The 57,671-nt window shown below is 53.0% G+C and carries 54 protein-coding genes and 1 pseudogene (2 of these 55 cut by a window edge); 31 read left to right on the top strand and 24 right to left on the bottom strand.

Annotated elements, in window-relative coordinates; translation table 11 throughout:
- From AACU55_RS15985 to AACU55_RS15975, 3 genes are all read right to left on the bottom strand, one after another.
- Positions 1 to 72, bottom strand: partial view of an HlyD family secretion protein gene (locus AACU55_RS15985; RefSeq protein WP_134705737.1) — the 5' portion only. 987 nt of this gene lie to the left of the window's left edge; only the first 72 of its 1,059 coding nucleotides appear in the window; it begins with the start codon at positions 70 to 72; its stop codon lies beyond the left edge, outside the window.
- Positions 73 to 120: 48 nt separating this feature from the next.
- Positions 121 to 1,851 carry an MFS transporter gene (locus tag AACU55_RS15980; protein ID WP_134705736.1) on the bottom strand — a complete coding sequence of 577 codons (1,731 nt, stop codon included), beginning with the start codon at positions 1,849 to 1,851 and terminating at the stop codon, positions 121 to 123.
- A 187-nt stretch (positions 1,852 to 2,038) separates the two neighbouring features.
- Entirely contained in the window at positions 2,039 to 2,497 is a 459-nt protein-coding gene (locus tag AACU55_RS15975) for a MarR family winged helix-turn-helix transcriptional regulator (protein WP_112152251.1), read from the bottom strand.
- A 201-nt stretch (positions 2,498 to 2,698) separates the two neighbouring features.
- On the opposite strand from AACU55_RS15975, the gene AACU55_RS15970 reads away from it, so the two are divergent.
- Positions 2,699 to 3,112 carry a VOC family protein gene (locus tag AACU55_RS15970; protein ID WP_112152252.1) on the top strand — a complete coding sequence of 138 codons (414 nt, stop codon included), beginning with the start codon at positions 2,699 to 2,701 and terminating at the stop codon, positions 3,110 to 3,112.
- A 138-nt stretch (positions 3,113 to 3,250) separates the two neighbouring features.
- Here the strand turns inward: AACU55_RS15970 and gap are convergent, their stop codons facing one another.
- Together gap and AACU55_RS15960 are read right to left on the bottom strand one after the other, a co-directional pair.
- Positions 3,251 to 4,261 carry a type I glyceraldehyde-3-phosphate dehydrogenase gene (gene gap, locus AACU55_RS15965; RefSeq protein ID WP_013575505.1) on the bottom strand — a complete coding sequence of 337 codons (1,011 nt, stop codon included), beginning with the start codon at positions 4,259 to 4,261 and terminating at the stop codon, positions 3,251 to 3,253.
- Positions 4,262 to 4,339: 78 nt separating this feature from the next.
- A complete protein-coding gene (locus AACU55_RS15960; RefSeq protein WP_134705735.1) occupies positions 4,340 to 5,329 on the bottom strand; it encodes a GlxA family transcriptional regulator in 990 nt (329 codons plus the stop codon).
- 218 nt (positions 5,330 to 5,547) lie between these two features.
- Between AACU55_RS15960 and AACU55_RS15955 the strand changes: the two genes are divergently transcribed.
- From AACU55_RS15955 to yqfB, 5 genes and pseudogenes are all read left to right on the top strand, one after another.
- Entirely contained in the window at positions 5,548 to 6,153 is a 606-nt protein-coding gene (locus AACU55_RS15955) for a transglycosylase SLT domain-containing protein (protein WP_013575507.1), read from the top strand.
- A 123-nt stretch (positions 6,154 to 6,276) separates the two neighbouring features.
- A complete protein-coding gene (locus tag AACU55_RS15950; RefSeq protein ID WP_037034012.1) occupies positions 6,277 to 6,639 on the top strand; it encodes a cupin domain-containing protein in 363 nt (120 codons plus the stop codon).
- A gap of 135 nt (positions 6,640 to 6,774) precedes the next feature.
- A complete protein-coding gene (locus AACU55_RS15945; protein ID WP_134705734.1) occupies positions 6,775 to 7,512 on the top strand; it encodes a metallophosphoesterase in 738 nt (245 codons plus the stop codon).
- A 91-nt stretch (positions 7,513 to 7,603) separates the two neighbouring features.
- Positions 7,604 to 8,707, top strand: a pseudogene (locus AACU55_RS15940) (Fic family protein); the annotation flags it as partial.
- A gap of 42 nt (positions 8,708 to 8,749) precedes the next feature.
- On the top strand, positions 8,750 to 9,055 hold the full coding sequence (gene yqfB, locus AACU55_RS15935; RefSeq protein WP_167686144.1) for a N(4)-acetylcytidine aminohydrolase: 306 nt from the start codon (positions 8,750 to 8,752) through the stop codon (positions 9,053 to 9,055).
- Positions 9,056 to 9,104: 49 nt separating this feature from the next.
- Here yqfB and AACU55_RS15930 read toward each other — a convergent pair whose 3' ends face one another.
- Positions 9,105 to 9,746: an HD domain-containing protein gene (locus tag AACU55_RS15930; protein WP_013575511.1), complete on the bottom strand. Its 642-nt coding sequence runs from the start codon at positions 9,744 to 9,746 to the stop codon at positions 9,105 to 9,107.
- 116 nt (positions 9,747 to 9,862) lie between these two features.
- Between AACU55_RS15930 and AACU55_RS15925 the strand changes: the two genes are divergently transcribed.
- Entirely contained in the window at positions 9,863 to 10,825 is a 963-nt protein-coding gene (locus AACU55_RS15925) for a GlxA family transcriptional regulator (RefSeq protein ID WP_134705732.1), read from the top strand.
- Between the two features lie 16 nt (positions 10,826 to 10,841).
- Here AACU55_RS15925 and AACU55_RS15920 read toward each other — a convergent pair whose 3' ends face one another.
- On the bottom strand, positions 10,842 to 11,408 hold the full coding sequence (locus tag AACU55_RS15920; protein ID WP_134705731.1) for a DNA-3-methyladenine glycosylase I: 567 nt from the start codon (positions 11,406 to 11,408) through the stop codon (positions 10,842 to 10,844).
- A gap of 180 nt (positions 11,409 to 11,588) precedes the next feature.
- On the opposite strand from AACU55_RS15920, the gene tus reads away from it, so the two are divergent.
- Positions 11,589 to 12,524, top strand: coding sequence for a DNA replication terminus site-binding protein (gene tus, locus AACU55_RS15915; RefSeq protein ID WP_013575515.1), 936 nt, complete (start codon positions 11,589 to 11,591; stop codon positions 12,522 to 12,524).
- 64 nt (positions 12,525 to 12,588) lie between these two features.
- Here tus and fumC read toward each other — a convergent pair whose 3' ends face one another.
- Positions 12,589 to 13,986, bottom strand: a complete 1,398-nt coding sequence (gene fumC / locus AACU55_RS15910) for a class II fumarate hydratase (RefSeq protein WP_134705730.1) — start codon at positions 13,984 to 13,986, stop codon at positions 12,589 to 12,591.
- A gap of 246 nt (positions 13,987 to 14,232) precedes the next feature.
- Between fumC and manA the strand changes: the two genes are divergently transcribed.
- From manA to fetB, 4 genes are all read left to right on the top strand, one after another.
- Positions 14,233 to 15,414, top strand: coding sequence for a mannose-6-phosphate isomerase (gene manA / locus AACU55_RS15905; protein WP_134705729.1), 1,182 nt, complete (start codon positions 14,233 to 14,235; stop codon positions 15,412 to 15,414).
- Between the two features lie 134 nt (positions 15,415 to 15,548).
- Entirely contained in the window at positions 15,549 to 17,090 is a 1,542-nt protein-coding gene (locus AACU55_RS15900; RefSeq protein WP_037034018.1) for a YdgA family protein, read from the top strand.
- Positions 17,091 to 17,252: 162 nt separating this feature from the next.
- Positions 17,253 to 17,924, top strand: coding sequence for an iron efflux ABC transporter ATP-binding subunit FetA (fetA, locus tag AACU55_RS15895; protein ID WP_013575519.1), 672 nt, complete (start codon positions 17,253 to 17,255; stop codon positions 17,922 to 17,924).
- Positions 17,911 to 18,684, top strand: coding sequence for an iron efflux ABC transporter permease subunit FetB (fetB, locus tag AACU55_RS15890; RefSeq protein ID WP_134705728.1), 774 nt, complete (start codon positions 17,911 to 17,913; stop codon positions 18,682 to 18,684). The genes fetA and fetB overlap by 14 nt, the downstream gene beginning before the upstream one ends.
- A 50-nt stretch (positions 18,685 to 18,734) precedes the next feature.
- On the opposite strand, the gene AACU55_RS15885 is transcribed toward fetB, so the two are convergent.
- On the bottom strand, positions 18,735 to 19,430 hold the full coding sequence (locus AACU55_RS15885) for a GntR family transcriptional regulator (protein WP_119261635.1): 696 nt from the start codon (positions 19,428 to 19,430) through the stop codon (positions 18,735 to 18,737).
- 265 nt (positions 19,431 to 19,695) lie between these two features.
- Between AACU55_RS15885 and AACU55_RS15880 the strand changes: the two genes are divergently transcribed.
- Positions 19,696 to 20,304: a hypothetical protein gene (locus AACU55_RS15880; protein WP_134705727.1), complete on the top strand. Its 609-nt coding sequence runs from the start codon at positions 19,696 to 19,698 to the stop codon at positions 20,302 to 20,304.
- A 38-nt stretch (positions 20,305 to 20,342) separates the two neighbouring features.
- On the opposite strand, the gene AACU55_RS15875 is transcribed toward AACU55_RS15880, so the two are convergent.
- From AACU55_RS15875 to guaD, 8 genes are all read right to left on the bottom strand, one after another.
- Positions 20,343 to 22,073, bottom strand: a complete 1,731-nt coding sequence (locus tag AACU55_RS15875; protein WP_134705797.1) for an ABC transporter permease — start codon at positions 22,071 to 22,073, stop codon at positions 20,343 to 20,345.
- A gap of 19 nt (positions 22,074 to 22,092) precedes the next feature.
- Positions 22,093 to 23,091 (bottom strand): ABC transporter substrate-binding protein, encoded by a 999-nt coding sequence (locus AACU55_RS15870; protein ID WP_037034023.1) that lies wholly within the window; start codon positions 23,089 to 23,091, stop codon positions 22,093 to 22,095.
- Positions 23,092 to 23,115: 24 nt separating this feature from the next.
- The gene (locus AACU55_RS15865) at positions 23,116 to 24,183 is read right to left on the bottom strand and encodes an ABC transporter ATP-binding protein (RefSeq protein WP_037034024.1); all 1,068 of its coding nucleotides are present in this window, start codon (positions 24,181 to 24,183) and stop codon (positions 23,116 to 23,118) included.
- Positions 24,184 to 24,426: 243 nt separating this feature from the next.
- Positions 24,427 to 25,197 (bottom strand): xanthine dehydrogenase accessory protein XdhC, encoded by a 771-nt coding sequence (gene xdhC / locus AACU55_RS15860; protein ID WP_134705726.1) that lies wholly within the window; start codon positions 25,195 to 25,197, stop codon positions 24,427 to 24,429.
- An 11-nt stretch (positions 25,198 to 25,208) separates the two neighbouring features.
- On the bottom strand, positions 25,209 to 27,608 hold the full coding sequence (xdhB, locus tag AACU55_RS15855) for a xanthine dehydrogenase molybdopterin binding subunit (protein ID WP_134705725.1): 2,400 nt from the start codon (positions 27,606 to 27,608) through the stop codon (positions 25,209 to 25,211).
- The gene (gene xdhA / locus AACU55_RS15850; RefSeq protein ID WP_134705724.1) at positions 27,601 to 29,004 is read right to left on the bottom strand and encodes a xanthine dehydrogenase small subunit; all 1,404 of its coding nucleotides are present in this window, start codon (positions 29,002 to 29,004) and stop codon (positions 27,601 to 27,603) included. The genes xdhB and xdhA overlap by 8 nt, the downstream gene beginning before the upstream one ends.
- 115 nt (positions 29,005 to 29,119) lie before the next feature.
- Entirely contained in the window at positions 29,120 to 29,788 is a 669-nt protein-coding gene (locus AACU55_RS15845; protein WP_013575529.1) for a TetR family transcriptional regulator C-terminal domain-containing protein, read from the bottom strand.
- Complete coding sequence (gene guaD / locus AACU55_RS15840) at positions 29,785 to 31,137, bottom strand: guanine deaminase (protein WP_134705723.1); 1,353 nt, start codon at positions 31,135 to 31,137, stop codon at positions 29,785 to 29,787. The genes AACU55_RS15845 and guaD overlap by 4 nt, the downstream gene beginning before the upstream one ends.
- 266 nt (positions 31,138 to 31,403) lie before the next feature.
- On the opposite strand from guaD, the gene AACU55_RS15835 reads away from it, so the two are divergent.
- Positions 31,404 to 31,952: a YopT-type cysteine protease domain-containing protein gene (locus tag AACU55_RS15835; protein WP_157962106.1), complete on the top strand. Its 549-nt coding sequence runs from the start codon at positions 31,404 to 31,406 to the stop codon at positions 31,950 to 31,952.
- Here AACU55_RS15835 and AACU55_RS15830 read toward each other — a convergent pair.
- Positions 31,921 to 33,093, bottom strand: coding sequence for an ROK family transcriptional regulator (locus tag AACU55_RS15830; protein WP_173362098.1), 1,173 nt, complete (start codon positions 33,091 to 33,093; stop codon positions 31,921 to 31,923). The two genes, AACU55_RS15835 and AACU55_RS15830, sit on opposite strands and share 32 nt — an antisense overlap.
- Positions 33,094 to 33,592: 499 nt before the next feature.
- Here AACU55_RS15830 and AACU55_RS15825 point away from each other — a divergent pair, with 499 nt between their 5' ends.
- The 7 genes from AACU55_RS15825 (at position 33,593) to ydfG (ending at position 40,674) form a co-directional block, all read left to right on the top strand.
- Positions 33,593 to 34,843 carry an extracellular solute-binding protein gene (locus tag AACU55_RS15825; protein WP_013575532.1) on the top strand — a complete coding sequence of 417 codons (1,251 nt, stop codon included), beginning with the start codon at positions 33,593 to 33,595 and terminating at the stop codon, positions 34,841 to 34,843.
- Positions 34,844 to 34,903: 60 nt separating this feature from the next.
- Positions 34,904 to 35,806 carry a carbohydrate ABC transporter permease gene (locus tag AACU55_RS15820; protein WP_134705722.1) on the top strand — a complete coding sequence of 301 codons (903 nt, stop codon included), beginning with the start codon at positions 34,904 to 34,906 and terminating at the stop codon, positions 35,804 to 35,806.
- Positions 35,803 to 36,642: a carbohydrate ABC transporter permease gene (locus tag AACU55_RS15815; protein WP_037034031.1), complete on the top strand. Its 840-nt coding sequence runs from the start codon at positions 35,803 to 35,805 to the stop codon at positions 36,640 to 36,642. The genes AACU55_RS15820 and AACU55_RS15815 overlap by 4 nt, the downstream gene beginning before the upstream one ends.
- Positions 36,643 to 36,668: 26 nt before the next feature.
- The gene (locus tag AACU55_RS15810; RefSeq protein ID WP_134705721.1) at positions 36,669 to 37,622 is read left to right on the top strand and encodes a carbohydrate kinase family protein; all 954 of its coding nucleotides are present in this window, start codon (positions 36,669 to 36,671) and stop codon (positions 37,620 to 37,622) included.
- Positions 37,623 to 38,717: an ABC transporter ATP-binding protein gene (locus AACU55_RS15805; RefSeq protein ID WP_134705720.1), complete on the top strand. Its 1,095-nt coding sequence runs from the start codon at positions 37,623 to 37,625 to the stop codon at positions 38,715 to 38,717.
- 25 nt (positions 38,718 to 38,742) lie between these two features.
- Complete coding sequence (locus AACU55_RS15800; protein WP_013575537.1) at positions 38,743 to 39,798, top strand: aldo/keto reductase; 1,056 nt, start codon at positions 38,743 to 38,745, stop codon at positions 39,796 to 39,798.
- Between the two features lie 126 nt (positions 39,799 to 39,924).
- Entirely contained in the window at positions 39,925 to 40,674 is a 750-nt protein-coding gene (ydfG, locus tag AACU55_RS15795; RefSeq protein ID WP_112152274.1) for a bifunctional NADP-dependent 3-hydroxy acid dehydrogenase/3-hydroxypropionate dehydrogenase YdfG, read from the top strand.
- A gap of 127 nt (positions 40,675 to 40,801) precedes the next feature.
- On the opposite strand, the gene AACU55_RS15790 is transcribed toward ydfG, so the two are convergent.
- Complete coding sequence (locus AACU55_RS15790) at positions 40,802 to 42,097, bottom strand: NCS2 family permease (RefSeq protein WP_013575539.1); 1,296 nt, start codon at positions 42,095 to 42,097, stop codon at positions 40,802 to 40,804.
- 312 nt (positions 42,098 to 42,409) lie between these two features.
- On the opposite strand from AACU55_RS15790, the gene AACU55_RS15785 reads away from it, so the two are divergent.
- Positions 42,410 to 43,315: a LysR family transcriptional regulator gene (locus AACU55_RS15785; RefSeq protein ID WP_013575540.1), complete on the top strand. Its 906-nt coding sequence runs from the start codon at positions 42,410 to 42,412 to the stop codon at positions 43,313 to 43,315.
- A 4-nt stretch (positions 43,316 to 43,319) separates the two neighbouring features.
- Here the strand turns inward: AACU55_RS15785 and AACU55_RS15780 are convergent, their stop codons facing one another.
- Positions 43,320 to 43,646, bottom strand: a complete 327-nt coding sequence (locus AACU55_RS15780) for a YnfA family protein (protein WP_013575541.1) — start codon at positions 43,644 to 43,646, stop codon at positions 43,320 to 43,322.
- A gap of 132 nt (positions 43,647 to 43,778) precedes the next feature.
- Between AACU55_RS15780 and AACU55_RS15775 the strand changes: the two genes are divergently transcribed.
- From AACU55_RS15775 to AACU55_RS15765, 3 genes are all read left to right on the top strand, one after another.
- Positions 43,779 to 44,147 carry a DUF1283 family protein gene (locus tag AACU55_RS15775; RefSeq protein ID WP_037034037.1) on the top strand — a complete coding sequence of 123 codons (369 nt, stop codon included), beginning with the start codon at positions 43,779 to 43,781 and terminating at the stop codon, positions 44,145 to 44,147.
- Positions 44,148 to 44,199: 52 nt separating this feature from the next.
- Positions 44,200 to 44,493, top strand: coding sequence for a DUF1161 domain-containing protein (locus tag AACU55_RS15770; RefSeq protein ID WP_037034038.1), 294 nt, complete (start codon positions 44,200 to 44,202; stop codon positions 44,491 to 44,493).
- Positions 44,494 to 44,814: 321 nt separating this feature from the next.
- Positions 44,815 to 45,081: a DUF3811 domain-containing protein gene (locus AACU55_RS15765; protein ID WP_013575544.1), complete on the top strand. Its 267-nt coding sequence runs from the start codon at positions 44,815 to 44,817 to the stop codon at positions 45,079 to 45,081.
- 44 nt (positions 45,082 to 45,125) lie between these two features.
- Here the strand turns inward: AACU55_RS15765 and AACU55_RS15760 are convergent, their stop codons facing one another.
- On the bottom strand, positions 45,126 to 46,745 hold the full coding sequence (locus AACU55_RS15760; RefSeq protein ID WP_134705719.1) for a rhodanese-like domain-containing protein: 1,620 nt from the start codon (positions 46,743 to 46,745) through the stop codon (positions 45,126 to 45,128).
- Complete coding sequence (locus AACU55_RS15755) at positions 46,738 to 47,343, bottom strand: cysteine dioxygenase family protein (RefSeq protein WP_015689937.1); 606 nt, start codon at positions 47,341 to 47,343, stop codon at positions 46,738 to 46,740. The genes AACU55_RS15760 and AACU55_RS15755 overlap by 8 nt, the downstream gene beginning before the upstream one ends.
- A 187-nt stretch (positions 47,344 to 47,530) precedes the next feature.
- Between AACU55_RS15755 and AACU55_RS15750 the strand changes: the two genes are divergently transcribed.
- The 4 genes from AACU55_RS15750 to AACU55_RS15735 all read left to right on the top strand — a co-directional run bounded on the left by AACU55_RS15750 (position 47,531) and on the right by AACU55_RS15735 (position 51,080).
- Positions 47,531 to 48,424: a LysR family transcriptional regulator gene (locus AACU55_RS15750; protein WP_013575547.1), complete on the top strand. Its 894-nt coding sequence runs from the start codon at positions 47,531 to 47,533 to the stop codon at positions 48,422 to 48,424.
- Between the two features lie 200 nt (positions 48,425 to 48,624).
- Positions 48,625 to 49,722, top strand: coding sequence for an LLM class flavin-dependent oxidoreductase (locus tag AACU55_RS15745; RefSeq protein ID WP_134705718.1), 1,098 nt, complete (start codon positions 48,625 to 48,627; stop codon positions 49,720 to 49,722).
- A 9-nt stretch (positions 49,723 to 49,731) separates the two neighbouring features.
- The gene (locus AACU55_RS15740; protein ID WP_037034041.1) at positions 49,732 to 50,670 is read left to right on the top strand and encodes an ABC transporter substrate-binding protein; all 939 of its coding nucleotides are present in this window, start codon (positions 49,732 to 49,734) and stop codon (positions 50,668 to 50,670) included.
- Positions 50,671 to 50,852: 182 nt separating this feature from the next.
- Positions 50,853 to 51,080, top strand: a complete 228-nt coding sequence (locus tag AACU55_RS15735; protein WP_013575551.1) for a hypothetical protein — start codon at positions 50,853 to 50,855, stop codon at positions 51,078 to 51,080.
- 108 nt (positions 51,081 to 51,188) lie between these two features.
- Here AACU55_RS15735 and oxlT read toward each other — a convergent pair whose 3' ends face one another.
- Both oxlT and AACU55_RS15725 read right to left on the bottom strand, forming a co-directional pair.
- A complete protein-coding gene (oxlT, locus tag AACU55_RS15730) occupies positions 51,189 to 52,448 on the bottom strand; it encodes an oxalate/formate MFS antiporter (RefSeq protein ID WP_134705717.1) in 1,260 nt (419 codons plus the stop codon).
- 253 nt (positions 52,449 to 52,701) lie between these two features.
- Positions 52,702 to 53,871, bottom strand: a complete 1,170-nt coding sequence (locus tag AACU55_RS15725; protein WP_037034044.1) for a serine hydrolase — start codon at positions 53,869 to 53,871, stop codon at positions 52,702 to 52,704.
- Between the two features lie 458 nt (positions 53,872 to 54,329).
- Here AACU55_RS15725 and AACU55_RS15720 point away from each other — a divergent pair, with 458 nt between their 5' ends.
- A complete protein-coding gene (locus AACU55_RS15720; protein ID WP_121019331.1) occupies positions 54,330 to 56,636 on the top strand; it encodes an FdhF/YdeP family oxidoreductase in 2,307 nt (768 codons plus the stop codon).
- Between the two features lie 149 nt (positions 56,637 to 56,785).
- Positions 56,786 to 57,671, top strand: the 5' end (the start) of a protein-coding gene (locus AACU55_RS15715; RefSeq protein WP_134705716.1) for an exoribonuclease II. 1,058 nt of this gene lie beyond the right edge of the window; the window shows 886 of its 1,944 coding nt (coding positions 1–886); its start codon is at positions 56,786 to 56,788; the stop codon falls past the right edge of the window.

Raw genomic sequence — 57,671 nt, 5'->3', positions numbered from 1 at the left:
CACGATCATGACCCCGATAATGCCGAGGCAAAGCACCACAATAATTGATGGATAACGAAAGATATTTTTCATCAGTTTTTTCCGCTGTACTCTTTTTGTTCATTAACAGAAACAATGTGCTTACGCGACAATCTCTGCGGCTGCGCGTTTCTTCATCAACATCCGTCCGGCAATAATGTGCGCGACAAGGACGGCAAAGCAGCCCAGCGACATATAGAAAACCACCATAAAGACATCGTTATAGGCCAGCAATCCGGCCTGTTGTGTCACTTTCTGGCTCAACTGAGCCAGACCTTCGGCATTCAGTTGCGTGCCGTCGTTTAATATCGGTTTCAGCAAATGGCTGTATTGGGAAACACGCTCAACGACCAGCGGATTTTGCAGGCTGATGTTTTCGACCAGCGTGCTGGAATGAAATTTCTCCCGCAGGATTTGGATCGTGCCAAGGAATGCGCTGCCCACCTGAGCGCCGACATTTTGGGTCGTGAGAAACACCAGAATAAAACTGATGATCTGGCTCTGCCCGAATTGCAGTGCACGGATAAACCCGAGCCACAGAGACGTCGGAAGAAATATCGCTCCGGCAAACGCGATCATTCCCTGTGTCAGGTAAAACTGTTCCGGACGGGTATCTGCTGTGGAGTTGGCGTCTGTCAACGAGGCGGCGGCGATCAGGGCAATTGAAAACAGATGGATGTAAACAATCCGGTTAGCTTTGTGAATGATGCTGACCACCACCAGTCCGGCAAAAGTCGCGGCCAGAATCACGCAAAACAGCATGATCAGCTGATCGTTAACTAATCCCACCAGATTCAGAAACCCGACCATGCCGGTAGTTTGTTCCGACAACAGCATGCGCACGAAGAGCATCGAACCGGTGAACAGCAGCATTTCCGGCGTCATCAGCCAGCGCAAATCGATAATCGGATTTTTGCGTTTCAGCTCGACCATAAAAGACAGCGTCAGCGCAATAATCCCGACCACCAGCACTTCGCCAATCCAGTCTTTTTCCTGCCACCAGTAATAACGGCCCATGGTCAGAACCACCGACATACAGGCCACTGCGGTGGCAATGAGCGGATAACTTATCCAGTCAGTACGCTCGAACACTTTCACTCGCGGCGGATGGGTAAGTGGCAAAATCCAGATAATGGTCAGGCAGATAAGCGAAAGGCCGGACTCCAGCGTCGTCAGCTGATGCCAGTGTCCGAGATCTAACAAATGCGGAGAAATAATGCGCGAGATCGGCAACGCCAGCTGGCTGCCTGCCAGTCCGAAACATAATCCTGCCGTCAGTTTTTTAGCGGGCGGAAAGATCTCGAACATATAAAACAACGCCAGTGGTCCGAGCGACGCCATCGCAAAACCCATCACGGCACGCACGGCAAGCGCGGTCTGAAAATCATGCGTAAATGTCTGTGCCATTGACGCGACAGCGAAAAACAGCAGGCCATATTCGCCAAACCGACGAAAACCAAACTGGGTGCGGATTTTGTACAACAGGATCGTGCCGGTGACACTGGTTGCGGTATAGGCCGCTACCAGCCAGTAACTTTCGACGTTGGAAATGCCCAGCGAACCCTGAATACCCGGCAGGTTGGAGCTGACCAGATTAATCCCCAGCCCCTGCGTCAGCCCGATAATCAGTGATGCCATGGCATAGACAACAATCCGCAGACGCGGATATTGCAGCAACCCGGTGCTGACCTGAACGGCGAAAGGGTGATGCTGCGACGGCGGTACCGGCGCTGGCTTTTCAGGTTGTACTGCCTGTGCCTGGGGTGGTGATGCTTCCCGTGTTGATAATTCACCGGCATCCTGCCGGACATCTGAATCAGAACGCGTCGTCATCGTTTCGCCTTGTAAATCATTACCCGACTAATTTGTACCTTGCTACATAATGTAATAAGGCGTTTCCACGGTGTCTACCCAATTATTCATACTGGTGATATTTACAAATGAAAATAACGAGTAACAAATCAGTAACGGAAGTGACTATTTCGGGCGGGAAAAGCTATAAAACGAGAAAAATCGCCAATTAAAGCGCGGCGATATTGGCAGTAATACTGGCGAGAACACCCCGGGCGATATCCACATCATTTTGCGGAATACCTTCCATGACGCGGATCAGAATGTCATCCGTCATGATGCGTACCTGGTTTGCCAGCTCAGTTCCGGTTTCTGTCAGTCTGATATCTTTCGAACGACGATCGGTTTCTCCGGGGCAGCGTTCCAGCAGGCCCAGCTCGGCGAGGCTGTCAAACAGGCGAATGGCGGTAGGGTGTTCCACTTCCAGCAACGCGGTCAGTTCACCCTGAGGCAGGCGTCCGCTGGCGGCTTCCAGATGTAATAACACTTGCCCGCGAGCCAGTGTCAGACCAATGGTTTTGAAACGGGCATCACAATAAGTCCGCAACTGACGGCCGATATGAATAGTTTCAGGCAGGAAACGGACGGCAGGAGAGGTGGCTTCCGGGCGGCGGCGTAATATGGTCACAGGAGATCCTCAACGTCGGGGATTAGCAGGTTCTGAGACGTCAGATTAGCACGATAAGCAACATTTATCAGAAAAGGACGGGTGCCATTAACATTTTGAGACAAGTGGAAGGGTTATCTAAGTAAAGTTTCCGGAAACTATTTATGCTGTCCGGAAAGCCGTTTTATCTGTTTGCTTTATCCCTCTGACGGAGAAAATACAATGCAACCTGTCATCAACATGATCACGCTGGGTGTTAAAGACCTGGCCGCTTCTACCGAATTTTATCAGCACGGACTGGGCTTTCCAAAAGTGGTTATCGATTCTGAAGGTGTCAGTTTTTTTGAACTGGCAGGTGCCTGGCTTTCTCTGTTTCCGTGGGATGAACTGGCCAAAGATGCGCAGGTCAGCCCGGCAGGGAATGGTTTTCGCGGTATGGCGCTGGCGCAAACGGTGGCCAGTGAAGCTAAAGTGGATGCCATTCTGGCTCAGGCAGTCAGTGCGGGAGGTAAAATGATTAAACCGGGACAGAAAGTGTTCTGGGGCGGATATTCGGGTTATTTCGCCGATCCGGACGGACATCTGTGGGAAATCGCCTATAACCCGTTTATGACCATCGGGCCGCAGGAGAAATGACGTTCGTTCCTGGACCAAGAAATAATTAATTAGTTACAACATACAGTGTGTTTTATTAAAAATGGTGATCGTCTTTGACATATAAAAAGACACCGCATAAAGCGGTGTCTGTCATTATTCTGGCAGGAAAAGAGGAGGTTATAAACCGCGTTTTTCCATTAACAGTGCCAGATCGACCAGGCGGTTTGAAAAGCCCCATTCGTTATCATACCAGGCGAGAATTTTCACCAGCTTGCCGCCAATCACCAATGTTGAAAGCCCGTCAATAATGGATGAACGCGGATCACCGCGATAATCGCTCGACACCAGTGGCTCCTCGCTGTAACCCAGAATGCCTTTAAGCGGGCCGGATTCAGCCGCCTTACGAAACGCGGCGTTAATTTCTTCAACAGTCGCTTCGCGTTTAAGGTTAACGGTTAAATCGACGATGGAAACCACCGGCACCGGAACTCGTAGTGAATAACCGGTCATGCGTCCGTCCAGTTCCGGGATAACTTTCCCGATCGCTTTCGCTGCGCCGCTGGAATACGGAACAATGGAAACCGCTGCCGCACGCGCACCCCGTAAATCTTTTTCAGGTTGATCATGCAACGCCTGGCTGTTGGTGTAGGCGTGAGTGGTGTTCATCAGGCCATGTTCAATGCCGAAGGTCTGATGCAAAACCTGAGCGGCAGGGGCCAGACCGTTGGTGGTACAACTGCCGTTGCTGACCACTTTGTGTTTTGCCGGGTCGTAATCGCTGTCATTAACGCCCATCACAATGGTGATGTCATCATTTTTGGCCGGTGCGGAAATAATGACGCGTTTTGCTCCGCCCCGGGTGATGTGAACTTCCGCTTTAGCTTTTTCAGTAAAGAAGCCGGTAGCTTCAATAACGATATCAACGCCCACAGAGCTCCACGGAATTGCAGCGGGATCCCTTTCTGAGAAAACGCGTACCGGTTTTCCATCAACCCGTAATTCGCCTTCACCCGCTTCGACGTCAGCTTTTAACGTGCCTGAGAGTGAGTCATATTTCAGAAGATGAGCGAGAGTCTTACTGTCCGTTAGATCATTAATTGCCACCACCTGGAAGTCATCCCGCCCGAGTGCGGCGCGCAACACATTCCGTCCAATCCTGCCAAAACCATTGATACCTACTTTGACCATGATGAACTCCTTAGTTATCTGCTTTACAGTTAATCTAGTACGCAGGAGGGTTGGCGTAAATGACAATAAAAGATCAATTTACGCCAAATATCTGGAGCAAAAGCGTTCTCTGTATTCTGTCGGTGTCAGTTGTAAATTTCGTTCAAAAACGCGGCGCAGGTTCAGCCCGCCGCCGAAGCCGGTCGTGAGGGCGATACGATCTATGTTTTGTGTTGTTTGTTCCAGAAGCTGTCGCGCGGCACTCAGCCTGACTTCCTCAACATATTTTGCCGGGGTTATGCCGGTTTCGCGTGTGAAAACGCGCGTGAAGTTTCGCGGACTCATCGCGACACGTTCAGCAAGGTTTTCGACAGATAAATCGCCGTTGAGATTCTCAGGTAACCAGGCCTGAAGTTCGCGGATAGAGCCATTGCTGGCCTGATTCAAAAGATAGCGGCTAAATTGCGACTGTCCACCCGGACGCCGGAGAAACATCACTAAATCCTGAGCAACATTTTTAGCGATGCTGAAACCATGATCTTCTTCGACCAATGCAAGAGTGAGGTCAAAGCCGGAGCTGACGCCACCTGACGTCCAGACCGGACCGTCCTGAACATACATCGGGCCGCGTTCCACGGTCACCTGCGGGTATTGTGCCTGCAGGGTGTCGATCAGACGCCAGTGTGTGGTGGCGTGTCGGCCGTTGAGTAATCCCGCCTGGGCGAGCAACACCGCGCCGCCACAAACAGACACCACGCGGCGGGCATGCGGCGCAGCCTGTTGTAACCAGCGTACAACGTTTGAGCCTTCTTCTTCAGATAAGCCTTTACCGGTGACTAAGATAGTGTCGCGGGTCAATGTGGGGTCAAGATCGCACAACCGGTGATCTGCGAGAAGGTTAAGCCCTGAGACACCGTGAATCACACGGTGCGGTTGTGTGGTCGCCACAGTCACCTGATAAGGCGCAATTTTGGAGTCAGACGTGGCGTGGAGAGGCAACAGACGATTCGCCTGCATGAGGATATCAGCAATGCCTGCTGCTTCGAATAACATGCCCCCGTCGGGGACAATAATCAGGAATGTGTTCATGGCATTAAAAATACAATGTGTATTAAATAAGTCAAATCTGCGAATGCTGTTATTGAATCACACAGCCAGTGAATTAACGTGAAAGCAGGGCGCAGGGACAGGATTTCGCACTTTTGATACCGTTGAATGTCAGAAAATCCCTCATAAATACATGACCCTGAGTGACGATAACGGTATCTTATCAGCCGGAGAAACGTTCATTTAGATCCTGGAAGATTATGATTTCATTATTCAAAAAAACTTCACAATTCAGCATGTTGGTTATGCTGATGATTTTGGCTGGCTGCTCGGGCAAACCTCATTATAAGAAATACGACACGCATGCCTTTGATGATGAGATTGAAGATGCTGCCGATGAATACAAAGTTGACCGTAAACTGGTGAAGGCAATCATTCAGGTCGAATCCGGATTTAATCCCAAAGCAGTCAGTCCATCTAATGCTATTGGTCTGATGCAGCTGAAAGCATCGACCAGCGGTTGCGATGCGTATCGTTATAAAGGTAAACGCGGTTGCCCGGACGACGATGATTTGCTGGATCCGGAAACCAACATTGATCTGGGAACGGCATACATCAGTGCATTGCAACGTCAGCAACTTAACTGGATTAACGATCCGCTGACGCGCCGTTATGCCACGGAAGTCGCGTATGCTAACGGTGCGGGAGCGTTACTTAGGACGTTTTCCAGTAACCGGCAGACGGCAATCCAGATGATTAATCAACTGACGCCGGAAGCCTTTAACTGGCATGTTCGTCAGTATCATCCGGCGCCGCAGGCACCCAGATACATGGCCAAAGTCGAAAAAGCCTATGCCGGTTTATAGTGTTTAGAGCACTGAAAAATGGACGTGCTACGTGAAATCTGCAGTACAACTATGCTGTTCAATTCTCAGAATTCACGTAGCGCGATCAATTTGAAACCCTGAAAGTCCGGACGGAGGTGGTGAATGCCAGATAACATATTCACAGATATTCCTGAAGCTGCACGCAATGGTGAAGGCGAGACCTTTGAAGAGTTGCTGACACGACCCGGTATTCGTATTGAGCGGATTATTTCCACAGGACAAGCCAGCCCGACGGGATTCTGGTATTGCCAGACGCATGACGAATGGATACTGGTCTTGCAAGGTTCGGCCGGTTTGAAGTTTGATACTGAAACCGACGTGCGCATTCTGAAAGCAGGCGACTTTGTGAATATCCCGTCGCTGTGCAGACACCGCGTCGAATGGACTGAACAGAATGGAACGACCATCTGGCTGGCCATTCATTACGGTGAAAAAACGTTGAACGAAGCAGGTGAGGCAGAATGAGGAAAATGATGGCGCCTGGTGCGTAAGTTGATATCCTATTTAACATAATATACATTATGCGCACTTTGATTATCCGTTCTATATCATCTACATTGTTCTTATTCTGATAACGGGAAATCCTCCCGGAGGTTTTTGGTGATTATCGCCCAGGTGTCTGACATTCATGCCGCAGAAAATAATGATAACCTCACACGCTTTGAACGCGCACTGACGTGGATTGATCTCATTACGCCTGACGCCCTTGTGCTGACCGGTGATTTGATTGACGACAACTGGCGTGATGGTTATGCCGCTATCGCCGCTCAGCTGAATAAAAGATCTTACCCGTCATTCATATTGCCCGGTAATTCAGACGACCGTGCAGCAATGAAATCAATTTTGCATTGCCATTACTGGTGCAATTCCGGCGAAAATGACGCGCTGCATTTTGTCGCGGACATCGGTGAACTCCGCCTTATCGGCCTTGATACCACCATCCAGGAAAATCCCGCAGGAGCCATTGGCGAACATCTGCCGTGGCTGGCCGATAATCTGATCAGCGACGGCCCCGCGAATTCCATTCTTTTCATGCATCATCCGGTTATCCGCAGCGGCATTCCGCCTTTAGATCAGATAATGTGTCGCGATGTGGTAAAACTGGCTGAGTTTTTAAGTGAGCATCCGCGAAAACCTATCGCTATCTCAGCAGGTCATGTTCACCGGTCAATGGCCGGTCAACTGGCCGGAATACCGGCTTATATTTGCGGCTCCATCTGCCCGGAAAATCCTTTGTGGTTTGGCTCGGCAATTGTTCCTCCCGTGAACAACTTCTTGTCATTTATGATTCACAGATACAATGACGGTGAGATGGTTAGCCACCCTGTCCTTCTTTAATATCTGCCTGATAAATGAGCCGTTTACAATTCTTATTTGGCTCGTATAATGAGCTGAAAAAGTTTTCTATTCGGCTCACAGGCTCCCCGTTATGGATAATAAACAATGGATCTGGCAAAAACCTGACTGGCCTCAGTTCAACTGGGATGATGATGTTATACAGCCCATGTTGCGACAAACGCGGCTTAAAATGGGCAAACTTGTAGGAAAAGTGGAATCCCGCCCCGGCCATGAAGCCATGGAATACTCCCTCAACGCTATGCTGAATAACATTCTTTCTTCCTCAGAGATCGAAAATGAACGGCTCGATGCCCATTCTGTCCGGTCGTCTCTGGCAAAATGCCTGGGAATTGCGGGAGAACCGACGGGCAGAATGACTGATCGCTCGGAAGGTCTGGCAAAAATGATGATGGATGTATTTGATCCACATAACTCTTTGCTTTCAGAAACACGGTTATTCCAGTGGCATTGCTGGTTATTTCCCGAGCCAGCACCAACGTATTTAAGGCGAGGACAATGGCGTGGTGATGAAACTATGCGCGTGGTTTCAGGCCGGATTGGACATGAAAACGTGCATTATCAGGCACCTCCGCGTGAACAATTAACAGGTGAGCTTTTCCAGTTTATCGAATGGTATAACCAGTCATTATTCAGACCGGCTTTGGATCCGCTTTTACGTACAGCTCTGGCCCATTTCTGGTTCATTACACTTCATCCGTTTGAAGATGGTAATGGTCGTATCACCCGTGCACTGACGGACATGGCTCTGTTTCAGGCTGATCATGATAGCGTGCGTCTATATGCAATGTCAGAGGCCATATTAAATCACCGTAGCGGATATTATGAAGTGCTCGAAGCCACACAGCGTGGAGGAATGGATCTGACCCGCTGGCTAAGCTGGTTTTTGCAAATGCTTGAAACTACCGTGGATACGGCAATCCATCGCATTAATCAAATATTGGATAAATCCCGTTTCTGGCAGATTTACCACACCAGCGCGCTTTCAGTTGAACAGAAAAAAGTACTCAACCGATTACTCGACGGCGGTGAGAACGGTTTTTCCGAAGGCATAAATGCGAGTCAGTATCAGAAAGTGGCAAAAGTCAGTAAAGCCACCGCAACGCGACATCTGGCTGATCTCGTTTCTCTCGGCTGTATGCGCAAGTCTGTAAGCGGCGGGCGAAGCACACGCTATACCATCAACCGGACGTTCTCTCTATTTAACGCAGGAAACCTCATGAAAAATATTACTTTTTACGGTCGTTTCGAGGCTGATATTCTTGCTGGCCGTAAAACGATCACCCTGCGTGAAGCCAGCGACGCGGATTTTACGGCAGGCGATCAAGTTCGCGTCAGCCGTTATGAAGATGACGTGTTTTTCTGCAACATTGAAATTATCGCTGTCACTGGAGTACAGTTCGACGATCTCAACGATCAGCACGCGGTGCAGGAAAACATGACACTGGAAGAACTTAAACAGGTCATCAGCGAGATTTATCCGGGGCTGAAATCACTGTTTATGATTCAATTTCGTCTTCTATAATTGCGTGTGGCGCGCCGGGATCCCTTCTCCACGCGCCCTTTTCTTCTCATCAGCCATTCCAGCGCGAATTGCGGATCACTGAACAAAAATTTCCTTTGATAAAATCGGGTTCTTTATCAGCAATGACGTCGGCTTTGACATTACCGAATGTGGTCTGCGGCTTGTGTTTAATTCCGTCATAAAATGCCTGAATAATATCCTCCTTGAACGCCGGTGTCCGCGGATGCGCTTCGACAACCGCATTACGTACGCTGTCATCGTAGCCCTGATAATTGATGCCGAGTACGTCCATTTCCACACCTGAAGTCACCAGTGCGATCACCGGATCCATAAATTCAGGGATGCCCGGCGTGGTATGCAGCGCAATGGCGGTCCAGACCTTATCGATGTCCTGCGTGCTGATGCCGTGCTGTTGCATAAACTCGCGTGCGGCATTGGCGCCGTCAACTTCAAAGCGTTTATCGCAACTGCAATTTTCGTGTGTCAGCCCCACATCGTGGAACATACAGCCAATATAAAGCAGCTCATGATCAACCTTTAGCTGACGTTGTTGCCCGGCCAGCGCGGCCCAGTAATATACACGGCTGGAATGATGAAACAGTAAATCGGATTCCATATCACGGACCCGTTCTGTTGCTTCACGAGCCATCTTGCTGTCGGGAATGCGGATACCCTTAATGTTCAGAGTCATAGTATTTGTCCTGTTGGGTTGAATAGAGTCAGCATAAGCGGCAAGATAAATGTCATCAATCATCGTAATATGACGTTATGAGACATAATTGTTCATTTGCGACAGGAAATATTCAAATGCCAAAACACATCATTATTCTCGCCGTGCCGGGCGTGCAACTTCTCGATGTCTCCGGCCCGCTGGACGTTTTCGCTGAAGCCAACCGGCAACGCGGCCGCGACGTTTATACCCTGAGCGTGATGGCGATTGGCGACGATCCCGTTGTACGCACCTCTTCCGGCGTGCGTCTGTTTGCAGATCTCACTCTTGCAACCCCGCTTCCTGCCGCCGTCGATACTTTTCTGGTCGCAGGTGCGCCCGTGCTGGAAACATTCCTGCGGGATGAAAAATTAAAAGACGGGATCCGTACCTGGAGCCACCATGCGAAGCGTTTTGGTTCCGTGTGCAGCGGTGCGTTATTACTTGCCGCCGCCGGATTGCTTGACGACCGGCGCGTGACCACACACTGGTCCGTCGCCGCAAAACTAAGCCAAGAGTATCCGCGGGTGAATGTCGAAGCTGACGCTATTTTTATTGCCGAGGGTGAGCTGAGAACGGCAGCAGGTGTCACATCCGGGCTGGATTTAGCCCTGAATATGGTGGAAGAAGATCTTGGACGGGAAACCGCGCTGGATGTCGCTTCGCAACTGGTGATGTTCTTCAAACGTCCCGGCGGGCAGTTGCAGTTTAGCCGCCATGGTCAGGCGTCGCTGAGTGGCCGGTCGGCATTACAGGACGTACAGCGGTGGGTGATGAATTCGCTCGACCAACCGCATAATGTGCAAAGCCTGGCTGTTCATATGGGGATCAGTGTCCGCCATCTGACGCGTTTGTTTAATCAGGCGCTGCGGCAATCACCGGCAGAATGGCTGGAACAGCAACGGATATTTCACGCACGGCAACTGCTGGAAACGGGGGAAATGGCGGTGAAGCAGGTTGCGGCACAGTGCGGATTTTCCAGCGTTGATATCCTGCGACGTGCGTTCGTCAGGCAATTATCCGTGACACCGTCACAATATCAAAAGCAGTATTCCCGTTGAAAAAACCTTCGAGAAATCAGGCTTCTTTTGCTACCTGAGCACGCCGGAAACAATCCGGATGATGGGTATTAATCAGGCCGGTAGCTTCCAGCCAGGCATAGACTATTGTCGGGCCGACAAACTTGAATCCACGCTTTTTGAGATCTTTTGAAATCTGATCAGACAGCGCATCTTTAGTCGGAACCGGCCCGGTATGCTGAATCGCCTTCCCGCCGATTTGCGCCCAAATCCACTCACCAAAATCTTCACCCGCTTGCTGCATGGACAGATAGGCCCGGGCGTTGCTGACAACCGCCGTGATCTTGCTGCGGGAGCGGATAATATCGGCGTTATTCACCAGCCTTTCGATGTCTTCATCGGTAAATTCAGCGACTTTCTCGGGTATAAAATCGCAGAAGGCCAGGCGCAAGGCATCCCTTTTTTTCAGCACGATCCGCCAGGATAATCCGGCCTGAAAGCCATCAAGCATCAGCTTTTCCCACAGTGCCCGGCTGTCACGTACCGGCTTGCCCCATTCATCATCATGATAGTCAATCATCATCGGGTCACTCGTGCCCCACGGGCAACGGATCAGATCTGTCATCGCGAACTCCTGAAAGCAGAAAGTTCTTTATTCTAACCTGACCCGTGCATGGAAGGGGTAAACTTCTTCTCCACCCTGCTCAGCGACTTTCACACCGAATTTAATGATTTCACAGATGTTTATGTGTGCACATTTAATCATTATGTCCTAAACTGTATGTTGTAACTAACCGGAGGGTTTATGGCGGATTATGATTTAATTGCCCGGATGAACGGCTGTTTTAACGAACTGGAAATGGCATTGCAAGATTTGGGGAATTTCCTGGGGCAACTGGAATTATTGCAGGCGCGGGTATTTACCTTGCCTGAAGTAGTGAAAGGCGAAGAGCATAATCCGGCGGACAAAATCACTGTCACGCCTCACACCGGCGAAACCGCACAGCAACTGGCATTACAGCATTTTCAGCGGTTGTTTATTCATCATAATAACGAGAATGTCAGCAGTAAATCCGCCGTCCGTTTACCCGGTGTATTGTGTTATGCCGTGGACGCAGCGGAGCATCAGTCTGCCCTGCTGTTGATTGAAGAAGTGAATAAGCTGAAAGCTGAGCTGGAACATATCGTGACCGTCGAGTCCGGTCTCGCCCGTGAACAGCGTTTTGAGTTTGTACATACCCACCTTCGCGGCCTGATAACGCTGAACGCTTACCGTTCGGTGACGTATCTCAATGACCCGGACTCCGTGCGCTTTGGTTGGGCGAACAAACATATTATTAAGAACGTGACCCGCGATGAAGTTCTGGCACAACTGGAAAAGAGTCTGCATGCCGGACGCGCTGTCTCGCCTTATACCCGTGAGCAATGGATGGAAAATATTAACCGCGAGATGATAGACGTGAAGCGTTTGCCCGAACACGCGGCGCTCAAATTCAAACGCCCGGTGAAAGTTCAGCCCATAGCCCGCGTGTGGTATCGCAACAACCAGAAACAGGTGCAACACCCCTGCCCGCTGCCGCTGATTGCGTTATGTCTGCGTTCGCCCATGATGCAACTTCCTAAGTTAGGGGAACTGCATGATTACGATGTGTCATCCGTGAAGCATAAATATAAACCGCAGTCGCAGCCACTGAGCCTGCTGATCAAACGTCTGCATCTTTATACGGACCATCCGCTGTAAGCCGCTCAGAACGTGAAAAGGTCCGGTTGCCCGGACCTCGTTTCACATGTAAATAGCAGGCTGTTTACGCTTTCATGCTACCGACCATGGCTTCAGGCCGCACCCACTCGTCGAACTGTTCTTCGGTCAGATAGCCGAGTTTCAGCGCCGACGCTTTCAGGGTCAGGCCTTCTTTATGTGCTTTCTTGGCGATTTCCGCCGCCTTGTCATAGCCAATATGGGTATTCAGCGCAGTCACCAGCATCAGCGATTCATTCAACAACTGGGTAATACGGTCACGGTTAGGTTCAATACCGACCGCACAATGCTCGTTAAAGCCGCTTATACCATCAGCCAGCAAACGAACGGATTGCAGGAAGTTATGGATGACCAGCGGACGGAACACGTTCAGCTCAAAGTTACCGGATGCACCGCCGATGTTGACTGCAACGTCATTTCCCAGCACCTGTACGCACAACATAGTCATCGCTTCGCACTGCGTCGGATTGACTTTGCCCGGCATGATCGAGCTACCCGGTTCGTTTTCCGGAATCGAGATTTCACCGATGCCGCAACGCGGGCCGGAAGATAACCAGCGCACGTCGTTGGCGATTTTCATCAGTGAAGCGGCCAGCCCTTTCAGCGCGCCGTGGCCATGAACCAGTGCGTCACAGGTCGCCAGCGCTTCAAATTTATTCGGGGACGTCACAAACGGTTGTCCGGTCAGTTCTGCCAGTGCTTTCGCCACACGCACGGCGTATTCCGGGTGCGTATTCAACCCGGTACCGACTGCAGTTCCGCCCAGCGCCAGTTCGGCAATATGCGGGATGCTGTTTTCAATGTGCGTCAGGCTGTGTCCCAACATGGCTACCCAGCCGGAAATTTCCTGTCCCAGTGTCAGCGGTGTGGCATCCTGCAAATGCGTACGCCCTATTTTCACAATGTCACGATATGCCGTGGCTTTATCGGACAGCGTTTTGTGCAACACTTTCAACTGCGGGATCAGGGTTTCGCGCAGTTCAATCACTGCCGCAACGTGCATGGCCGTCGGGAAAACATCGTTGGAGCTTTGGCTCTTGTTCACATCATCGTTCGGGTGAACTTTACGTTCTTCGCCGCGCACGCCACCGAGAATTTCACTTGCCCGGTTAGCCAGCACTTCATTCATATTCATGTTGGTCTGGGTGCCGGAACCGGTCTGCCAGATGGACAGCGGGAATTCGGCAGAATGCTTGTCGGCAAGCACTTCATCGGCAGCGGCAATAATGGCGTTTGCCCGCTCAGCAGGCAGTAACCCGAGGTCCATATTGACGCTGGCTGCCGCACGCTTTGTCAGTGCCAGCGCGTGAATCAGCGCCGTTGGCATTTTTTCAGAGGAAATACGAAAATGCTCGAGGGAACGTTGCGTCTGTGCGCCCCAAAGCTTATCTGCCGGAACATCAATTGGCCCCATTGAGTCTTTCTCAACGCGTGTAGATGCCATTACTGTCTCCTTAGATGCTTATTACGATGATAAATCAGTTTTTTTGCAGGTTACTGTTTGCCGCACGCGCTCCCACGCATCCGTTGGCGGCCTGTTGATTATAGTGACATATAAGCCGGGCGTATAATTGGATTCGATCCCCAATCTGAAAATGCATGCCAGCCGCACTTTTTGGGCCTTCGCAGTTGTAAAGCCCCCTTCGTCATTGTTTACTAGTCGGCAATATTTTCTATTCAGGATGAAGCAATGCAAAAGATGCATAACGGTGTACAAAATTACGCCTGGGGCAGCAAAGACGCGCTGACCAAACTCTATGGAATTAAAGATGCAGAAGGCCGTCCGATGGCTGAACTGTGGATGGGTGCTCATCCGAAATGTAGCTCTCAGATTGAGAACTCCCGTGGTGAGAACCTCTCTCTGCGCGACCAAATAAGTGCCGGACTGTCTGCGCAACTGGGCGAAAAAGTGGCTAAGCGCTTTGGCGAATTACCTTTCTTGTTTAAAGTGCTGTGCGCCGATCAGCCGCTGTCGATTCAGGTGCACCCGAGCAAAAGTGCGGCTGAAATCGGTTATGCCAAAGAAAATGCTGCCGGTATTCCACTGGATGCCGCCGAGCGTAACTACAAAGATCCGAACCACAAACCTGAACTGGTTTATGCCCTGACCCCTTTCCAGGCCATGAACGGTTTCCGCGAGTTGCGCGAAATTGTTTCATTATTGCAACCCGTGGCCGGTGCGCATCCGTTAATTGCCAGCTTCCTGACGTCTCCGGATGTTGATCACCTGCGCACGCTGTTTGCGGGCCTGCTGAGTCTGGAAGGTGAAGATAAATCCCGGGCGCTGAACGTGCTGAAATCCGTTCTGGATGAACAACAGGGTGAGCCGTGGGACACCATCCGCAGTATTTCTGAATTTTATCCTGATGACAGCGGCCTGTTCTCCCCGCTGCTGCTCAACGTAATCACCCTGCAACCGGGCGAAGGCATGTTCCTGTATGCCGAAACGCCGCATGCCTACCTGAAAGGCGTCTCGCTGGAAGTGATGGCGAACTCCGATAACGTGCTGCGCGCAGGTCTGACGCCGAAATACATTGATATTCCTGAGCTGCTGGCGAATTTGAAATTCAACGCCAGACCCGCTTCTGAATTGCTGACCACGCCGGTTGTCAAAGGTGCGGAACTCAACTTCCCGATCCCGGTCGAAGATTTTGCTTTTTCAATTCACAGCCTCTCTGCTGAACCACAAACGCTGGAGCAGGACAGCGCGGCGATTGTCTTCTGTATTGAGGGTCAGAGCGTTCTGGTGAAGAACAATCAAACCCTGGTTCTCAATCCGGGTGAGTCGTGTTTCCTGTCAGCCGATGAGTCACCGGTGACTGCCAGCGGCAACGGCCGCATAGCACGCGTGTTCAATACACTCGCGAAATGAACAGTTGATTAAACAAAATGGGGCTAAACGCCCCATTTTGGTGATTTTTTTGCTGATTCAGCTACACTCTGTAGACTAATAACGCCGGAAGGCGTTTTTTATTTTCGGGACATTTCATAAGGATAAACAGAGATATGAAGAAGTCGTTAGTCGCTGTAAGCGTCATTGTAGTCCTTGGCGCGGCCTGGACAGGCGTCTCGTGGTATACGGGCAAGCTGATCGAACAACATATGGATGAACAGGTTGCGGCGGCTAACAGCCAGTTGCAAAGTGCTTATCCGAAAGCCGGGCTGAAAGTCAGCTATCAGGATTATCAGCGCGGGCTGTTCAGCAGCAAAATGCGCATTGTTCTGCAACCGGAGCCTGCTGCCGCAACGGCGGGCACCAGCGTACTGAAAACGGGTGACGAAATTGCCTTTATCGAAACTATCGATCACGGCCCTTTCCCTGCCGCTCAGTTGAAAAAATTCAATCTGATCCCAAGCATGGCTTCTGTTCATTCAGAGCTGCAAAACACGCCAACGGTGAAAGGTCTGTTTGATGTCACCAAAGGCAAATCTCTGGTCACGATTGACACCCGCGTTTCCTACAGCGGCGCAAGTTCTTCGGCGGCTGACATCATTCCTGTGACGTATCAGAAAGATGAAAGCCAGCTTGCCTTCTCTGGCGGTAAAATCAATGTCGATGTCGACAAAGATCTGACGGCCATGAAGCTGGACGCCAGCACCGACAGCATCGCTCTGACCTCTAAAAATCAGTGGGGTCAGCTTGAAAAAGTGACCCTGGCCGGTTTCAGCATGGACAGCGACACCAAACAAGGTAAGTTTCAGGTCGGCGTGGGTGATCAAAACCTGACTGTGAAGCAAATCCTGGTGAACGTTGACGGCAAAGATGCCGCTTCGCTGGATAACTTCAAACTGGTAAGCAAATTCTCTGAAAATGGCAATAACATCGCCGGTCAGCAGGATTACACCCTCGACGCACTGAAAATTCAGGGTGCAGATTTCGGTTCAGCCAAACTGACACTGAAGCTGGATAAACTCGATGGCGCGGCGATGAAACAGTTCGCAGACAACTATAACCAGCAATCCCGCGCACTTCTGCTGCAACAGGGTCAGATTGATCCGGCTGTTTATCAGCAACAGGCTACCGATTTACTGCTGGCTAACCTGCCACTGCTGCTCAAAGGCAATCCGGGCATCAGCATTGCCCCGCTGAGCTGGAAAAACAGCAAAGGCGAAAGTAACTTCACCCTGCAACTGGATCTCAAAGATCCGGCCGCAACGCCAGCACAGACTCAGGATCAAATGCTGTCTCAGTTGGTAAACAAGGTTGATGCCAAACTGACTATTCCTCTGCCGATGGCCACTCAGGTCACCACGCAGGTGGCTCAGCTGGAAGGTTACAGCGCAGACGACGCCGCTAAACTGGCACAGCAGCAGGTTCAGGGTCTGGCGGCAATGGGTCAGATGTTTAAACTGACCACCGTGAAAGACGACACTATTACCAGCAGCTTCCATTACGCTGACAATCAGGTTGACCTGAATGGCCAGAAAATGACATTGCAGGAATTCGCCGGTCTTTTCGGTATTCTGGGTGGGCCGGCAGCGCCGGCAGCAACCCCTGACCAGGAAACGCCAGTGGCTCCGGCACCTGCCCCCGTCCCGGCTCAGTAATCTTCTTTACATCTCCCCCCAGCCAGGGGGGAGGTTGGAAGACGGTTTTACAACCGAACTTTCTGCCAGCGTTCTGGTCTAGTAAAAGTTCACACCCCATCCCAACCTTCCCCTCATGAGTGGGGAAGGCGTAAAACCTCCGCTACCAAAGGATTCTCAGGCGTGACCACTCCCACTGACCTCCTTCGTCTGCAAGACGTTTCTTTTACACTCAACCATATCCCGCTGCTGGAGCCTGTTTCCCTCACCCTGAATCCGGGGGAATTTACCTTACTGACCGGCCCTTCAGGGAGCGGAAAGAGTACGTTGCTGAAGATTATTGCGTCATTGCAAAATCCGACCGGTGGAAATCTTTATTTCAAAGGCGAAAATATTACGCAGATCAAACCTGAAGCGTACCGCCAGCGCGTATCGTATTGCTTCCAGACACCGTCGTTATTTGGCGAAACGGTTTACGATAACCTCGCCCTGCCTTATCAGATCCGCAATAAAAAACCTGATGACGGGCAGCTTCGCGACTGGCTGAAACAGGTAAATTTATCCGAAGACATGCTGACCAAACGTACGCAGGAGCTTTCCGGCGGGGAAAAGCAACGCATCGCATTGCTGCGCAATCTGCAATTTATGCCGGATATTTTATTGCTTGATGAAATCACCAGCGCGCTGGATGAAGAGAATAAAATCAACATCAACGACATCATTGCCGGGCTGGTTGAGAAAGAGCAGATCGCGGTGTTATGGGTAAGCCATGACCTGAACGAAATCCGCCACGCCAAAAACGTCATTACCCTGACCCGTCATTCATCAGGAAGCGCGTCGCATGAATCAGCATAATATTACCAACCAGTCTCTGGCTCTCGCGCTGATCCTGGTCGTCGTCGCCCTGCTCGTCAGCAAGAAAGAAAAGCTCGGACTGGAAAAAGACATCATCTGGAGCGTTGCCCGCGCTATCGTACAACTGGTGATTGTCGGCTACGTTCTCAAATACATTTTTGATATCAATAACAGCCTGTTAACCGTGCTGATGGTGCTGTTTATCTGCGTGAATGCGGCGCTGAATGCCAAAAAGCGCAGCCGTAATATCGATAACGGATTTATCATTTCTTTTATCGCCATTACGGTGGGTACCTCGCTGACATTAATGATTCTGATCCTCAGCGGTTCGATCGAATTTCTGCCTATGCAGATGATTCCGATTTCGGGGATGATTGCCGGGAATGCGATGGTGGCAGTAGGCCTGTGTTACAGCAATCTTAACCAGCGTTTTCTCGATAATCAGCAAAAGATCCTCGAGATGCTGAGCCTCGGCGCGCCGGTAAAAATGGCTTCCGACCGGATTATCCGTGACAGCATTCGTGCCGCCATGATCCCGACCGTAGATGCAGCGAAAACCGTCGGGATTGTCAGCCTGCCGGGCATGATGTCCGGGCTGATTTTTGCGGGTATCGATCCGGTGAAAGCCATCAAATATCAGATTATGGTGACCTTTATGCTGCTGGCGACCGCGAGCTTATCGACGATTATTGCCGGTTATCTCGCTTACAAACGTTTCTACAATGACCGTGCGCAGCTGCGCGATTTGAAATCATCGTAATACGTATTCTGCCCGCGGGTCGAAAACCGGCGGGCAGGATTTTTCAGGCTTTATAAATCAGACAATGCCTGACGCAGATTCACCTCTCCGGCGGCCTCGTCATCAAGATCCAACACCCCTTCCAGATCGTCCAGATGTTCCTGCATAATTTCAGCGGCCTGCGTATTATCCCCCGCTTCAAGTGCATCGATAATCGCCTGATGTTCATCACACTGGCACGACGGCACTTCGTTACGCTGGTACAACGACACAATCAGGGAACTGCGCACCATCAGATTCGACAGAATTTCACTCAGAACATCATTGCCCGAAATTTCCCCGAGAATGAGATGAAATTCACTCAGCTCACGCACAATGGCGCGCCGGTCTTCAGATTGCACAGCTTCACGCTCTCCGCGCAGATGGGTGCTAATACGGTGACGGTGACGCCGGATCACGTCCGGCCCGATGCATTCAACGATCGCCCGTTCGATAGCACGACGGGCGATGAACACTTCACGCGCTTCTTTGGCGGTGGGCTGCGCCACCATTGCGCCACGGTTAGGTTCGATGGTCACAATTCTCTGCATCGCCAGACGCTGTAACGCCACCTGAACGTGGTTACGGTTAGCACCCAGCGCCTCAACAAGCTGTGACTCCACCAGCCGGGTGCCCGGACGCAGGCGTTGCTGCGCGATGGCTTTAGACAGAACATCGACAATGCGCTGAACTTCCAGCTGCTTGGCGGTTGTAGTTTGATTACTCATGGATTGCTAAATGGCCTCTCTCTGGCAGTTTCCGTGCAACCTATCACCATCTGCTCGCGTTCGTCATTAGTAAATGACGTGGGGTTTCAAATCATGCGAAAAATTCCAATAAATAGCACATAACATTCATAATAATTATCATTCCCGCACGCATTCACAATATCCCTGTTATCACCTTCCGTATCCTTGCAGCACCTCACGCTACGCAGAAAAATGTTCAGAACACGTGAAGTATGCACGCCAACGTATTGAAATCAGGACAATAATGAAACACACATTTTTTAAACACTTACTCAATTTTATCTTATTAGCCCTGGGGGCCCTCTGTACCGCGCTGGTCATCTGGCTGGATGTGGCCATATTTAAAGACGGTATCCAGGAAATTTCCGCCACTGAGTTCCTTCAGGAACTTTCACTGCTGGCCATCAGCGCGTTGTTTTTCTTACAGGCCAGAAAACATCCGGCATTGCGGGGAGGTATGATCCTGATTGGCGGGTTCTTCTTCTGCATGCTTATCCGCGAACTCGATGCCCTGTTTGACCTGATCCACTACGGCTCATGGGTGTATTTCGCCAGCCTGTTCGCGGTCTATTGCATCGCCTGGGCCTGCATCACGCCGAAAACCAGCCTGCGCGGATTATCAGCTTTTCTGGTTCATCCGGCCTGTCACTATATGGTTTGCGGTCTGGTACTGATCCTGGTGTTCTCACGGGTCTTTGGGATGAATATGATCTGGAAAGTGGTGATGCAAGGCGAATACGTACGGACAGTGAAAAATATTGTCGAAGAAGGCACCGAACTGATGGGTTATCTGTTGTGTCTGGGGTCTGCAGTTGCTTTCTGGCAGCGCAGTGAACCACTGAAAACCCTGTAAAATTCTGCCTGCTGCGGATTTCTGCAGCAGGCAGAATGTCAGACGCGCCACGGCAATACGCCTTCCGGCAATCGACGCGCAAACAGCGACGCCAGCAGCATAAAGACCAGCACCACACCAATCATCAGGCACCCCACGGCTGCGGCCAGCGTGGAAGAACCGCCTTCATCAAGAAACACAATCATCGGTCCGAGCGTTTGCGTTCCGGATGTGACCAGCAGAATCGACACCTGAATCTCATTCAGTGCGGTCAGGAACACCAGAATCGTGCCCGCCATGGCCGACGGCGCCGCCAGCGGCATCACTATATCGCGCATCCGTTGCAGGAAACTGGCACCGAATATTTGTGCGGCCTCATCCAGCGAACGCTCGATTTGCGCAAAACCGGCCAGCGTCGGACGAAGCACCAGTGCCATAAAACTGGAAAGATAAGCCGCCAGGATAATCCATACCGTGCCGTAAAGGCTGACATGCACCAGTGGCAACGGTTTGAGGAAAAACAGGATCGCCGCAATTCCGGTCACTATCCCCGGCAACGCGTAAGCCAGTTCGGTCGACAGTTGTAAAATACGCACCAGCCGCGTTCGCTGCCAGCTCAGGAAATACGCCAGAAATAACGAGGAAAGTGTCAGGATCAGCGCGGTCATCACGGTCAGCCCGAGGCTGGTCATAAAGGCATGGCGGATTGCCGGATACCCGAACAGCGCATTGGCATAATTGCTCAGCGTCAGACTCTGCAAGGTCAGTGCCTGACCAAAACCCGTGGTCAGGGACGTGGTCATCAGCGCGGAAAGCGGCAATAACAGCGTCAGCGACATCCACAGCCAGGCCGCAATTTCTGCCGGTAAACGCCATCGCCCCAGAGACTGATGCAGCGCGCGCGGCGTCCCCGTGACACGCACATCCTGCCGCCCGCCCAGCCAGCGGCTGAACATCAGTCCGGCAAGCGTAATAGCGGCAATCAGCAGCGAAAGCACTGCCATATCCGTCAGCGCCGACGCACCCACGCTGTTGAGTTGCTGATACACCAGCGTGATCAGCGTCGGGATACGACCGGGAATGCCGAGCATTGCCTGAATACCAAAATTACCCGCTGCGGTGACAAACGACAGTGCCGCACCGGCAAAAATAGCCGGGCGCACCAGCGGCAAAATCACGGTAAACAATACCCGCCACGGTTGTGCCCCACCGCTGCGCGCGGCCTCCACCAGTTCGGCTGGCAACCTGCGCAACCCGGCCCGCACCATCAGGAAAACCAGCGGCGCATTGTGCAATCCCAGCAGAACAATAATGCCGGTCAGCGAATACAGCGGCGAAGTCGAACCGGCGGGCAGCGTTAACCCCAGCCACTGCAATACCGGACTGGATGGCGAAAGTGCCTGAACCCACGCCAGCGCTGTTACCTGCGGCGGGATCATCAGTGGCAGAATAAAAGTAAATACCCAGGCCTGCTTACCGCGCAAATTAGTCAGCGCGATCAGCAGCGCCGCCACCGTACCCAGCACCATCGCCAGAAAAGTTGAGACGACAGCAATCGTTAGTGTATTCAGCGTGGCAGTCAGGACTTTTCGTGTGCCCAGTAAATGGCTGAGCCGCGAGATGTCCGGCACACCTTCAGGCGCCATTGCCGCCCAAACCAGTCGCATCAGGGGCGCTATCGATAATATCCCGATCAGCAACGTCAGGGCCCAAAGCACGCCCTTCTCACTGCCCGGCCAGAACCGACGCGAGGGGGTGGCGCGGCGCTGAATTTCACTCATCACGCTCATCTGGCTGTCCTTTGGGCTGTCAGCCACCGAAGATTTCAGTGAATTTCGCGCGAACTTCTTTATCATCCGCCACCGCTTTATCCGAATCCAGCGTCAGCAGCTTAATCGAATCCAGCGGTGCAAAGCCTTCAGGTGCCGCAATGCCGGATTCAATTGGCCGGTTACCTTGTTTCGCAACCAATTGCTGGCCCTGCGGTGAGAGCATGAAATCAACAAACGCCTTCGCCGCAGGCACGTTATGTGCCCCGGAAAGAATGGCTACCGGCTCAGTCACAAATGAAGCGCCCTCTTTCGGATACACCAGATCAATCGGCGAGCCCTGCTTTTTAGCGCGGATAATATCGGCATCGGTAATCACGCCATACTTCGCCATGCCACTCGCTACCGCTTTCAGCGCCGGGCCGTTGCCACCTTCCGGGGTAATGCCGTTCTGCGCCAGTTTCTGATAAAACGCCCAGCCGATGTCCGGCGTATTAATGGCCGTATGCAGGTGATACAACGCCGCCCCGGAATACAGCGGACTTGGCACGGCCACCTGACCTTTGTTTTGCGGTTCGGTCAGCGCCATCCAGCTATCAACCGGTGTGGCGTTCTTAGTGTTGTAGGCAATGACCGTGGCGATAATTTTGGTGCCAAACCAGGTTTTATCTTTGTCGTAAAAATCCGGGCTGATATTTCCCACCGGCGCATCGGTATAGGCCATCAGTTTGCCGTCTTTTTTCAACGCGCCCAGATTGATGGAATCCGCAACCAGCAGCACATCAGCTTTTACGTCCCCGGCCATCATTTCAGTTTGCAAAACATTCATCAGTTGCGTCGTGCCGTTGCGCGTCCACTCCACCTGCACATCGGGATAAGCCGCCTTGAAGGCGTCAATCGTTTGCTGGGCAATTTCCGGTGCCTGAGAGGTATAAACCACCAGCTTTCCGGAGGCGGTTTCGGCAGCATTTGCCTCTCCCTGCGTGGCGCAAATCAGCAATGCGCTCAAGGATAACGTGATGGTTTTTAAAATATGCATAGCCCTGTCCTTAGAATGAGAAAATTATTGGGGAAGGATCCAGCCGTCGGCAATGACGAAAGTGACAACGTCACTCGCGTAACTATCGGGCGAAACAGAGGAATGAAGTGAAAGCTTCAGCGCAGGCGTGTTTACCGGCGCGACGTCAATCTGGTGGTAGCCGCCGCGGTAAATCACCCGGGTGATCCGCGCAGCGATGCCCGGTTCGCCGTGCTGAGCAAAACGTAAATCCGCAGCATGGACACACACCTGCGCCTCACTCACCGTTGTCTGATGTGCCGGAGCCCGTAACCGGATACGCATACCGAAAACATCGGCCCAGGCCGTGCCGTTTTCGGCGGGTTGAATATTTTGTGCCGGGATAACGCGACCCTCGTCGATAAAGGTCGCGACCATGGCGTTGGCTGGTTCACGGTACAGCGTTTGCGGCGTAGCAAACTGCATCACTTTGCCCTCGTTCATCACCACGACACGGTCAGCCATCGCCATCGCTTCCTGCTGATCGTGGGTGATATACAAAAGCGTTGCGCCGGTGTGCTGATGAAAACGCCGGAACTCTTCTTCCATCGCCGCACGTAAATGCACATCAAGATTTGCCAGCGGCTCATCCAGCAGCACCACGCCGGGGCGTGTGACCAGGCAACGTGCCAGTGCCACACGTTGTCGCTGACCGCCGGACAAATCGGAAGGACGGCGTATGGCGTAATCGCTCAGCCCCACCAGCGCCAGCGCATCCTGCGTTCGCGTGCGTCGTTCATGGCGATCCATCCCCGCCACTTTCAGGCTGTACGCCACGTTTTCTTCCACCGACATATGCGGCCACAGCGCGTAGTTCTGAAACACAATGCCCAGATCGCGCTTTTCCGCTGGAACATGCACGCCGGTGGATGAAAACAGTCGTTCACCGACGATGATTGTGCCGCTGTTTACCGGCTCGAATCCCGCGATGGTACGCAGCAACGTGGTTTTGCCACAACCTGAGGGACCGAGCACGGCAACAAACTCACCGTGATGAATATGCAGCGAGACGTCATTGAGCACCGGCTGAGTGGTAAAGGATTTACTCAGGTGGGAAATCTGTATGGCAGACATGCGTCGGATGTTTCCTCAAAGCGGCACTGGCCCGTTCAATGAGGAAACAAATTACTGCGGTTTTGTGACTGTTTTATGAACCGGTGGCGAAGGTTTGGTTTGACACGACATGGCATGAGAAGACATAAATGCGATATAGCTTCCTGATTAAAATGAATCACTTCCTTTTAATTAAAACACATTATAAATCAATGCAATATCTGAAGAGTTCTGAATAGAAAAAAGATTATCTATAAGAAACAATCATTTTCCATACGCGGCGATAAATTCTCCGGCAATCGCCACGGCAATTTCTGCCGGGAGTTTGCCGCGCACATCGGGCAGCCCCACCGGGCAACGCATTCTCGCCAGTTGCTCAGACGAAATCCCTTTGCCCGATAAACGGTAATCAAAGCGTTTACGCTTGGTATCCGAGCCAATCAGGCCAAAGTAGCGGAAATCGCCGCGCTTCAGGATGCGCTCACTCAGGGCGAAATCCAGCTGGTGATCGTGCGTCAGCACCATGAAATAACTGTCAGCGGGCATCTGCGCCACCGTGCTTTCGGGTTCCTCATCCACAAGGCAGGTGACTTGCGGGTCCACCCGTGCCGGAAACTCACTGGCACGGGCATCTACCCAGGTAATGCGACAGGGTAAGGTGCTGAGAATGTTCACCAGTGCCCGCCCGACATGACCTGCGCCGTAAACCACAACGTGCGGTTGCGGTTGCCCCAGCGGTTCAAGCAACACCGACGCCATGCCTCCGCAACATTGTCCGAGCCGCGCCCCTAATGAAAAGCGTTCGAAGCGGCTGGTTTTCGCACCCTGCTGCAACATCTCGCGGGCAATGGCTGTAACCTGAAACTCAAGATTGCCGCCGCCCAGCGTATAAAATTGCTGGTCAGCGGTGATCAGCATTTTGCTGCCTGCATCACGCGGCGTGGAGCCCTGATTCTCCACCAGCGTCGCCACCACGCACGGTTCTCCGCGACGTTGCAGGTCATGTAAACGCGTTACCCAGTCATCAGTACGCATGAGAACCTCCGTCAGCCGGCAATTTTTGCGCTAACCATAGCGGGATAAGTGACAACGTCACCCTGAAAATGCATCTGATTTATGGCGTTAAGCACTCTTTCCGGTGTGGCAGGTGCATCAAGGTGCGGATGTACACGATAACCGGCCAGGCTGGCGACGGCATCTTTGATGGCACACCAGACGGATATCCCGAGCATAAACGGCGGTTCACCCACGGCTTTGGAATGGAAAACGGTATCTTCCGGATTCTTACGGTTCTCCACCAGTTTCACGCGCAGATCCTGCGGAATGTCGCCAATTGCCGGAATTTTATACGCCGCCGGACCACTGGTCATTAAGCGCCCTTTGTCATTCCACACCAGCTCCTCCGTGGTCAGCCAGCCCATGCCCTGCACGAATCCGCCTTCCACCTGACCGATATCAATCGCCGGATTCAGTGAGTCGCCGACGTCATGCAGAATGTCTGCCCGCAACAGCTTGTATTCACCAGTCAGCGTATCGACCAATACTTCCGCGCAAGCCGCGCCGTAGGAGAAATAATAGAACGGATGCCCGGCGGCTTTACTGCGGTCATAGAAAATCTTCGGTGTTTTGTAATAGCCGGTGCTGGACAGCGGCACCTGATTCAGCCAGCACTGGGTCGCCACCTGTTCAAAACTGAAATACTGATTTTTAACGCGCACCTGACCGTTGCTGAAGGTGATGTCAGTTTCCTGTGCATCATGAACACGCATCAGCATCTCAACCATGCGCCCTTTGATGATTTCCGCCGCGTTTTGCGCCGCTTTACCGTTCAGGTCAGCGCCGGATGACGCTGCCGTCGGCGAGGTATTGGGCACTTTGCCGGTATCAGTCGCGGTGATCTGAATCCGGCTGATATCCACCTGAAACACCTCAGCCACCACCTGCGCGACCTTGGTATTCAGCCCCTGTCCCATCTCGGTGCCACCGTGATTGAGCTGAATACTGCCATCGGTATACACCAGCACCAGCGCGCCTGCCTGATTGAGGAAACTGGCGGTGAAGGAGATACCAAATTTTACCGGCGTCAGCGCCAGCCCCTTTTTCAGATAAGGGTTGCTGCGGTTAAATTTCGTGACAGCGTCACGTCTTGCGGTGTATTCCGCGCTATCCTCCAGTTGCTGCGTCATCTCCTGCAACAGGTTTTGCCCGACGGGCTGGTGATAATGCGTAACGTTGCGGACTTCCTGACCGTAGTAATTATTTTTACGTACCGTCAGCGGATCCAGACCCAGTTCGCGGGCAATATGATCAACGATGTGCTCAATCGCCACAATGCCCTGCGGGCCGCCAAATCCGCGGTAAGCGGTGTTCGACGCCAGATGAGTTTTACAGCGATAACCGGTGATCAGCGCATCGCCGAGGTAATAGGCGTTATCGGAATGGAACATGGCGCGATCGACGATAGAACCGGAGAGATCCAGCGAATAACCGCAGTTGGCCGCCAGTTTAATGTCGATACCGTGAATGACGCCGTCATCGGTAAACCCTACGTCATAGCTGACATGAAACGGATGGCGCTTGCCGGTGATCAGCATGTCATCCTGACGCGACAGCCGCATCTTTGCCGGACGTCCGGTCAGATGCGCCGCCAGCGCGGCAAGGCAGGCTGCACCAGCGGCCTGCGTCTCTTTGCCGCCAAAACCACCGCCCATGCGTCGCATATCGACCACGACTTTGTGCATCGGCAAATCCAGCACCGAGGCCACCAGTTTCTGCACTTCTGTCGGATGCTGTGTCGAGCTGTATACCAGCATCGCGCCGTCTTCGCCGGGCATCACTGAGGCAATCTGCGTCTCGAGATAAAAATGCTCCTGGCCGCCAATTTCCAGTTCGCCCTGTAAACGGTGCGGCGCACAGGCCAGCGCCATCTCAGCGTCACCGCGTTTATGCTGATGCGGTTCTTCGACGTAATGTTCCAGCGCCAGCGCCTGTTTTACCGTCAGCACCGCGTCACGCGGCTGATACTCCACTTTCGCCAGCGCCACCGCCGCCCGGGCGGCTTCCATTGAGGTTGCCGCCACCACCAGCACAATCTGGCCGACATACTGCACGGTGCCCTGCGCCATCAGCGGATCGCCATGGGTCAGCGGCGCAATGTCCAGATTGCCGGGCACATCCTGTGCAGTCATCACCCGCACCACACCCGGTACGGCGTAACAAGGTTCGGTATCAATATGCAAAATGTCAGCATGCGCATGAGGGCTGAGCAGCGGCACCAGATGCAGCTGACGGGGGAATTCCAGCCGGTCATCGATATACACCGCTTCACCGCTGACATGTTTCTCCGCGCTTTCATGTTTCTGGCTTTTGCCCACGCCGCTCTGCAACCCCGTGCGGAACAACGCTTCCATCTCAGCCTGAGAAAGTGATGGTTTCGATTCAGACATAATGTGTTACCTGCATCAGTGTTTCAGGAGAAGTCATTTCGATATGGCAGCGGCGCAGCAGATTTTTCGCCACCTGCATGCGGTATTCCCGGCTGGCACGAAAATCACTGATTGGCGTGAAATCCAGTTCCAGCGCCTGACAGGCCCGCTCGACAGTTGCCGTCTGCCACGGCTGACCAAGTAATTGCGCCTCACAGCCGCTGGCCCGTTTCGCCACTTCCGCCATGCCGCCAAACGCCACACGTGCATGCACCACCACGCCATTTAGCACTTCAATATGCAACGCCGCGCAGACCGCAGAAATATCGTCCTCCAGCCGTTTCGACACTTTATAAACCCGTAACTGGCGTGCCGCCGGGGTATTGCGGGGAATGCGGATTTGTTCAATAAATTCACCCGGCTGCAATGCAGTTTTGCGATAACCGAGGAAGAACTGATCGAGCGGTAACTCCCGTTGTTCAGCGCCACGCCGCAGCAGCAGCGAAGCGCCGAGCGCCAGCAACACCGGCCCGCCGTCACCGATTGGCGAAGCGTTGGCGATATTGCCGCCGAAGGTCCCCTGGTTGCGAATTTGTTGTGATGCAAACCGTTCAAGCAGTTCGCCAAACGCCGGGAACTCTTCATGTAAAAACGGCATACAGGCGCTGAGTGGCGCGGCTGCGCCAATATGAATAGCCTGACCGGTCAGCGTAATTGCCTTGAGTTCGGGAATATGACTCAGCGAAATCAGCTTCGGCAGGCGCTGATAACGTTGTGTGACTTCCAGCGCCAGATCGGTACCGCCTGCCACCAGACGGGAATCCGGGCAGGCAAGATAACGTCCGGCCAGTTCATCAATAGTCACCGGCTGTTCAGTCGCGGATATCGCGGCGAGTTTTTCCAGCGTTTGCCGGGCATCAGCATCAAACTGATCGGCCTGCGGGGCTTCACAAATGGCTTTCGCCGCATCCATGATTGGCCGGTAACCCGTGCAGCGGCAAAGATTGCCGGAAAGGGTTTCCTGCACGCCTTCAACCGTAAAAACAGGTTTATTTTTTTCCATCGCAAACAGTGACATCACAAAACCCGGCGTGCAGAAACCGCATTGCGAAGCGTGATTATCCACCATCGCCTGCTGTACATGATGAAGCTCGCCGCGATGTTTCAGATCTTCAACCGTAATAAGCTGTTTGCCATGCACCGCAGGCATAAACGTCAGGCAGGCGTTGACCGTGCGGTATTGCAGTTGCTCACCCTGCTTTTCTGCCAGCACCACCGTACAGGCGCCGCAGTCACCGGAGGCACAGCCTTCTTTGGTACCACAGCGCCCTGCATCGCGGCGCAGATATTGCAAAATGGTGGTGTCAGCGGGCAGATTTTCCGTGTGGATCCTGCCGTTCATCAGAAATTGGATCATGATCATATCCTTCAAAAATCACTGGTTTGCTCCCTCCCCTGCGAAGGGGAGGGTTGGGGTGGGGTTTTAAAGCAAAATCAAAAAGTTGATGTATGCTTTGACTGGGAGTTTGCCCTTAATACCCCCTCCCGGCCTCCCCCTTCGCAGGGGGAGGAGCAAAGGCTTTACAGCCATTCAGAATCAGTGTCGTAACCTCACCAATAATGTGTTCACGCGCCTGTTCATCGCCTTCGAAATTGCCGTACATATGCTTGACCTGCACCGCAAAATCGGCGTAATACTGCGTCACTGCCCAGATATGCATGATGAACAGGCGGGCATCCAGCGCACGGATTTTCCCCTGCTCAATCCACTGATGGATCAGGTTCTCTTTGCCGGTGATATTCTGCGTGGCCAGCGGCCAGTATTTATGCAGATAGTGACCGCCGCCGAGCACCTCACTGGTGAAAATGCGCGACAGTTGCGGCTGATCGAACGAGAAATTCAGCTTATTGCGGATATAACGACTGAGCACCGCCTCGGGTTCGCTGAGGGACGGGTCGAACTGAATGATATCGCCCCAGACTTTCAGCACTTTCTGCAAGAGCTCTTCGTACAACTCTTCTTTGCCCGCGATGTAGTAATGCAACTGGGCTTTTTTGATCCCTGCGCGCTGAGCAATGGCCTGAGTGGTTGCCCCCTGAAAACCTTTTTCACTGAATTCTGCAATGGCCGCCGCGTGGATATTTTCCAGGGTGCGTTCACGCGCAAGGCGGACTTTGCCGCCGGTATCACTGTTCATCATGCTGAGAGTTCCTCCCGCTGAGCATCCCGTACATACGCCGGTTCGCCGTCAACGTAGGTGCAATACACATTGCGGTCATCACCCAGCGTCATCAGCACAAACAGCTTTTCAGCCAGCGTTTTACTGTTGGTGGCACGTAATTTTTGCAGCGCACTGACACCCGGTTCGAGCACCACAAAATCCGCCTCTTTACCGGTATTAAAGTTGCCAATTTTATCGTCGAGGTGCAGCGCCCGTGCGCCGCCGAGTGTGGCGTGATAGAAGGCTTCGAATGCGGATAAACGGTAACGCTGCAGTTGCCCGACTTTGTAGGCTTCTGACAGCGTTTCCAGCATGTTGAAGGTGGTGCCCGCACCGACGTCCGTGCCCATGCCGACGCGAATTTGTTTCTGCCAGGATTTCTGCAAATTAAACAGACCGCTGCCCAGAAACAGATTAGACGTCGGGCAAAAAGCGATAGTCGAATCGGTGTCGTGCAGGCAATCCCATTCACTGTCATCCAGATGCAGACAGTGCGCAAACACGCAACGTTCGCCGGTCAGTCCGTACTGATGATAAACGTCGAGATAATGCTGATGTTCAGGGTGCATTTCTTTCACCCACGAGAGTTCAGCGACGTTTTCGCTCAGATGGGTATGCATGTACACGTCGGGGAATTCCTGCTTAAGCAGCCGCACTTTTTGCAGCAGTTCAGGCGAAGATGTCGGCGCAAAACGCGGCGTCAGCGCATAGCTCAGACGCTGGCGGTTATGCCAGCGCGCAATCAGCCCGCGCGTGTCACTTTCACTTTCTTCAGGGGTTTCCAGCAGGGCGTCGGGGGCGTTTTTGTCCATCATCACTTTGCCCGCCACCAGCCGCATATTGATGTCGGAGGCTTCTTTAAACAGGGCATCGACGGACTGCGGATGAACGGTGCCAAACACCAGCGCCGTGGTGGTCCCGTTAAGCAGCAACTGACTGATGAAGAATTTCGACATGCGCCTGGCGTAATCCGCGCAGTGATATTGTTGTTCGGTCGGGAAGGTATAGCGCGTCAGCCATTCGAGCAACTGCTCGCCGTACGCGCCGATCATTTCGGTCTGCGGATAGTGAATATGCGTATCGACAAAGCCCGGGACGATCAGCTTGTCGCGATAATCATCAATTTCCAGAACAGCGGTTTTACGTGCCTGCGCCAGCTTGCCCTCACCTTCCTGCCAGCTTCCCAGCCAGATGATTGTGCCGCCGCTGAGCAACATCAGGCCGTCTTCGACATAACGCACCTGCGCTTCTAAATCTTCCGGCCGTAATACCGGTTCGCGGATATCGAAGAAATTTCCGCGGACGGCGCGGGTGATGATCTGACTCATGGCATCGTCCTTCTCTGCAACATTCTCGTTCACGATTGATAACAGAACATCTGCAAAGCTTATGCCAAATCTGACCAACCGGTCAGATCAAAGAGTCAGACCGGTTGGTTCGAATTTTCAATACCGGATCGAAAATAATTCATTTAGCTATGCCAGACATCTTCTGATGCGTGCGTGTGATAACATTTAGCCCCATCAGAAATCATTAATTAATCTCTATCTTTATGACTACAAAACACATGACATGTAATTTTCATCTTGACCAGATGGCATTTTTAAAAACACAAACCAGGGATATATCAGTTTCAGGTTATGGCGTATGTGCCGGCATGGTAAGTTCATGGATCCAGCATGAACTTTCTGAGAAACCTCAATCTTTTTTATTCTATAAAAACACTTATAACTTTATTTCCCGCCAACGCGCATTAACCTGTAAGTACCTGATATCTGGAAAAATAAACCTGGCTTTCAACAGCGACTTATTTTACCCGATAAGACAAGTTGATTTAAAAACAAATGATTTTCAGTCATTTGCAAGATCCACCATCAGGGGTGTTTTCAGTATCGTTGTTTATTCAAAAAATGGTTACTCACACTGCATTGGCATGAGCATACATAAAGGGACTTATAAAATATTTGACCCCAATCTGGGTGAGTTTGAGATAACAAAAAGCAGAAGTTTTTCTTCTTTTATTTGTCAGGACTGGATATCAAAAAAATATCCCCCTTCACGCACACCCTATTTGCAGATAACACAATATAAATCAAAGCACTTAAACATCACTACTTCAACAGCACTTCATATTGCGGATTGAATTCATCAAATATTGGCAACGCGGCAGCACCGAGCGCGGGTGTGTCGCTGCCGGACATCCCGAGGCGAATGCGTGCACTCTGCGCGTACCGGCTGCGCACTGAATTATACAGGGGTGTCAGGCGCTTAATCAGCTTTTCCACCAATGGCTTAGGCATGGTGCCACCGATAATCACGCTCTGCGCATCGAACACGCATTCCATAATATTGATGGCCTGGAGTGCCGGTTCGACGGCAGTATCGAGCCATTTATCGAACACTTTTTCATCGACTTTCAGCAGGTCTTCGGGCATGGCCGACATCGGATCCAGTCCGCAGGCTTCATACGCCGCCTGCAAAGAAACATAACGTTCGAGGCAGCCTTTGTTGCCGCAATAACATTCACGCCCGCCCGGTTGCACCACAATGTGGCCGACTTCGCCCGCATTGTGTGCATGACCGGTGTAAATCCGGCCGTCGGTGAAGATGCCGGCACCCAGCCCGGTGCCGATATACAGATACACAAACGACGATAATTGCTTGGCAACACCGTGAAAACGCTCACCGATTGCGGCTACCGTCGCATCGTTTTCCAGCGTCACCGGCCAGCCGGTCGCGGCGCTTAAACGCGCTTCAATATCAATATTATCCCAGCCATGCAGCGTGGTCGGCCCTTGTGAGGAAATCCCTTCTACGCCAAACGGCCCCGGCATCACCACACCCACGCCTAATATTTTTCGCCAGTCAATTTTCACCTGTTGGCGCATTTCTTGCAGAACCTGATCGATAAGAGCCAGCGTGGGCTCTGGCTGCGGTTTCTGTACATGGATCAGTTTGCGAAAGCGAACAGTTCCGGTCAGATCCACCAGCACAGTCAGCAGCGACTGATGATCAAGATGGATGCCTATTGAATAGGCGCTGTCAGGATTGAGTGTCAGTGGCGTTGCTGGCTGACCACGCCCTCCCGCACGGCGCGGCAGGTGGGAAGACAGGATACCCGCCTGCTCGAGTTCGGTGGCAATGTTGGAGACCGTTTGGGGGGTGAGCGACGTCAGCCGGGCGATTTCAGCGCGGGTCAGTTCACCGTTAAGGCGAATGGCTTCGATCACCACCCGACGATTGTGAGCACGGGCGTGCTCAAGATTGGTACCAGACGTTGTTATCACATCCCTCTCCACGGTGAAGACCTTGCGGGCAGTATGTGGCGAGTGATTACAGCAATCAAATTGATTTTATTAACCCGTCATACTTCGTATTGCAGATGCGTTGGTTGCGCGCACTTACCGCCTTCCTGCAACCCGAATTATTTAGGGTTAACCTGGGATGATATGAATATGACGGTGGCATCACAGCTTTGAATGTTATTGCCATGTTAATAATAATCGCCAGTCACTATTTAGATTTGAATCATCCGTGTAGCACACGTTTTATACCTAAGATAATTCGGGTTGCAGAAAGGCGGCAAGCGAGTGAATCCCGATGAGCTGACATAAGTCAGTGATTCGGGTGATGGAGCGTAGCCAACGCATCAGCAGCCCGAAGTATGAAGGGTAAATCCGGCAGGGACGCAGGGACTGGCAGAGTTATGCCTTCCCATTTTTTTTAGCCGATTAAAGCAATCAAATTGATTTAATAAACCTAACCCTGTTTCGGAGAATGACGATGAGCCTACGATTTACCCCTGCGGCCACCCTGTGCGCCCTCTCTGCCCTCACCCTGGGATATTCCGCCAGCGCGCTGGCCGATACGACGCTCAGTGCCTTATTTATGACTCAGGCGGCGTACAGCGAAGCGGATATCCGCGCAATGACCGCCGAGTTCACCAAACAGCATCCGGATATCAAAGTGAACCTGGAGTTTGTGCCGTATGAAGCCCTGCACGACAAAATCGTCGCCGCACGCGGTGCCGGTGACAAAGGTTATGACGTGGTGCTGTTCGATGCGATCTGGCCTGCTGAATTTAACAAATACGGCTTGTTGCAGGATGTCACGGCGCGTATTCCGGCTGAAGAAAGCAATAAGATTTTTGACGGCGCGATTTCCACCGTGACCTACAAAGATAAACGCTGGGGGATGCCGTGGATCCTCGATACCAAATATCTGTATTACAACAAAGCCATGCTGGCCAAAGCCGGGATCACTACCCCGCCCGCCACCTGGGCTGATGTTGAAAAGCAATCTGAGATCCTGAAAGAAAAAGGCATCGTGAAATATCCGCTGGTCTGGAGCTGGTCACAATCCGAAGCGCTGTTGTGCGACTACACCACGCTGGTATCGGCGTTCAAAGGGGATTTCTACAAAGACGGCAAGCTGAATTTCACCAATTCCGGCGCGATGAAAGCCATCAGCTACATGAAAGAGACGCTGGATAAAGGGCTGACTAACCCGAATTCGCGTGAATATCTGGAAGAAGATGTGCGTAAGTCGTTCTCCAACGGTGATGCGGCTTTCGCACTGAACTGGACCTACATGTACAACATGGCGAATGACCCGAAACAGAGCAAAGTCGCGGGTGACGTGGGGGTCATTCCGGCACCGGGTGAAACCGCCGGTGGCGCATCCGGCGTTAACGGGTCGATGGGATTGGGCATCGCCAAAGCCAGCGCACATCCGGACCAGGCATGGGAATACATCAGCTACATGACGTCGCAGCCAGTGCAGAACAAATACGCCAAACTGAGCCTGCCAATCTGGAAATCGTCTTATGAAGATCCGGCGGTGCAGAAAGATCAGGAGCAGTTGATCGCGGCGGCGAAAACCTCGCTGAATGTGATGTTGTCGCGCCCGGTTACAGCAGATTACTCCCGTCTGTCGAACATCTTGCAGCAAAACATTCAGGCGGTATTGCAGGGGAAAACCCCGGCTCAGGATGGTATGGAAGCCGCAACCAAAGCCGCTGATCGTTTACGTTAAGTTTTAAAGCCAACACTATAATAGCCCGCCCGGTTCCGGCCGGACGGGCTGGGAAAAGATATGCTGACATTACCCCAACGCGAGAAACGTCAGGCCTGGTTGCTGCTTGCGCCCATGCTTCTGATGATGTTCTTACTGACCGCCTGGCCGCTCGCCCGCACGTTGTGGCTAAGCTTTACGGATGCCGGGTTAATCGGCGACGGTTCTGCGCCCAACTGGGTGGGGAGCGAGAATTTCATCTATGCGCTGACGGATCCGGATTTTCGCGCCGCACTCTGGCGGACGCTCTATTTCACTGTCGTCTCAGTGGTTATTGAAGGCATCATCGGCGTGCTGGTCGCGCTGTTACTGAACCAGCCGTTTTGGGGACGCAGCGCTCTGCGCGTGCTGGTGATTCTGCCATGGGCATTGCCGACTATCGTCAACGCCACCCTGTGGCGGCTGAACTTTAATCCCGATTACGGCGGCATTAATGCCCTGCTTTCTCAGCTCGGGCTGATTGACGCCTACCGTAGCTGGCTCGGCGATCCGTCTTCGGCGATCAATGCCGTGATGTTCGCGGATATCTGGAAAAACTATCCGCTGATCACCCTGCTGGTGCTGGCGGCGCTGCAAACCATTCCGGAAGATTTATTCGAAGCCGCACGGCTCGACGGCGCATCGGCTTTCCGCCGTTTTCGTAAAATCACCTTACCGGCGATTGCGGCACCGCTGGCCGTCGCGCTTGTCCTGCGCACCATCGACGCCTTCAAAATCTTCGACATCATTTATGTCATGACCCGTGGCGGGCCGCTCGACAGCACCAAAACCGTCAGCTTCTTTGTCTATCAGGAATCGTTCAGTTATCTGCGCGCCGGCAGCGGTGCTGCGTACGCGATACTCATGACGCTGATCTGCGCACTGCTGATCATGATTTACATGGTGATGTTACTGCGTCAGCGCCGTTCAGGGAGCAGCGAATGAAACAAAAAATCCGGCTCGTTTTACGTTACTTTGCGGCGCTGATGGTGGCCGTTTCGATTCTTGCCCCGCTGCTGTGGATGTTCCTGATGAGCGTCAGCTCGGCGGAAGATCTGACCCGCATTCCGCTGGAATGGCTGCCGCGCCACTGGGATTTCAACCGTTATACCCGCCTGCTGACCTTACAGGCCGGAACGCCCGGCGCGCTGTTCCTGCATGCGCTCGGCAACAGTGTGCTGGTCGCCTGTGGTGCCACGCTGGTGTCGTTGTTGCTGGCAATACCGGCGGCCTATAGCTTCTCGCGCTATCCCGGTCGCGACGGCTGGCTGTTTGGCAGCCTGGCGATTTACATGGTTCCGCCGGTGGCGTTTGTGCTGCCGCTGTATTTCATCCTGCAACAGCTCGCGCTGCTCAATACCCATCTCGGGCTGATTCTGGTGTATTGCTCGATGATCCTGCCGTTCCTGACGTGGATGCTGAAAAACCAGTTCGACGCACTGCCGGTGGATATCGAACAGGCATCGCGTCTCGACGGGCTGCGTTACTGGCAAGTATTGCTGCGCATCACCCTGCCGCTGGCAAAACCGGCGCTGGGTGCATCGGCGATGTTTGGCTGGTTGCTGGCCTGGGATGAATTTTTCTACGCCCTGCTGTTTACCAACAATATCGACGCCCAGACGCTGCCGGTCACCATCGCCGGATTCACCGCCGGACGCGCCACTGACGACGGTCTGATTGCCGCTGTCGGGATCCTTGCGGCCATTCCGCCGCTCTTTATTGCGCTCTGGCTGCAAAAAACCATGGTCAGCGGGTTGACCGCCGGCGGCAGCAAGGGCTGAAAATGAACATCAGGGAAACCTCATCAATGACAACAAAACCTCTGACCCGCGCCACGCTGTATGTGACGGGCAATATCAACGTGGATTTGATCATGAGCACGTTGCACGAATGGCCGAAAAAAGGCACGGAAGCGATGCTTGAAAGCAGTTCACTGCGCCCCGGCGGGTCGGCGGGAAACTGCGCGCTGGCACTCTCTGCGCTCGGTTCCCCTTTTCGTCTGGTGGCAAATCAGGGCAATGACCAGTTCAGCGGCTGGCTGGCAGGTATGTTCCCGGAAAGCGCCTCACGCTGGCCGACCTGCGATTGCGAAACCTCGCTGACCTTTGGCGTGACACATCCTGATCACGAAAGAACATTTTTCAGCAATCAGGGACATATAGTTCGTTTATCCATGCAGGACGTTCTGGGGCAAATCCCTGAAACGGCACAGGCCGGAGACTGGGTATTGCTGTGCGGCACCTGGCTGTGTACTGCGCTTTACACTGACTATCCGCAACTGCTGGCAGCGCTGAAACAGCGTGGTTATCAGGTGGCTGTCGACAGCGGCTGGCCGCCGGAAGACTGGAGCGATGCGTTGCGTGAACAGGCGGCAAAATGGCTGCCATTCTGCGATGCGCTGCTGCTCAATGAAGTCGAAACACTCGGGCTGGCAGACGCTACCACACTGGACGTCGCCGCGCTGACGTTGCTGGAGCAGATGACGGACAACGCCTTTTGCGTGGCGAAATGCGGGCCGGAGGGGGCGCGTCTGTGGGCCAAAAATCTGACGCTGCATCAGCACGCCGAACCGGTCAGGGTGGTCGATACCATCGGTGCCGGTGACAGTTTTAATGCCGGGTTTTTATCCGCGCTGATTTATGGCCTGCCGCCTGCCACGGCGCTGCAATGGGGGGTTCGCGTTGCCGGTTGTGCCATCAGCAGTTCCCCGCGCCGTTACCCTGACTGGCAATCACTTTTTGGCCTTGTGGAGAAAATCTAAATGGCTCTGGTAGAACTGATAAAAGTCGCCAAACATTATGGCAAAGTGCAGGTGCTGAAACCGCTGGATCTGACCATCCCTGACGGCAGTTTCACCGTGCTGGTCGGCCCCTCGGGCTGTGGAAAATCCACCTTACTTCGCCTGCTGGCCGGGCTGGAATCCCTGTCTGACGGCGATATTCTGCTCGATAAACAGCAGATCAATAATTTTGACCCCGCCGATCGTGATATTGCGATGGTATTCCAGAGTTACGCACTGTATCCGCATCTTACCGTGGCCGAAAACATGGCGTTCCACATGCAGGTGAAGAAAGTGCCGAAAGCCGAACAACAGGCCAAAGTGCTACAGGCCGCAAAAGTGCTGGGTATCGTTCACTTACTGAAACGCCTGCCGAAAGATTTGTCCGGCGGTCAGCGCCAGCGTGTGGCGATGGGTCGTGCGCTGGTGCGTAATCCTAAAGTGTTTCTGTTCGATGAGCCCCTTTCCAACCTCGATGCCCAGTTACGTATGGAACTGCGCGCCGAAATCAAATCGCTGCATCAGCAATTCCGCACCACCACGGTATATGTGACCCATGATCAAATCGAAGCCATGACGCTGGCCGATAATATCGTGGTGATGAAAGACGGTTTTATCGTACAACAGGGCGACCCGTTGTCGATTTACGACAAGCCGGTAAATACCTTTGTGGCGCGTTTTATCGGTTCACCGCCGATGAATCTGCTCAGCGGTGTCTTCCGCAATATTGACGGTCAGCCAGGTGTGAACTGTAATCAGTTATGGTTTGCACTGCCGGAGAAGTGGGCGTTGCAGGCACGGCACGCTGAGGGAGAACACGTCACGCTCGGCCTGCGTCCGCACGATTTAAAACAGGCGGAGCACAGTACCCAACCTGCCGCCACATTACGGTTGCTGGAAGTGACCGGAGAAAGCAGCCTGTTGCGCATCGACTGGTGCGGTTTCCCGCTGCACGTTCAGTTCGCCGGACGCGCCCGTATCAGCGCCAGTCAGCCGCTGTATCTCGATGCCAACCGCGAGGCGATCCATCTGTTTGATGCCCAGACCGGTGAACGGCTGGCAGAGGATCTGCGGTAAAAATGACGCTCAATGGAGATAAACTATGGAATACCGTCTGTTAGGCCGGTCTGGCCTGAAAGTTTCAGTTCTCAGCCTGGGTACCATGACGTTTGGTGGTCAGGGGAAATTTGCCAAAACCGGGCAAACTGACGTTGAGGCCGCACAACGCCAGACAGGATTATGTCTTGATGCCGGGATTAATCTGTTCGATACCGCCGATGTCTATTCTGGCGGTGAATCGGAAGTGATCCTCGGTAAAGCACTGGGCAACAAACGTCACGACGTGCTGGTGGCCAGTAAAGCCCGCTTTCCAATGGGTGAAGGCCCGAATGACCGTGGTTCGTCCCGTCATCATATTCTGCGCGCTTGTGAAGCCAGCCTGAAACGTCTGAACACGGATTATCTGGATTTATATCAGTTGCATGAATGGGACGGCCTGACGCCACTGGAAGAAACGCTGCGGGCGCTCGACGATCTGGTCAGCAGTGGCAAAGTGCGTTACGTCGGTATCTCTAACTTCTCCGCCTGGCACGTGATGAAAACGCTGGGCGTGGCCGACGCTAACCACTATATCCGTCCGGTCAGTCAGCAAATCCATTACACCCTGCAGGCGCGTGAAGCTGAATATGAGTTGCTGCCCGCCGCGCAGGATCAGGGGCTGGGCGTGCTGGTCTGGAGCCCGCTGGCAGGCGGCCTGCTTTCCGGTAAATATCGCCGCAATCAGGCGGCACCGGAAGGCACCCGTCATCTGGCCGACTGGGGCGAACCGCCGGTGCGTGATGAAAGTGCGCTGTACGACGTGGTCGATGTGCTGGTGGACATCGCCGAAGCCCGTGGCGTTTCTGCGGCGCAGATTGCGCTGGCCTGGCTGATTGCCCGTCCGCAGGTGACGTCGGTGATTGTCGGGGCGCGCAACGACACGCAGTTGCAGGATAACCTGCTCGCCGCTGATTTAACCCTCAATAACGAAGAAATTGAACGACTTAATCAGGTCAGCCAGTTACCTTTGTTGTATCCTTACTGGCATCAGGCGCAGACCGCACCGGATCGCTTGTCTGTAGCGGATTTATCGCTGATCGCGCCCTATCTGAAAAAGTAACTGCAACAAAATGATACGCACTGAGACCGGTTGACTATGCCGGTCTCGTTATTTTTGTGTTAATACTTAAAGAGTTTCTTTAGTGGGCCTCGTGCACACCTTGCTTAAAAACTGAGGAATACCGGGATGATTATTTTTGTTACCGGCGCAACTGCCGGATTTGGTGCTGAAATCGCACGTAAATTTGTTAAAGAAGGCCATAAAGTGATTGCCACCGGTCGCCGTAAAGAGCGTCTGGATGACCTGAAAGCCGAACTGGGAGACGCGCTGTACGCTGTTGAACTGGACGTGACTAACCGGGCTTCTATTGAAGAAGCTATCGCCAGCCTGCCTGCTGACTGGCGTAACATTGATGTTCTGGTTAACAACGCCGGTCTGGCACTCGGTCTGGAAAAAGCGGATAAAGCCTCGCTGGAAGACTGGGACAAAATGATCGACACCAACACCAAAGGGCTGGTGTACATGACCCGCGCCGTGTTGCCGGGCATGGTTGAACGCAACACCGGGCATGTGATCAACATCGGTTCCACCGCAGGCAACTGGCCATACGCAGGCGGCAACGTGTATGGCGCGACCAAAGCGTTTGTGCGTCAGTTCAGTCTGAACCTGCGCACCGACCTGCATGGCACCCACGTTCGCGTCACCAATATCGAGCCGGGCCTGTGCGGTGGTACTGAATTCTCCAGCGTGCGCTTTAAAGGGGACGACGAGAAAGTCAGTAAAACCTACGATAACACTAATCCGCTCACCGCAGCCGATGTGGCCGAATCCGTGTTCTGGGTATCCACCCTGCCGGCACACGTCAACATCAACAGCATCGAAATGATGCCGGTCAGCCAGTCTCTCGCCGGTTTGCAGGTACATCGCGAAGGGTAATATTGCGCCCTGACTGACACGAAAAGCAGCTCCGGCTGCTTTTTTATTATCTGCCTTTTATCAGTGCGCACAAAAAAGGCGCGGCAACCTGCCCGCGCCTTTCCGACATCCGGCAACCGAAAACGTATTACGCGCTCAGCCAGCCCAGTTTAATCACAAACAGAATCGACAAGACGATAAGCGCCGAGTTCAGCTCACGCCAGCGACCGGTCAGCAGTTTTGCCAGCGTCCAGGTGATGAAACCAAATGCGATACCGTTGGCGATGGAATACGTGAACGGCATGGTCAGCGCAGTCACGGTAACAGGTGCTGCCACGGTGATGTCTTTCCAGTCGATTTCAGCCAGGCCAGACGTCATCAGAACCGCGATGAACAACAGAGCCGGAGCCGTTGCGAAGGCCGGAACGCTGCCTGCCAGCGGAGCGAAGAACAGGCTCAGCAGGAACAGAATAGCCACCACAATCGCCGTCAGACCGGTACGTCCGCCAGCGCTCACGCCTGCTGCGGATTCGATGTAGCTGGTGGTGGTTGAGGTGCCGAGCAGTGAACCGAACAATGCCGCCGCACTGTCAGCGACCAGCGCACGGCCCATTTTCGGGATATTGCCGTCTTCATCCGCCAGCCCTGCGCGTTTGGTCACGCCAATCAGGGTGCCGGAGTTGTCGAACACATCCACGAACAGGAACGCGAACACCACGCTAATCAGCGAAACGTTAAACGCGCCTTTGATGTCCAGTTGCATGAAGGTTGGCGCAATGGAAGGTGGCATCGACATTACGCCGCCAAACGGCGAATAACCCAGTGCAATCGCCAGAACGGTCACGGCCAGCACACCGATCAGCACCGCACCGGTGATTTTACGCGCTTCCAGCACCACAATCAGAATGAAACCGAGCATCGCAAACAGCGGACCCGGCTTGGTCAGATCGCCCAGACCGACCAGCGTCGCCGGGTTAGCGATCACGATACCGGCATTTTCCAGCGCAATCAGCGCCAGGAATAAACCGATACCCGCCGCAATGGCCGAACGCAATGGCAGCGGAATACTGCGGATAATCCATTCGCGGATTTTAAAAATCGATAACGCGAAGAAAATACAGGCTGAAAGGAAAACGGCCCCCAGCGCGATCTGCCAGGTGTAACCCATATGCAGCACCACGGTGTAGGTGAAGAAGGCGTTTAAACCCATGCCCGGTGCCAGTGCAATCGGGTAGTTGGCGATAAAGCCCATCAGTGCGGAACCGATTGCGGCAGCAAGACAAGTAGCCACGAAAACCGAACCTTTATCCATCCCCGTCGCGCCCAAAATAGACGGGTTAACAAACAGAATGTAGGCCATTGCTAAAAATGTAGTGAGTCCAGCCACAATCTCAGTCCGCACGTTAGTACGGTGAGCTTTTAACTTAAATAGTTTTTCTAACATGAGAAGGAATCTCTTGGTCGCGTGATCACTTTCAGTCTGGTGATCAAAAATGCACGCTTGTTATTAGTGTTGTTTTTCAAAACACACGCACGCGCACCAGCAGAACGAACGCCACAATTCGTCCCACCATTATCCCGTGGAATACGGCACGCGAGCTTAAACGTGTTTTGACGAACCCTGTCATTGCCCGTTTTGCCTGTAAAACAACCTGAGGTGATTGTTTTACAAAGGGGCATCGCACAATCTAGGAAAAATGAGTGATGCAGTCCATAATAGTTATCTCACTTATTCACTGCATAAATTAGTACACCCATGTCGCCATTCTCCCGTTTTTCGCAATATTTTACCGAAGTCGCCCGAACAGGAAGTTTGCGCAAAGCGGCAGAAGTGCTGCACGTCTCGGCTTCAGCCATAAACCGGCAGATCCTGCAGGCTGAACAAACGCTGGAAACCCCGCTGTTTGAACGCTTACCGACGGGTCTGAAACTGACCTCGGCAGGCGAAATTTTATTCGATGACATCCGCCGCTGGCGGAAAGAATTTTCCCGCACCCGCGAACGTTTCGATGAAATTCAGGGACTGCGACGCGGGCATGTCACCATCTCTATGATTGCCGCTCTCAGCGAAGGCATGGTGGCGGAACTGATTGCCGACGTGGGCGCAGAACACCCTTACCTGACGTTTGATATCCGCATCGAAGACAGCCGGAACATCAGCGAACAGGTCAGTTCAGCGGAAGTGGATTTTGGATTGTTGCTCGATCCCGTCGAACATACCGGGCTGGAAGTACGCGCTTTTGCGGAATTGCCCATCGGGATTGCGATGCCGGTGGGTCATAAACTGTCGCAGAAGGAATCGTTGTCGTTCAGCGACATCGCCTCCTACCGGCAGATCATTCCCTCCGAACCGCTGATGGTCAATGCCCGCGCCAGACTGCTGTATAACCGCTATCAGTTACTGGAAACGCCGTCGATCGTTTGTAATGACGTGCGCATGATGCGCGAACTTATCCGTAAAGGGGCCGGCGTTGGCGTGCTGAGTTTGTTAGATGTATTGCCAGATTTACAGGAAAAGCGACTGGCGTTTGTGCCGCTTCAGGGCCGCAGTGCCAAACCGCTGACGCTGGCGTTGTGCGTTGCCCCGCGCCGCCAGTTATCCCGCGCGGCGCAAATTGTGATTCAGAAAGTGATTGTGCTGATGGAAAGATTATCGCAATAGCCGTTCACGCCGTTTTCCAGCCAGAAATGATGATCAGCATCCCCGCCAGAGCCACACATGCGCCCAGCCAGTCGGTGGCGCTGAGCTTCACGCCATCGACAAACCGCAGCCACAGCATGGCAGTCATGACATAAACCCCGCCGTAAGCCGCATACACCCTGCCGCTTGCCGCCGGATGCAATGTCAGCAACCAGACAAACGCCGCCAGGCTGAGCGCCGCAGGTAATAACAGCAGCACATTTGCCCCTTTGCGCAGCCAGAGATAAGGTAAAAAGCAGCCAATGATTTCTGCCAGTGCGGTCGCAAAGAACAGTAAAGACGTTTTGAGCATAATTGGGCCAGGTTTACAGTCCGAAGTTCAATAAGATATCAACCAGTTTACCGGCAAAGGGTGACGTCATTCGGCCGGATGTTATAATGCAATTATTCGCCTGAGCGATGTGTAAATTAAAAGGATGAGCTGATGAATACAACGTTTAAATCCCGACTGACCCGCAGCATTCTGCCTGTGGCTTTGCTGGCTATAACCGCCAGCTGGCAGGCGCCTGCACTCGCGGCCACCAATTGTGCGGGCGGAACCTGTGTCTTTGGTGGTACCGGCAATGATGCCATGACCAACGAAGAAGCACGTCAGAGCAAAGAGCAATGGAATGAAACCCAACGCCTGCGCGCCATGAAAAACCAGCGTAACGAGAAAGACTTCTCCAAATACGACAATTCGATTGATCTGCGCGACAAGTGTCAGGCCAGCCAAAACATCAATGCGTACTGGGAACCGAACACTGAGCGCTGCCTTGACCGTCGTAATGGCCGTCAGTTACTGGCTCCGTAAATCCTATCTGCTAGACTCATAAGTACACTGGTTTTCATAAAAGGAATGAATGATGAAAAAGACACTTTTAGCGGGTCTTGCTGTCGTTATGTTCGCACCGCTGATGGCACAGGCTTCCTGTGAAAGCGTAAAAGCTGACATTACCCAGAAAATCGTGGCAAACGGCTTGCCTGAATCAGGGTTTAAACTCGATATCGTGCCAAATGATCAGGCCGATCAGACTGGCGGGCAGGTCGTGGGCCACTGCGGCAATGACAGTCAGAAGATTGTGTATACCAAAACCGCCGATGCGGGTGACAGTTCAGCGGCAAGTCCTAAGACCGGGACCAGCCAGGATTCACAGTAATATTCGCGGTGATATCGGAGCGGATATCACCGGCGGTTTATCACTTGTAGTGAAAGCCCGATGACCTGATCGGGAACCTTTCGGTTTCTTAATAACAGTTATCATACGATCTTCGCACCGAAACCACCGGGAGAGAAAAGTGCTTTTTCCCTCCCGGATCTCCCTTCACGTTTTCAACACACGCTGCCGCTCCGTTCAGCAAGCTTTCTGAAACAACCTTGCCTTTTAAAAAAACAAAACAAGTAAGGTGATGAGTTGCAGCGACTCCTGCCACCATTTCGACTACAATGGTAGCCACTTTCCTCACAGGATGCGGTAAAAATGAAAAGACTGACCCAACAAGATATGACGGAAAGCGAACAGCGTGAGTTAAAAACACTGCTGGACAGAGCCCGTAAAGCACAGGGCCGTGAGCTGACGAATTCGGAAAATAACCGGATTAAAGATGACTACATCGATACGTTGATGGCAGAAAAAGAAAAAGTCGCTGCGAAAGCGCGGGCCGAAAAGCGCCGTAATAAAGCCGTTCCAAGCACTTCTGCAACATACGACTGGACAGCCCGCACTCATCCGCGTGGTCGTCGTTAAACGTTAACTGAACCTCTGCGTTCCTCACGCAGAGGCCTCAGCCTTCAGGCTTCCAGTAATCTGAAACCGTGCGTTCCGTCTTTTTCCAACTGCCCGACCAGCCCGTATTCCCAGTCCAGATAATCCTGCATCGCCTGCGGGCTGACATCCGTGCCTTCGTACGGACGACGATATCTGTCTTGCGCGTCGTCCAGATAAACAGAATCCCCCCGCTCAAGCAGCAACCCGTGGTCGATCCAGCCCACCGTGCCTTTCTCCAGCAAATAAACGGGTTTGCCGGTTAATCCGGCCACTTCCGTGACAGCGTAACGAGCCAGCAAACCGCTGGTGCAGGTGACAACCAAACGCGCTTTCTCCGGTTGTAAGGCAATAATTTGCGGAATATTGCCCCGTGTTGTCCAGACCGCACCCGGAATGCGCCGGTTACGGAAATTCGCGCTGGTGGTGAGATCGAGAATGCCGGTATTGCCCTCACTCAGCCAGTTCAGCAGTTGTTCCGGTTTGACAGATTCCACAGCCGGTGCGGGCGCAACCCGGGCTTTCCAGTCGCCTTGTTCCGTCAGATCTTCAGCCCTCACTTCGGCGATATACACTTCCCAGTTCATCTGTGCCAGCCATGAGGCCGCCATGCGCGCACGCACGCCATCATTATCCACCAGCACTATTCGCGCACCACGAACGCTGGCATAGTGATCGGTTTCCTGAACCAACTGGCCACCGGGAACGTGTCGCGTGCCTGCCAGATGCCCGGCACGAAACTCTTCTGCCGTGCGCACGTCAAACACGTATAACGTGCGGGCATCATCCTGTTGCCAGTCACGTAATTGTGACAACGTCACTGAACGTACGCCCGCGCGTAAAGCCAGAGTTTGCGCGCCTTTCAACGCAACCCTGCGTGAGGCTTCACTCAGTGCCGGAAACTGTTTATGTTGCAGGTGCGACAGTGCCTGCCCCGCCAGCGTCCAGCCAATCGTACCGTTACGCAATGCAGACACCGGCTGCGTAAATCCGGCATTAATCAGAGATTGCGTGCCGATAATGCTGCGGGTACGCCCCGCACAATTGATGATCACCTGCGTGTTGTCATCAGGCACCACATCTTTCAGGCGCAGCACAAGTTCGCCTCCCGGTACGCTCACGCCGCCCGGAATACTCATCACCTGGTATTCATCAAAACGGCGCACATCCAGCACAGCAATGTTTGCCCCCTGCTGTTGCAATGCCAGCACCTGTTCCGCACTCAGGGACGGTGTCTCGTAATGATGTTCAACCCATTCCCCGAAGGCTTTACTGGGCGCGTTCACATCAATAAATATCTCACCGCCCGCTTCTTTCCAGCCAGCCAGATCACCGGCCAGCAACGCGATATTCTGATACCCCAGCGATTTCAGCAATTGAGCCGCCCGCATGGTTTTACGCTCGCCGCGCTGCACGTCATAAAATTCACCGTTGTCATACAACGTAATAGCCGTCAGACGGTTTGGTATGCGATCCAGCACTTCCAGTTCGAGTTTAGACAAAGCCAGATTGGCAGCAAATAAAGGATGTCCGGTGGCAAAGGCCGCTTCTTCACGCAGGTCAACCAGCGCCACATCCTGTCCTTCGAGCAACGCCTCGCGGAGTTCAGAAAAATGGCGCAAAGGCAGTGAATATGAATCAGTCATGATTTCTCTCTTTTGACAGGTCCCAGATATTGGGAAGGTGCGGGCTGGAGTAGCCGGAAATAAAGGTTTTCCCGGTGCCGTCTGGCAGATAAACCGCCCGTGAAACCGCACCGATATTGCCGCCGTAAACGTGAATGCTGACCGAGACCTGATCCTTGAAAAAATTGCTGACCTGGTGGATATCCAGCTGATCGGGGGAGATTTTCCCGACGTCGCCAACGTGCAGCGTAATGGGATTTCCTTCCGGTTGCAGCGTTCCGTCGGGGTGGCGGGTATAATTCTGGCTGACTTCTGCACCGCGCAGCATACCTATCAGCCCCCAGACACGATGGTCATGCACCGGTGTTTTCTGCCCCGGCCCCCAGACAAAACTCACCACAGAAAAACGCGACAGCGGATCGGCGTACAAGAGATATTGCTGATAATGTTCAGGATGAGGCTGCGCAAACTCCTCCGGCAGCCAGTTATCTTCGCCGATAAGACGGGTCAGCAGTTCGCTTCCCTGCGCCAGTATTTGCGTCTGGCCGTGCGGTTCCTGCACCAGCCGGGTGAAGTCCGCCAGAAATTGTCTCAGCGGCGCGAGCTGTAAAGTCGTCATCACTTTCCTCATACTTCATCACTGTTTCCGACAGGTTAGCATCGCCATGATCCAAGCAAAATTCATTTTATGGATAAGCTAATATGCAAATCACACATAAAAATGTGCATCAGGATCCAGCGTCCGCGTGAAAATTGTTTTATCCTGCCGGCATCCGTTTTTACGTTAATCCTGACGCTGAGTGCCTATGAAAATTGAAGACCTGACTGCTTTTGTCGCCGTTATCCGCCTGCAATCTACCCGGCTTGCCGCCGATGAGCTGGGGCTGACACAGCCGGCAATTACCCGTCGGGTACAAAATTTTGAAGAATCGCTGGGCATTCCGCTGCTGAACCGCCAGACCAAACCCCTGAAACCCACGCTGATGGGCAACCGTGTTTATCAGCAATGCCGTCATATCTTGCGTGAGGTGGATGCGCTCAGTGATTTGGTTGCCGCCGACAGTCCACCTTCCGGCCTTCTGCGCCTTGCCGTGCCACAAAGCCTGAGCGAAAGCAGTCTGTTGCCTGCCCTGAAAACCCTGTCTGCGCAATTTCCGCAAATCCAGCCGCGACTTTCCAGCGGCTGGGGCGACGAATTATTGTTACGGATACAGCAGCAGGAACTGGAAGCGGCGGTCGTGCTGTTCCCCGCCAGTAAGCAATTCCCGGAGGGTGTCGAAAACCAGCCGCTGGGTACGGTCGATTTAGTGGTTGTCGGCCCGAAAGCACCGCAGGCTTTGCCACAACGTCTGGAAGATTGTTATCAGCACGGGTGGATCCTCAATCCGCATGGCTGTGGTTTCCGCGCCGCCCTGCAGCGCGCGCTGACTGAACAGGGTTTACCTTTGCTCATCAATCTTGAGGCGTTTGGCACGACCTTACAATTATCCCTGATTGCTGAAGGGCGCGGCCTGGGGCTGATGCCGCGTGCGCTGGTAGAAAAACATGCACTGCGCCCTGAACTGGCGCTGTATGACCTGAAAGATTTCGCCCCCCGCAGCCAGTTGTGGCTGATTTATCCCAACGTTCCTGCGAGTCAGGTACCGGCGATTGATGCGTTTGCCGCGGCGATAGCTAACGGGTTGGATTGTGGCAGGTAGTGATTATGGAATTGCCATCCGGACTGGCATTAAGGTCAACCCCCTGGGCGCGATGCCCAAAGCAACACCGATTCATGCACATTTTTTATATTAGCTTATGAAGATAATGAATTTCTCACATAGTAAGTTGCCGTTTATGGTGATAACTCCTGCCAGCGCAGACCTTCATCCGCTGGCCTCATCCCGAGGAGTGACAGCCTATGAGCGTGCAATTTATTGGTATGATCGGACACCGTCTGGCTTCTGAAATCATCCCACCGACCGGCCCGATTTTCGATAAAAAATACATTTCTGATTTCGCCAAAGCCCATGAAGATGCTGGCTTTGACCGCATTCTGGTGGCCTATGCCTCCGACCAGCCCGATGCTTTTCTGGTCACCGCACACGCCGGGGCCAGCACATCCCGCATTCATTTTCTTCTGGCTCACCGGCCGGGATTCGTCGCGCCGACCCTCGCCGCCCGAAAGCTGGCGACCCTCGACCACCTGCTTGATGGTCGCGTGGCAGTGCATATCATCAGCGGTGGCAGCGATGCGGAACAACGCCGTGACGGTGATTATGTGGCGAAATCCGGCCGCTATCAGCGCACGGATGAATACATCGATGTACTGAAACAGAGCTGGTATTCAGAAACCGGTTTTGACCATCAGGGTGAATTTTATCAGGCGGAAAATGCTTTCTCAGCCATTAAGCCCTGTCAGAAAAAACTGCCGGTATTTTTCGGCGGATCTTCCGATGATGCCATCCGTGTTGCAGGTAAACAGGCGGATGTGTTTGCGTTATGGGGCGAGCCGCTGGCCAGTGCGGCAGAAACGGTGGAAGCGGTAAAAGCCTCTGCGGCAAAACACAACCGGGATATTAACTTCAGTATTTCCTTCCGCCCTATCCTCGGCAAAACAGAAGAAGAAGCCTGGGCGAAAGCGGATGAAATTCTCACTAAAGCCACCGCCCTGCAAGCTGAGAAAGGTCAGGTGCAGGCAGCCAACCCCCAAAGCGTGGGAGCTCAGCGTTTACTGAAAGCCGTCGCGCAAGGCGATCGTCTCGATTCCTGCCTGTGGACCGGCATCGCCGGGCTGACTGGCGGCGGTTCCAACTCTACGGCCCTGGTCGGTACGCCGGAACAGGTCTCCGATGCACTGTTGAAATATTACGATCTGGGCATCACCACTTTCCTGATCCGCGGCTTTGATCCGCTGAATGACGCCGTCGAATACGGTAAGAGTCTGATCCCGCTGACGAAGCAGAAAATCGCTGCGCGGGAAGCCCGAAAACACACCGCCGTTACTGCCCTGAGTTAAGGAAACCCGATGCGACTGAATGTGAGAAATCTTCTGCTGCTGGTCACGCTGACCGGCGCTGTGTTCGCCACAAATGCCGAACAAATTACCCTGCGGGTCGCCGATCAGAAAGGCAACATGCGGGCACAGCTGGAAGCGGCAAATAAGCTGGATAAGCTGCCCTATAAAATTGAATGGTCAGAGTTTCCGGCTGCTGCGCCGCTGGCAGAAGCGCTGAATGCACAGGCGGTAGATGTGGGCATTATCGGTGATGCGCCGCTGTTATTTGCACAGGCCGCAGGTGCGCAGGTAAAAGCCATCGCCGTGGATAAGTCAGACGCCTACGGCACAGCGCTGCTGGTGAAAGCGGACAGCCCGGTCAAAAGCGCCGCAGATCTGAAAGGCAAAAGTATCGCGACTAACCGCGGTTCCATCGGACATTTTGTCGCGCTGAAAGCCCTCGCCTCTGCCGGACTGAGCGCCAAAGACGTCACGTTCCGCTTCCTGCCGCCAAGCGATGCGAAGCTGGCTCTGACGCAAGGTTCAGTGGATGTCTGGGCAACGTGGGAACCCTACACCGCCTTCGCTGAGACTCAGGATCATCTGCGTGTGGTCGTAAATGGCCGCGGCTTGTGGTCGGGTAACAGCTTCCTTGCCGCGACGGATACGGCGCTGAAAGATAAAGCTAAACGCGAGGCCATCGCTGACTATCTGCAGCGCCTGAGCGATGCACAGATATGGGCGTATAAAAATCTGGATGCGTACAGCGAAAAACTGGCGAAAATCATCGGCTTCCCGCTGGACGCCGCAAAGCTGGGGTTCGAGCGTCGTAAATCCTACTGGCAGCCGATAGATGCCGCAACCGAGACGCAGCAACAGCAAACAGCAGATTTCTATCACGCGCAGGGATTATTGCCCGTCGCGCTGAATGTCAGCGGCACCTTTGATCATTCGTTCCTGCTGAAATAATCGCGAAGAAGCGTAATGCCCCCCCGTTACATCACTTCCCGAAAAATCGGGGAGTGATGTACACAGATAAGCTAAGTTTTCAGCGAGTTGAAGAAACTGTGAACTGTCGCCCTGCAAGAAAAGTCCGGACGTGGTTAATAGAAGATGTCGCCCGAAATCAGGCTTAGCTAACAGGATGCAGCATGGAAAATTACGCCAACAAAAGCGGTGATTCACAGGTTGTCAGCTTCCAGATTGATGCCAACTCGATCAAAATCCGCTTCAAGAACAATCACGTTTATCTCTACGATATCCGCCATCCTGGCCCCGAACATCTCGAAAAAATGAAGGAACTGGCGCGCGCCGGTTGGGGTTTAAATACCTACATTGAAAGCGAAGTGAAAACGGATTTTTCTTCGAAAGTGTTTTAGGCCGTTCGGGGCGTCCGTGAGCCGGTCGCCCCGCTGCTTTTACCTGAATTACAGCTTGTTAACATTCCTCTGTGACAACGTCTCCAGACCCCGCTAGTTTAGGATTATTCAGTCACGGGCTGCCTGCATAAAACGGGCACGCCAGGGTTTCAGTACCCAGAGCGCCAGAATGGCGGTGACAAAATCCAGCGTGATGGCGCAGGTGAATACAACGTTCCATCCGCCCGTGTGCTGATAAATCAGTGCCGCAAGCGGGCCGCCAAAAATGGAGCCTATGCCCTGCGACATATACAACCAGCCATAATTGGCAGTGGCATTCTGACTTCCAAAGGTGTCGGTCAGCGTTGACGGGAACAAGGAAAAAATTTCTCCCCAGCCAAAAAACACCACGCCGGACAGCAGAACAAACAACACAGCATTGTCGCGGCACATCAGCCACAAAATCATCGCACAGCCTTCCAGCGCAAATGCGATAAACATCGTCTGCTCACGACCAAATTTATCCGAAATAAAACCGAACAGCGGGCGTGTCAGCCCGTTGGTAAAACGGTCAATGGTCAGTGCCAGCGGCAACGCGGCCATGCCAAACACCACCGCTTCGGTGATACCAAAATCATGGGCAAACACCGCCATTTGCGAGGTGACCATCAGCCCTGAAGTCGACATCATCGCCATCATGAAAAACATCAGCCAGAACAGAGGCTGTCTGAGCATTTGTTTCGGACGGTACTGTTTGCCTTCCGTCACCATGACCGGCACATCCTGACGCTCGCTGAGCGACGGCGGCAGCCGTAATCCCTGGCTGGCCAGAAAACCAATGACGGCGAAAATAACGCCAAAGATAATCAACGTACTTTCCAGCCCGCGACTGGTCAGTGACGTCGAAACAGGGAACGTGGTCAGAATCGCGCCCATTCCGTATCCGGCAGCCACCATTCCCGCCGCAAAGCCACGTTTATGCGGGAACCAGCGCACCATCAACCCGACGACACCGACATAAACAATGCCGGTACCCAGTCCGCCGATGCAGCCATAGACCAGATAAAGGCCGGTAATACTGCTGACTTGTGACGCCAGTACCCAACTGAACCCTGATAACAGCGTGCCGATTGAAATCAGTTTCCGCGGGCCAAAACGTTCAATCAGGCTGCCCTGAAAAGGAGAAAAGAAGGTTTGCAGAATTATCAGTAGCGAGAACGTAACCTGTAACTCTGCCAGCGGAACCCCCAGTTTAAGCGCGAGCGGTTTAGTCAGCAGAGTCCAGACATATTGCGGACTGGAAATCGCCGCCATGCAAATCAGCCCCAGAACTAACTGCCGCCACCGTGCGCTGCCCGCGATTGTCATGGGCATATTCAATGTTGTCATTCGTCGTCTCCCTTATTTCCTGTCAACGCCAGCCAAAGATTTTTAACATTGCTAGCAAGAAATAAGTTCTCAGCAACAAACATGCCACATTGATTCGATGGGATTTTCAGGTAATTACATCGGCCCTGTCCGACGGGGAGGAATAAAGATGTCGCCCCGGTGCCGCAGAATGGTCAACTGTGGTGCAGCATGCAAAAAAAAGAGCCTGCTTTTCGGGCAGGCTCTTTTTGCGTTTTGACCAGCGGAACAGACGTTAGATTTTCAGTTTCACGTAATCAATCGCACGGCTGATGATCCCGCCTTCTGCGACATCTTCCAGTGCCACCAGCGGTACGGTTTTGATGACTTTGCCGTTATCTACGATATTAATACTGCCGAGCTCCTGACCTTTCTTCAGCGGCGCGTCAATCTGCGGACGGGTCAGCACGTACTGGGCTTTCAGTTTATCGGCATCGGCCTGCGGCACGCTGATAAAGACATCACTCAGTGAACCGACCTTCACCTGTGCATTAGCACCAAACCAGACATGTTCGCTGGAAACGGTCTGATCAGCTTTGAAAATCTGTTTACTGGTATATTCGCGGAAACCCCAGGTCAGCAGTTTGCGCGCCTGTTCTTCGCGGCCTTTTGAGCTTTTACCGCCCATCACGACGGCGATCAGACGACGGTCGCCCTGCGTCGCAGAGGCAATAATATTGAAACCGGCACTTTCGGTGTGACCTGTTTTCAGGCCATCAACCTGCAGGTTTTTATCCCACAACAGGCCGTTACGGTTTTGCTGAGTGATGTTGTCATACGTCAGCGATTTTTCAGCATACATATGATATTCCTCAGGTTCCCCGCCGATAATGGCGCGGGAAAGTTTCGCCAGATCATAAGAGGTGGTGTATTGCCCCGGCGCGTCCAGGCCATGCACAGTCTCGAAATGGGTGTTGGTCAGCCCCATGCTCACTACGTACTGATTCATCATTCCTACGAATGAATCCTGGCTGCCCGCCACATAATCGGCCATGGCCACGCAGGCGTCATTACCGGAAGTAATGATGATGCCGCGGATCAGGTCACGGACGGTGACATGGTCACCTGGCTTTAGAAACATCAGTGAAGAACCGGCCAGACTTTTATTGCCAGCGACCCAGGCTTCCTGCGGTACCGTCACCACATCATCCATGGTGATTTTTTTATGATCTAACGCGCGGTCAATGACATAACCTGTCATCAGTTTGGTCAGGCTGGCCGGGTTACGGCGTTCATCCGGGTTGCCGGCGGCCAGCACATCACCGCTGGCATAATCCATCAGCACAAAAGAAGCGGCGTCAATGCTTGGCGGCACGACAGGGAAATCCAGTGGCGCGATAGCTTTCGCACTGCCTGCGGAGAACATCAATACACAAGATAAAACACTCATTACACTACGTTTCACTGAATCTTCCTTAAACACGCCATATTGCCGGGCTATTATTAAACTCGGCAATATATCAAAAACCTATGGGATAAAATCTGCGGCATAGGTTGCACTAAAACCCCCTGCAGAAAAACCCTTAGTCTTTTGCTAACCATTTCATAGTGAAACGGTTCTGTTACAACTTGCGTTAATTTCCACCAACACCCGCCACTGAGCCTGCAATCAGGTTTTATTATCACAACCCGCTGTTTTCAACAGGGATGAAATACGGTGATGCGCCCCTTTCCTTGCGGGGAATTTCCGTTATTCCCCGATATTTCCCTGCGATAGAGGATTCCTATCGCTCCATCACAGCATTCGATTAGACGTTCTTGTCACCCACTCCTAAACTTGTGACATAAAATTAACAATCCGGTTAACAACTCATCATCCGGTTTGTTCACAGACAAGACAAAAACCACCTGCGAAGCATAACTATGAAATTCAAAACTGAGATCAAACCCTACCACGGCGCGGCCGGCGGCTGGGGTGCACTGGAATCCACCACCCGTTTCGTCTTCGACAGTAAGAAGGTCCTTTCTAACCTGCGTAACCTGATGCGTGTTAACAAAGGTCGCGGTTTTGACTGTCCGGGCTGTGCCTGGGGAGACGATAATCACAGCACGTTCAGCTTCTGTGAAAACGGTGCGAAAGCCGTCAGCTGGGAAGCCACCCGCAAAGCCGTCGAACCTGAGTTCTTTGCTCAACACAGTGTGAGTAAGCTGCGTGCACAGAGCGATTATTTCCTGGAATATCAGGGGCGTCTTACCCATCCGATGCGTTACAACCGCACCACCGATCATTACGAGCCTATCAGCTGGGATGCCGCATTCTCACTGATCGCCAGCCATCTTAACGGGCTGGAAAGTCCCGATCAGGCAGATTTCTACACCTCCGGGCGTGCCAGTAACGAAGCCTCTTATCTGTATCAGGTGTTCGGCCGTATGTTCGGGACCAATAACTTCCCTGACTGTTCTAACATGTGTCACGAAGCCAGCGGCGTGGGCCTCAAACAAAGCATCGGCGTCGGTAAAGGCACTATCCGTCTGGATGATTTTGAGAAAGCAGACGCCATTTTCGTCTTCGGCCAGAACCCGGGCACCAACCACCCGCGTATGCTGCACAGTCTGCGTCATGCGTCTGACCGGGGGGCAAAAGTGGTCAGCTTTAATACCCTGCGTGAACGGGGTCTGGAACGTTTTGCCGATCCGCAAAAACCGCTGGAAGTGGTCACACCGAAAGCCGGTCGTATCAGCGCAGCCTATTATCAGCCAAACCTTGGCGGCGACATGGCGGCCGTGCGCGGTATCGTTAAAGCGTTATTGCAGACACACCGCGAACGTATTGCTTCCGGTCAGCCTTCCCTGTTCGATGAAGAATTTATCGCGGCAAACTGTGCCGGTGTCGATGAGTATCTGGCCGTGGTCGATGCCACCAGCTGGGAAAAAATTACTGAACAGTCAGGTCTGAGTGAACAGGACTTGCGCGAAGCGGCAAGCATTTATATGAACGCCGAACGGGTGATTTGTACCTGGGCGATGGGCGTGACGCAGCATAAACACTCTGTGCCGACCGTGCGTGAAATCACCAACCTGCAACTGTTATTTGGTCAGCTTGGCAAACCTGGCGCCGGGTTGTGTCCGGTTCGCGGTCACAGCAACGTGCAGGGTAACCGCACCATGGGTATCGATGAGAAAGCGCCAAAAGCGTTGCTCGATGCGATGGAAAGCCACTTCAAATTCACACCACCGCGTGTACCGGGTCATAACACCGTTGAAGCGCTGGAAGCCATGCTGCGTAAAGAAGCCAAAGTCCTGATCTGCCTTGGTGGTAATCTGGCGGCGGCGGCACCGGATACTCCGCGTACTGAACAGGCGCTAAGCAATCTGGATTTATCCGTTCAGATCAGCACCAAACTGAACCGTACGCACCTGACGCCGGGTGCAGAAGCGCTGATCCTGCCAACGCTGGGCCGTACCGAACTGGATATGCAGGCGACCGGTTCGCAGTTCATCACCGTTGAAGACTCCTTTAGCATGGTACATGCCTCCGAAGGCGTAGGCATTCCGTTATCCAAAGAACAGCGCTCTGAAACCGCGATTGTCTGCGGTATCGCCAATGCGGTTCTGGGTGATAAATACCTCGACTGGATGGCGCTGGCTGACGATTACAATCTTATCCGCGATCATATTGAAGCCACCATTCCGGGCTTCCGGGATTTCAATGCGCGCTGCGATATCAAAGGCGGTTTCTATCTCGGTAATGCGGCAGCAGAGCTGAAATTCAACACCCTGAGTGGCAAGGCCAATTTCAGTGCATCACCGTTGCCTGAAGTGCTGATCCCGATGGGCGACCAGAATGCGCCGTTCACCCTGCAAACGTTACGTTCTCACGACCAGTACAACACCACCATTTATGGCCTCGATGACCGTTACCGTGGCGTTTACGGTCAGCGTGAAGTGTTGTTCATTCACCCGCAGGATCTGGCGGACTTGGGCCTGAAAGACGGTGAACTGGTGGAAATCGAAACGCTGTGGAACGACGGTATTGAGCGCAAAGTGACCGGTTTCAAACTGGTCAGCTACGATATTCCACGCGGTAACCTGGCGGCTTATTATCCGGAAACCAACCCGCTGGTGCCGATGTCCAGTTTTGGTGACCAGACCCACACCCCGACCTCCAAAGCCGTACCGGTGACTATCCGTCGCTGCGAACAAAAAGTGGACCTGCAACGTATCGCATAAGTCGTACTTGCGCGACATCGCGCAAATCTCCCCTTTCGCTTCAGGGTTATGAGGCGAAAGGGGCAGATGCCGCTTGCCCGAAGGGGTCAGATCGCGTAAAACTGTCTGCCGCTAATCGAGCCACATTAACCCCCAATTCTCTGGACGATATGTTTCAAGATAACCCGCTGCTCGCGCAGCTAAAACAGCAACTTCACTCTCAGACTCCGCGTGTCGAAGGCATCGTAAAAGGCACTGAGAAAGGCTTTGGCTTTCTTGAAGTAGACGGTCAAAAAAGCTATTTCATTCCGCCTCCGTACATGAAAAAAGTCATGCACGGGGATCGCGTTATCGCTTCCCTGCAAACCGAAAAAGAGCGTGAAGTCGTCCAGCCGGAAACATTGGTTGAACCTTTTCTCAGCCGTTTTGTTGGCCGCGTAACGAAGAAAGACGACCGTCTTTCTATCATTCCGGATCATCCTTTATTACGTGATGCTATTCAGTGCCGCGTTGCCCGCAACATCAATCATGAAGTGAGTGATGGCGACTGGTGTGTGGCTGAAATGCGCCGTCACCCGCTGAAAGAAGGCGACCACAGCTTCCAGGCTGAAATCACCGAATGGATCACCACCGGCGCCGACGATCTTGCGCCGTGGTGGGTCACGCTGGCACGTCATAACCTTGAACGTGAAGCGCCGAAATCTGACATTGCCGAACTGCGCGATGAAGGCCTGACCCGCGAAGACCTGACCGCCCTGCCATTTGTCACTATCGACAGCGGCAGTACGCAGGACATGGATGACGCGCTGTATGTGAAAGACAACGGCGACGGCACCCTGCAAATGACTGTCGCAATTGCTGACCCGACGGCTTACGTCAGCGAAGGCAGCGAGCTGGACAATATTGCGAAAAAACGCGCATTCACCAACTATCTGCCGGGCTTCAACATCCCGATGCTACCGCGTGAATTGTCCGATGATATCTGTTCCCTGTGGCCGGACGTCAGCCGTCCGGTTCTGGCGTGTTCTGTCACAGTAGGCGCAGATGGCACACTGG

It is taken from the genome of Rahnella sp. CJA17(1/100), assembly GCF_963881615.1.
Classification (GTDB): Bacteria; Pseudomonadota; Gammaproteobacteria; order Enterobacterales; family Enterobacteriaceae; genus Rahnella; species Rahnella aceris.
The sequence above is the reverse complement of the archived record's forward strand: the minus strand, read 5'-3'. Positions and strand labels throughout refer to the sequence as shown.

Coding starts and splice junctions, on each gene's coding strand:
- AACU55_RS15980 (WP_134705736.1), bottom strand. CDS start 1,851: ATGACGACGCGTTCTGATTCAGATGTCCGGCAGGATGCCGGTGAATTA.
- AACU55_RS15970 (WP_112152252.1), top strand. CDS start 2,699: ATGCAACCTGTCATCAACATGATCACGCTGGGTGTTAAAGACCTGGCC.
- gap (WP_013575505.1), bottom strand. CDS start 4,261: ATGGTCAAAGTAGGTATCAATGGTTTTGGCAGGATTGGACGGAATGTG.
- AACU55_RS15960 (WP_134705735.1), bottom strand. CDS start 5,329: ATGAACACATTCCTGATTATTGTCCCCGACGGGGGCATGTTATTCGAA.
- AACU55_RS15955 (WP_013575507.1), top strand. CDS start 5,548: ATGATTTCATTATTCAAAAAAACTTCACAATTCAGCATGTTGGTTATG.
- AACU55_RS15950 (WP_037034012.1), top strand. CDS start 6,277: ATGCCAGATAACATATTCACAGATATTCCTGAAGCTGCACGCAATGGT.
- yqfB (WP_167686144.1), top strand. CDS start 8,750: ATGAAAAATATTACTTTTTACGGTCGTTTCGAGGCTGATATTCTTGCT.
- AACU55_RS15930 (WP_013575511.1), bottom strand. CDS start 9,746: ATGACTCTGAACATTAAGGGTATCCGCATTCCCGACAGCAAGATGGCT.
- AACU55_RS15925 (WP_134705732.1), top strand. CDS start 9,863: ATGCCAAAACACATCATTATTCTCGCCGTGCCGGGCGTGCAACTTCTC.
- AACU55_RS15920 (WP_134705731.1), bottom strand. CDS start 11,408: ATGACAGATCTGATCCGTTGCCCGTGGGGCACGAGTGACCCGATGATG.
- tus (WP_013575515.1), top strand. CDS start 11,589: ATGGCGGATTATGATTTAATTGCCCGGATGAACGGCTGTTTTAACGAA.
- fumC (WP_134705730.1), bottom strand. CDS start 13,986: ATGGCATCTACACGCGTTGAGAAAGACTCAATGGGGCCAATTGATGTT.
- manA (WP_134705729.1), top strand. CDS start 14,233: ATGCAAAAGATGCATAACGGTGTACAAAATTACGCCTGGGGCAGCAAA.
- AACU55_RS15900 (WP_037034018.1), top strand. CDS start 15,549: ATGAAGAAGTCGTTAGTCGCTGTAAGCGTCATTGTAGTCCTTGGCGCG.
- fetB (WP_134705728.1), top strand. CDS start 17,911: ATGAATCAGCATAATATTACCAACCAGTCTCTGGCTCTCGCGCTGATC.
- AACU55_RS15885 (WP_119261635.1), bottom strand. CDS start 19,430: ATGAGTAATCAAACTACAACCGCCAAGCAGCTGGAAGTTCAGCGCATT.
- AACU55_RS15880 (WP_134705727.1), top strand. CDS start 19,696: ATGAAACACACATTTTTTAAACACTTACTCAATTTTATCTTATTAGCC.
- AACU55_RS15875 (WP_134705797.1), bottom strand. CDS start 22,073: ATGAGCGTGATGAGTGAAATTCAGCGCCGCGCCACCCCCTCGCGTCGG.
- AACU55_RS15870 (WP_037034023.1), bottom strand. CDS start 23,091: ATGCATATTTTAAAAACCATCACGTTATCCTTGAGCGCATTGCTGATT.
- AACU55_RS15865 (WP_037034024.1), bottom strand. CDS start 24,183: ATGTCTGCCATACAGATTTCCCACCTGAGTAAATCCTTTACCACTCAG.
- xdhC (WP_134705726.1), bottom strand. CDS start 25,197: ATGCGTACTGATGACTGGGTAACGCGTTTACATGACCTGCAACGTCGC.
- xdhB (WP_134705725.1), bottom strand. CDS start 27,608: ATGTCTGAATCGAAACCATCACTTTCTCAGGCTGAGATGGAAGCGTTG.
- xdhA (WP_134705724.1), bottom strand. CDS start 29,004: ATGATCCAATTTCTGATGAACGGCAGGATCCACACGGAAAATCTGCCC.
- AACU55_RS15845 (WP_013575529.1), bottom strand. CDS start 29,788: ATGATGAACAGTGATACCGGCGGCAAAGTCCGCCTTGCGCGTGAACGC.
- guaD (WP_134705723.1), bottom strand. CDS start 31,137: ATGAGTCAGATCATCACCCGCGCCGTCCGCGGAAATTTCTTCGATATC.
- AACU55_RS15835 (WP_157962106.1), top strand. CDS start 31,404: ATGGCATTTTTAAAAACACAAACCAGGGATATATCAGTTTCAGGTTAT.
- AACU55_RS15825 (WP_013575532.1), top strand. CDS start 33,593: ATGAGCCTACGATTTACCCCTGCGGCCACCCTGTGCGCCCTCTCTGCC.
- AACU55_RS15820 (WP_134705722.1), top strand. CDS start 34,904: ATGCTGACATTACCCCAACGCGAGAAACGTCAGGCCTGGTTGCTGCTT.
- AACU55_RS15815 (WP_037034031.1), top strand. CDS start 35,803: ATGAAACAAAAAATCCGGCTCGTTTTACGTTACTTTGCGGCGCTGATG.
- AACU55_RS15810 (WP_134705721.1), top strand. CDS start 36,669: ATGACAACAAAACCTCTGACCCGCGCCACGCTGTATGTGACGGGCAAT.
- AACU55_RS15805 (WP_134705720.1), top strand. CDS start 37,623: ATGGCTCTGGTAGAACTGATAAAAGTCGCCAAACATTATGGCAAAGTG.
- AACU55_RS15800 (WP_013575537.1), top strand. CDS start 38,743: ATGGAATACCGTCTGTTAGGCCGGTCTGGCCTGAAAGTTTCAGTTCTC.
- ydfG (WP_112152274.1), top strand. CDS start 39,925: ATGATTATTTTTGTTACCGGCGCAACTGCCGGATTTGGTGCTGAAATC.
- AACU55_RS15790 (WP_013575539.1), bottom strand. CDS start 42,097: ATGTTAGAAAAACTATTTAAGTTAAAAGCTCACCGTACTAACGTGCGG.
- AACU55_RS15785 (WP_013575540.1), top strand. CDS start 42,410: ATGTCGCCATTCTCCCGTTTTTCGCAATATTTTACCGAAGTCGCCCGA.
- AACU55_RS15780 (WP_013575541.1), bottom strand. CDS start 43,646: ATGCTCAAAACGTCTTTACTGTTCTTTGCGACCGCACTGGCAGAAATC.
- AACU55_RS15775 (WP_037034037.1), top strand. CDS start 43,779: ATGAATACAACGTTTAAATCCCGACTGACCCGCAGCATTCTGCCTGTG.
- AACU55_RS15770 (WP_037034038.1), top strand. CDS start 44,200: ATGAAAAAGACACTTTTAGCGGGTCTTGCTGTCGTTATGTTCGCACCG.
- AACU55_RS15765 (WP_013575544.1), top strand. CDS start 44,815: ATGAAAAGACTGACCCAACAAGATATGACGGAAAGCGAACAGCGTGAG.
- AACU55_RS15760 (WP_134705719.1), bottom strand. CDS start 46,745: ATGACTGATTCATATTCACTGCCTTTGCGCCATTTTTCTGAACTCCGC.
- AACU55_RS15755 (WP_015689937.1), bottom strand. CDS start 47,343: ATGACGACTTTACAGCTCGCGCCGCTGAGACAATTTCTGGCGGACTTC.
- AACU55_RS15750 (WP_013575547.1), top strand. CDS start 47,531: ATGAAAATTGAAGACCTGACTGCTTTTGTCGCCGTTATCCGCCTGCAA.
- AACU55_RS15745 (WP_134705718.1), top strand. CDS start 48,625: ATGAGCGTGCAATTTATTGGTATGATCGGACACCGTCTGGCTTCTGAA.
- AACU55_RS15740 (WP_037034041.1), top strand. CDS start 49,732: ATGCGACTGAATGTGAGAAATCTTCTGCTGCTGGTCACGCTGACCGGC.
- AACU55_RS15735 (WP_013575551.1), top strand. CDS start 50,853: ATGGAAAATTACGCCAACAAAAGCGGTGATTCACAGGTTGTCAGCTTC.
- oxlT (WP_134705717.1), bottom strand. CDS start 52,448: ATGACAACATTGAATATGCCCATGACAATCGCGGGCAGCGCACGGTGG.
- AACU55_RS15720 (WP_121019331.1), top strand. CDS start 54,330: ATGAAATTCAAAACTGAGATCAAACCCTACCACGGCGCGGCCGGCGGC.